The organism is Mycobacterium sp. E342, assembly GCF_001667665.1.
In the GTDB taxonomy this organism is placed as follows: Bacteria; Actinomycetota; Actinomycetes; order Mycobacteriales; family Mycobacteriaceae; genus Mycobacterium.
The window spans coordinates 1-53467 of record NZ_LZJM01000152.1 but is presented as its reverse complement, the minus strand read 5'-3'; the positions used below and the strand labels follow the sequence as shown (position 1 = coordinate 53467).

61 protein-coding genes and 2 pseudogenes (1 of these 63 cut by a window edge) are annotated in these 53467 nt (G+C 68.2%); 23 read left to right on the top strand and 40 right to left on the bottom strand.

Annotated elements, in window-relative coordinates; all coding sequences use genetic code 11:
* Positions 1-80, top strand: partial view of a hypothetical protein gene (locus A5692_RS10320; RefSeq protein WP_068055287.1) — the 3' end only. 136 nt of this gene lie to the left of the window's left edge; 80 of the gene's 216 nt are visible here — the last part of the coding sequence; the start codon falls outside the window, past its left edge; it ends in the stop codon at positions 78-80.
* 22 nt (positions 81-102) lie between these two features.
* Here the strand turns inward: A5692_RS10320 and A5692_RS10315 are convergent, their stop codons facing one another.
* Together A5692_RS10315 and A5692_RS30385 are read right to left on the bottom strand one after the other, a co-directional pair.
* Positions 103-627, bottom strand: a complete 525-nt coding sequence (locus A5692_RS10315; protein WP_068055284.1) for a hypothetical protein — start codon at positions 625-627, stop codon at positions 103-105.
* Positions 628-641: 14 nt separating this feature from the next.
* Positions 642-740 (bottom strand): excalibur calcium-binding domain-containing protein, encoded by a 99-nt coding sequence (locus A5692_RS30385; RefSeq protein WP_197514415.1) that lies wholly within the window; start codon positions 738-740, stop codon positions 642-644.
* A gap of 155 nt (positions 741-895) precedes the next feature.
* Between A5692_RS30385 and A5692_RS10310 the strand changes: the two genes are divergently transcribed.
* Positions 896-1921 carry a TIGR03617 family F420-dependent LLM class oxidoreductase gene (locus A5692_RS10310; protein ID WP_068055281.1) on the top strand — a complete coding sequence of 342 codons (1026 nt, stop codon included), beginning with the start codon at positions 896-898 and terminating at the stop codon, positions 1919-1921.
* On the opposite strand, the gene A5692_RS10305 is transcribed toward A5692_RS10310, so the two are convergent.
* The 3 genes from A5692_RS10305 to A5692_RS10295 form a co-directional block, all read right to left on the bottom strand.
* The gene (locus tag A5692_RS10305) at positions 1911-3542 is read right to left on the bottom strand and encodes an Nramp family divalent metal transporter (protein ID WP_068055279.1); all 1632 of its coding nucleotides are present in this window, start codon (positions 3540-3542) and stop codon (positions 1911-1913) included. The genes A5692_RS10310 and A5692_RS10305 overlap by 11 nt on opposite strands.
* Positions 3539-4876 (bottom strand): magnesium transporter MgtE N-terminal domain-containing protein, encoded by a 1338-nt coding sequence (locus tag A5692_RS10300; RefSeq protein ID WP_068055276.1) that lies wholly within the window; start codon positions 4874-4876, stop codon positions 3539-3541. Before A5692_RS10300 ends, A5692_RS10305 begins: the two co-directional genes overlap by 4 nt.
* 242 nt (positions 4877-5118) lie before the next feature.
* Entirely contained in the window at positions 5119-5871 is a 753-nt protein-coding gene (locus A5692_RS10295) for a sensor domain-containing protein (RefSeq protein WP_068055273.1), read from the bottom strand.
* A gap of 155 nt (positions 5872-6026) precedes the next feature.
* Here A5692_RS10295 and A5692_RS10290 point away from each other — a divergent pair, with 155 nt between their 5' ends.
* Complete coding sequence (locus A5692_RS10290; RefSeq protein WP_082962552.1) at positions 6027-6392, top strand: VOC family protein; 366 nt, start codon at positions 6027-6029, stop codon at positions 6390-6392.
* On the opposite strand, the gene A5692_RS10285 is transcribed toward A5692_RS10290, so the two are convergent.
* Positions 6384-7271, bottom strand: a complete 888-nt coding sequence (locus A5692_RS10285; RefSeq protein ID WP_068055330.1) for a DMT family transporter — start codon at positions 7269-7271, stop codon at positions 6384-6386. The two genes, A5692_RS10290 and A5692_RS10285, sit on opposite strands and share 9 nt — an antisense overlap.
* A 186-nt stretch (positions 7272-7457) precedes the next feature.
* On the opposite strand from A5692_RS10285, the gene A5692_RS10280 reads away from it, so the two are divergent.
* Positions 7458-7949, top strand: a complete 492-nt coding sequence (locus tag A5692_RS10280; protein WP_068055267.1) for a hypothetical protein — start codon at positions 7458-7460, stop codon at positions 7947-7949.
* A 19-nt stretch (positions 7950-7968) separates the two neighbouring features.
* A complete protein-coding gene (locus tag A5692_RS10275) occupies positions 7969-8568 on the top strand; it encodes a TIGR03086 family metal-binding protein (protein ID WP_068055264.1) in 600 nt (199 codons plus the stop codon).
* Between the two features lie 96 nt (positions 8569-8664).
* Here the strand turns inward: A5692_RS10275 and A5692_RS10270 are convergent, their stop codons facing one another.
* The 4 genes from A5692_RS10270 to A5692_RS10255 are packed head-to-tail and all read right to left on the bottom strand — an operon-like array spanning position 8665 to position 11281.
* Entirely contained in the window at positions 8665-9054 is a 390-nt protein-coding gene (locus A5692_RS10270; protein WP_068055261.1) for a MauE/DoxX family redox-associated membrane protein, read from the bottom strand.
* Positions 9051-9848 (bottom strand): HD domain-containing protein, encoded by a 798-nt coding sequence (locus A5692_RS10265; RefSeq protein ID WP_068055258.1) that lies wholly within the window; start codon positions 9846-9848, stop codon positions 9051-9053. The genes A5692_RS10270 and A5692_RS10265 overlap by 4 nt, the downstream gene beginning before the upstream one ends.
* Positions 9849-9851: 3 nt before the next feature.
* Positions 9852-10724 (bottom strand): alpha/beta fold hydrolase, encoded by an 873-nt coding sequence (locus A5692_RS10260; protein WP_068055255.1) that lies wholly within the window; start codon positions 10722-10724, stop codon positions 9852-9854.
* Positions 10725-10768: 44 nt separating this feature from the next.
* On the bottom strand, positions 10769-11281 hold the full coding sequence (locus A5692_RS10255) for a helix-turn-helix domain-containing protein (RefSeq protein WP_068055252.1): 513 nt from the start codon (positions 11279-11281) through the stop codon (positions 10769-10771).
* A gap of 157 nt (positions 11282-11438) precedes the next feature.
* On the opposite strand from A5692_RS10255, the gene A5692_RS10250 reads away from it, so the two are divergent.
* Positions 11439-12614, top strand: coding sequence for a thiolase family protein (locus A5692_RS10250; protein WP_068055250.1), 1176 nt, complete (start codon positions 11439-11441; stop codon positions 12612-12614).
* A gap of 67 nt (positions 12615-12681) precedes the next feature.
* Here A5692_RS10250 and A5692_RS10245 read toward each other — a convergent pair whose 3' ends face one another.
* Complete coding sequence (locus A5692_RS10245) at positions 12682-13236, bottom strand: hypothetical protein (protein WP_369830283.1); 555 nt, start codon at positions 13234-13236, stop codon at positions 12682-12684.
* Positions 13237-13415: 179 nt separating this feature from the next.
* Here A5692_RS10245 and A5692_RS10240 point away from each other — a divergent pair, with 179 nt between their 5' ends.
* Positions 13416-14144, top strand: a complete 729-nt coding sequence (locus A5692_RS10240; RefSeq protein ID WP_068055322.1) for a 3'(2'),5'-bisphosphate nucleotidase CysQ — start codon at positions 13416-13418, stop codon at positions 14142-14144.
* Between the two features lie 141 nt (positions 14145-14285).
* On the opposite strand, the gene A5692_RS10235 is transcribed toward A5692_RS10240, so the two are convergent.
* Positions 14286-15191, bottom strand: coding sequence for a haloalkane dehalogenase (locus tag A5692_RS10235; protein ID WP_068055247.1), 906 nt, complete (start codon positions 15189-15191; stop codon positions 14286-14288).
* A gap of 115 nt (positions 15192-15306) precedes the next feature.
* Here A5692_RS10235 and A5692_RS10230 point away from each other — a divergent pair, with 115 nt between their 5' ends.
* A complete protein-coding gene (locus tag A5692_RS10230; RefSeq protein WP_068055244.1) occupies positions 15307-16035 on the top strand; it encodes a DUF2652 domain-containing protein in 729 nt (242 codons plus the stop codon).
* On the opposite strand, the gene A5692_RS10225 is transcribed toward A5692_RS10230, so the two are convergent.
* Both A5692_RS10225 and A5692_RS29010 read right to left on the bottom strand, forming a co-directional pair.
* Positions 16032-17174 (bottom strand): MalY/PatB family protein, encoded by a 1143-nt coding sequence (locus A5692_RS10225; protein WP_369830282.1) that lies wholly within the window; start codon positions 17172-17174, stop codon positions 16032-16034. The genes A5692_RS10230 and A5692_RS10225 overlap by 4 nt on opposite strands.
* Before the next feature lie 66 nt (positions 17175-17240).
* Positions 17241-17420 (bottom strand): annotated as a pseudogene (locus A5692_RS29010) (dihydrodipicolinate reductase); the annotation flags it as partial.
* Positions 17421-17560: 140 nt separating this feature from the next.
* Between A5692_RS29010 and A5692_RS10220 the strand changes: the two are divergent.
* Positions 17561-18535, top strand: a complete 975-nt coding sequence (locus A5692_RS10220; RefSeq protein WP_068055238.1) for an LLM class flavin-dependent oxidoreductase — start codon at positions 17561-17563, stop codon at positions 18533-18535.
* An 18-nt stretch (positions 18536-18553) separates the two neighbouring features.
* On the opposite strand, the gene A5692_RS10215 is transcribed toward A5692_RS10220, so the two are convergent.
* The gene (locus tag A5692_RS10215; RefSeq protein ID WP_068055235.1) at positions 18554-19339 is read right to left on the bottom strand and encodes a spirocyclase AveC family protein; all 786 of its coding nucleotides are present in this window, start codon (positions 19337-19339) and stop codon (positions 18554-18556) included.
* On the bottom strand, positions 19336-19470 hold the full coding sequence (locus tag A5692_RS30160; protein ID WP_255397020.1) for a hypothetical protein: 135 nt from the start codon (positions 19468-19470) through the stop codon (positions 19336-19338). Before A5692_RS30160 ends, A5692_RS10215 begins: the two co-directional genes overlap by 4 nt.
* 68 nt (positions 19471-19538) lie before the next feature.
* On the opposite strand from A5692_RS30160, the gene A5692_RS10210 reads away from it, so the two are divergent.
* Entirely contained in the window at positions 19539-20192 is a 654-nt protein-coding gene (locus tag A5692_RS10210) for a TetR/AcrR family transcriptional regulator (protein ID WP_068055230.1), read from the top strand.
* A gap of 19 nt (positions 20193-20211) precedes the next feature.
* Entirely contained in the window at positions 20212-21420 is a 1209-nt protein-coding gene (locus A5692_RS10205) for a cytochrome P450 (protein ID WP_068055227.1), read from the top strand.
* Between the two features lie 14 nt (positions 21421-21434).
* Here A5692_RS10205 and A5692_RS10200 read toward each other — a convergent pair whose 3' ends face one another.
* From A5692_RS10200 to A5692_RS10175, 6 genes are all read right to left on the bottom strand, one after another.
* Positions 21435-22424, bottom strand: a complete 990-nt coding sequence (locus A5692_RS10200) for an alpha/beta fold hydrolase (protein WP_068055224.1) — start codon at positions 22422-22424, stop codon at positions 21435-21437.
* A gap of 74 nt (positions 22425-22498) precedes the next feature.
* Positions 22499-22993 carry a lipoprotein LpqH gene (locus A5692_RS10195; RefSeq protein WP_068055221.1) on the bottom strand — a complete coding sequence of 165 codons (495 nt, stop codon included), beginning with the start codon at positions 22991-22993 and terminating at the stop codon, positions 22499-22501.
* Positions 22994-23077: 84 nt separating this feature from the next.
* Positions 23078-23809, bottom strand: a complete 732-nt coding sequence (locus tag A5692_RS10190; protein WP_068055319.1) for a hypothetical protein — start codon at positions 23807-23809, stop codon at positions 23078-23080.
* Complete coding sequence (locus tag A5692_RS10185; protein ID WP_068055219.1) at positions 23809-24681, bottom strand: LLM class F420-dependent oxidoreductase; 873 nt, start codon at positions 24679-24681, stop codon at positions 23809-23811. Before A5692_RS10185 ends, A5692_RS10190 begins: the two co-directional genes overlap by 1 nt.
* Positions 24678-25460, bottom strand: coding sequence for an SDR family NAD(P)-dependent oxidoreductase (locus A5692_RS10180; protein ID WP_068055216.1), 783 nt, complete (start codon positions 25458-25460; stop codon positions 24678-24680). The genes A5692_RS10185 and A5692_RS10180 overlap by 4 nt, the downstream gene beginning before the upstream one ends.
* 7 nt (positions 25461-25467) lie before the next feature.
* Positions 25468-26265, bottom strand: a complete 798-nt coding sequence (locus A5692_RS10175) for an alpha/beta hydrolase (RefSeq protein ID WP_068055212.1) — start codon at positions 26263-26265, stop codon at positions 25468-25470.
* Between the two features lie 134 nt (positions 26266-26399).
* Between A5692_RS10175 and A5692_RS28180 the strand changes: the two genes are divergently transcribed.
* Positions 26400-27272: a hypothetical protein gene (locus tag A5692_RS28180; protein WP_231984275.1), complete on the top strand. Its 873-nt coding sequence runs from the start codon at positions 26400-26402 to the stop codon at positions 27270-27272.
* A gap of 3 nt (positions 27273-27275) precedes the next feature.
* On the opposite strand, the gene A5692_RS10165 is transcribed toward A5692_RS28180, so the two are convergent.
* On the bottom strand, positions 27276-28130 hold the full coding sequence (locus A5692_RS10165; protein ID WP_068055210.1) for a sulfurtransferase: 855 nt from the start codon (positions 28128-28130) through the stop codon (positions 27276-27278).
* 142 nt (positions 28131-28272) lie between these two features.
* Here A5692_RS10165 and A5692_RS10160 point away from each other — a divergent pair, with 142 nt between their 5' ends.
* Positions 28273-28704 carry a hypothetical protein gene (locus A5692_RS10160; protein ID WP_068055207.1) on the top strand — a complete coding sequence of 144 codons (432 nt, stop codon included), beginning with the start codon at positions 28273-28275 and terminating at the stop codon, positions 28702-28704.
* A 178-nt stretch (positions 28705-28882) separates the two neighbouring features.
* The gene (locus A5692_RS10155; RefSeq protein ID WP_068055204.1) at positions 28883-29359 is read left to right on the top strand and encodes an MPT63 family protein; all 477 of its coding nucleotides are present in this window, start codon (positions 28883-28885) and stop codon (positions 29357-29359) included.
* A gap of 35 nt (positions 29360-29394) precedes the next feature.
* On the opposite strand, the gene A5692_RS10150 is transcribed toward A5692_RS10155, so the two are convergent.
* From A5692_RS10150 to A5692_RS10130, 5 genes are all read right to left on the bottom strand, one after another.
* The gene (locus tag A5692_RS10150; RefSeq protein WP_068055201.1) at positions 29395-30540 is read right to left on the bottom strand and encodes a glycosyltransferase; all 1146 of its coding nucleotides are present in this window, start codon (positions 30538-30540) and stop codon (positions 29395-29397) included.
* A gap of 85 nt (positions 30541-30625) precedes the next feature.
* Positions 30626-31423 carry an acetolactate decarboxylase gene (gene budA, locus A5692_RS10145; protein WP_156766009.1) on the bottom strand — a complete coding sequence of 266 codons (798 nt, stop codon included), beginning with the start codon at positions 31421-31423 and terminating at the stop codon, positions 30626-30628.
* A 5-nt stretch (positions 31424-31428) separates the two neighbouring features.
* Positions 31429-33111 carry an acetolactate synthase AlsS gene (gene alsS / locus A5692_RS10140; RefSeq protein WP_231984273.1) on the bottom strand — a complete coding sequence of 561 codons (1683 nt, stop codon included), beginning with the start codon at positions 33109-33111 and terminating at the stop codon, positions 31429-31431.
* A gap of 164 nt (positions 33112-33275) precedes the next feature.
* Entirely contained in the window at positions 33276-34802 is a 1527-nt protein-coding gene (locus tag A5692_RS10135) for an FAD-dependent monooxygenase (protein WP_068055196.1), read from the bottom strand.
* Complete coding sequence (locus A5692_RS10130) at positions 34795-35442, bottom strand: TetR family transcriptional regulator (RefSeq protein WP_068055310.1); 648 nt, start codon at positions 35440-35442, stop codon at positions 34795-34797. The genes A5692_RS10135 and A5692_RS10130 overlap by 8 nt, the downstream gene beginning before the upstream one ends.
* Before the next feature lie 138 nt (positions 35443-35580).
* Here A5692_RS10130 and A5692_RS10125 point away from each other — a divergent pair, with 138 nt between their 5' ends.
* Entirely contained in the window at positions 35581-35994 is a 414-nt protein-coding gene (locus A5692_RS10125; RefSeq protein WP_068055189.1) for a VOC family protein, read from the top strand.
* A 20-nt stretch (positions 35995-36014) separates the two neighbouring features.
* On the opposite strand, the gene A5692_RS10120 is transcribed toward A5692_RS10125, so the two are convergent.
* A complete protein-coding gene (locus A5692_RS10120) occupies positions 36015-37175 on the bottom strand; it encodes an AAA family ATPase (RefSeq protein WP_068055185.1) in 1161 nt (386 codons plus the stop codon).
* A 32-nt stretch (positions 37176-37207) separates the two neighbouring features.
* The gene (locus A5692_RS10115) at positions 37208-38800 is read right to left on the bottom strand and encodes a Na+/H+ antiporter (protein ID WP_068055183.1); all 1593 of its coding nucleotides are present in this window, start codon (positions 38798-38800) and stop codon (positions 37208-37210) included.
* A gap of 113 nt (positions 38801-38913) precedes the next feature.
* On the opposite strand from A5692_RS10115, the pseudogene A5692_RS10110 reads away from it, so the two are divergent.
* The 3 genes and pseudogenes from A5692_RS10110 to A5692_RS10100 form a co-directional block, all read left to right on the top strand.
* Positions 38914-39162, top strand: a pseudogene (locus A5692_RS10110) (sigma factor); the annotation flags it as partial.
* Positions 39163-39181: 19 nt separating this feature from the next.
* Positions 39182-39370: a hypothetical protein gene (locus A5692_RS10105; RefSeq protein WP_231984271.1), complete on the top strand. Its 189-nt coding sequence runs from the start codon at positions 39182-39184 to the stop codon at positions 39368-39370.
* Positions 39371-39453: 83 nt separating this feature from the next.
* Complete coding sequence (locus A5692_RS10100) at positions 39454-39906, top strand: protease inhibitor I42 family protein (protein ID WP_082962546.1); 453 nt, start codon at positions 39454-39456, stop codon at positions 39904-39906.
* Here the strand turns inward: A5692_RS10100 and A5692_RS10095 are convergent.
* The gene (locus A5692_RS10095) at positions 39893-40381 is read right to left on the bottom strand and encodes a DUF1707 domain-containing protein (protein ID WP_068055177.1); all 489 of its coding nucleotides are present in this window, start codon (positions 40379-40381) and stop codon (positions 39893-39895) included. The two genes, A5692_RS10100 and A5692_RS10095, sit on opposite strands and share 14 nt — an antisense overlap.
* A 63-nt stretch (positions 40382-40444) precedes the next feature.
* Here A5692_RS10095 and A5692_RS10090 point away from each other — a divergent pair, with 63 nt between their 5' ends.
* Positions 40445-41068, top strand: coding sequence for a TetR/AcrR family transcriptional regulator (locus tag A5692_RS10090; RefSeq protein WP_068055175.1), 624 nt, complete (start codon positions 40445-40447; stop codon positions 41066-41068).
* Here A5692_RS10090 and A5692_RS10085 read toward each other — a convergent pair.
* The 3 genes from A5692_RS10085 to A5692_RS10075 are packed head-to-tail and all read right to left on the bottom strand — an operon-like array spanning position 41065 to position 44398.
* Complete coding sequence (locus A5692_RS10085; protein WP_068055171.1) at positions 41065-42339, bottom strand: alpha/beta hydrolase; 1275 nt, start codon at positions 42337-42339, stop codon at positions 41065-41067. The two genes, A5692_RS10090 and A5692_RS10085, sit on opposite strands and share 4 nt — an antisense overlap.
* 49 nt (positions 42340-42388) lie before the next feature.
* Positions 42389-43522 (bottom strand): PPE family protein, encoded by a 1134-nt coding sequence (locus A5692_RS10080; RefSeq protein WP_068055168.1) that lies wholly within the window; start codon positions 43520-43522, stop codon positions 42389-42391.
* 36 nt (positions 43523-43558) lie between these two features.
* On the bottom strand, positions 43559-44398 hold the full coding sequence (locus A5692_RS10075; protein WP_068055165.1) for a PE family protein: 840 nt from the start codon (positions 44396-44398) through the stop codon (positions 43559-43561).
* A gap of 141 nt (positions 44399-44539) precedes the next feature.
* On the opposite strand from A5692_RS10075, the gene A5692_RS10070 reads away from it, so the two are divergent.
* On the top strand, positions 44540-45217 hold the full coding sequence (locus tag A5692_RS10070; RefSeq protein ID WP_231984270.1) for an esterase: 678 nt from the start codon (positions 44540-44542) through the stop codon (positions 45215-45217).
* A gap of 2 nt (positions 45218-45219) precedes the next feature.
* Here A5692_RS10070 and fdxA read toward each other — a convergent pair whose 3' ends face one another.
* On the bottom strand, positions 45220-45546 hold the full coding sequence (gene fdxA, locus A5692_RS10065) for a ferredoxin (RefSeq protein ID WP_068055162.1): 327 nt from the start codon (positions 45544-45546) through the stop codon (positions 45220-45222).
* A gap of 32 nt (positions 45547-45578) precedes the next feature.
* Positions 45579-46940, bottom strand: a complete 1362-nt coding sequence (locus tag A5692_RS10060) for an FAD-dependent oxidoreductase (RefSeq protein WP_156766008.1) — start codon at positions 46938-46940, stop codon at positions 45579-45581.
* Positions 46941-47042: 102 nt separating this feature from the next.
* Here A5692_RS10060 and A5692_RS10055 point away from each other — a divergent pair, with 102 nt between their 5' ends.
* Positions 47043-47987, top strand: coding sequence for a LysR family transcriptional regulator (locus A5692_RS10055; RefSeq protein ID WP_068055152.1), 945 nt, complete (start codon positions 47043-47045; stop codon positions 47985-47987).
* On the opposite strand, the gene A5692_RS10050 is transcribed toward A5692_RS10055, so the two are convergent.
* Genes A5692_RS10050 through A5692_RS30155 form a run of 4 tightly spaced genes read right to left on the bottom strand, consistent with a single transcriptional unit; the run spans position 47984 to position 51286 of the window.
* A complete protein-coding gene (locus A5692_RS10050; protein ID WP_068055146.1) occupies positions 47984-48700 on the bottom strand; it encodes a sirohydrochlorin chelatase in 717 nt (238 codons plus the stop codon). The two genes, A5692_RS10055 and A5692_RS10050, sit on opposite strands and share 4 nt — an antisense overlap.
* Positions 48697-49434, bottom strand: coding sequence for a phosphoadenylyl-sulfate reductase (locus A5692_RS10045; protein ID WP_068055144.1), 738 nt, complete (start codon positions 49432-49434; stop codon positions 48697-48699). Before A5692_RS10045 ends, A5692_RS10050 begins: the two co-directional genes overlap by 4 nt.
* A gap of 16 nt (positions 49435-49450) precedes the next feature.
* Positions 49451-51118 (bottom strand): nitrite/sulfite reductase, encoded by a 1668-nt coding sequence (locus A5692_RS10040; RefSeq protein ID WP_068055141.1) that lies wholly within the window; start codon positions 51116-51118, stop codon positions 49451-49453.
* A gap of 33 nt (positions 51119-51151) precedes the next feature.
* Positions 51152-51286 (bottom strand): hypothetical protein, encoded by a 135-nt coding sequence (locus A5692_RS30155; protein WP_255397018.1) that lies wholly within the window; start codon positions 51284-51286, stop codon positions 51152-51154.
* A gap of 315 nt (positions 51287-51601) precedes the next feature.
* Here A5692_RS30155 and trxB point away from each other — a divergent pair, with 315 nt between their 5' ends.
* Both trxB and A5692_RS10030 read left to right on the top strand, forming a co-directional pair.
* The gene (gene trxB / locus A5692_RS10035) at positions 51602-52603 is read left to right on the top strand and encodes a thioredoxin-disulfide reductase (RefSeq protein WP_068055138.1); all 1002 of its coding nucleotides are present in this window, start codon (positions 51602-51604) and stop codon (positions 52601-52603) included.
* Between the two features lie 22 nt (positions 52604-52625).
* Positions 52626-53270 carry a TIGR03085 family metal-binding protein gene (locus tag A5692_RS10030; RefSeq protein ID WP_068055136.1) on the top strand — a complete coding sequence of 215 codons (645 nt, stop codon included), beginning with the start codon at positions 52626-52628 and terminating at the stop codon, positions 53268-53270.
* The last annotated feature ends 197 nt before the right edge of the window (positions 53271-53467 follow it).

The window sequence follows — 53467 nt, the reverse complement described above, 5'->3', positions numbered from 1 at the left end:
ACGACGACGGCCAGTGGGCTCACTTCGACGACACCCAGGGCTTCACCGCACCGGTGAGCCACCGTCACCCAAAGCGCTGATTGTTCAACCGGGGCCCGCGCTTCAGCCGGGCCCGATCACGAAGCAGCGGCCGGTGGCGCTGCTGAACAGGACCTCTTGCACCGTGGACGGCGCGGCGTTGGGGAACCCGAAGCGATGCACCTGTTGGCCGGGTTCGATGTCGGCGTCCTGCGACTCGGTGGTGCCGTCCTTCTTGCGCACGAGCGCCGTGATCTTTTCCGGGCCGGACGGGTTCTTCGGGTCGCGGAAATACCAGACCTCGATTCCGGACCCGGTGTCATCGGCGCGCCAGGCGTCGGCGTAGTAGCAGGCCGGATTCCCCTCGGCGTCGGGGGGTGGTGGCGGGCAGATGGACAACCCGACGCAGGTCGGCGTGGTCGTGGCCGTGGGGGATTCGGCCGGGCTGCGGGGCGCGCTCGACGACGCGCTCGAGCTGGTGGACGCTACCGGCTTGGTCACGCTCGAGCCGGAGGGACTGGGCGGCGCGGCGTGCTGGGACCCGCACGCCAGGAGGCCGGCACATCCCATCGAGACGACGGCGATCAATCGCGCGGTTGGCACAGACATCGAGCGCGCCAACGTCAGTGGCAGACTTCGCAGGCGATGCCGTCACCGTCGCGATCCAGGGCTACCCGACCGGGGGACGTCAGGGCAATCCCGGCTGCGATTGCTCCAGCCATGAACAATCCACGAAGCATGTTCGCGAGCCTCCTGTTAACGAAACGGCGGTGGTTGCTGCTGACTACAGAGCTAACACCGTGAAGTGGCCGCCCAGCAAGGGGCGGCCGTCGTGCCGCGGCCAACGCACCGCTTGGCCCCACGTAGGCTCCGAGGAATGCACGTCGACGCGATGACGGTCCCCCAGCCGCTGCACCAGATCGGCGACCTGGCCCGGCGAACGCAATCCGCGGGGTTCTCGGGCCTGTTGTTCACCGAGACGGGCCGGACGGCCTACCTCAACGCCGCCGTCGCGTCCCAGGCCGCGCCGGGCCTCGAGCTGTCCACGGGGGTGGCCGTGGCCTTTCCGCGCAGTCCCTTCGTCACGGCCGCCACGGCGTGGGAGCTTCAGGAAGCGACCGGCGGGAACTTCCGGCTGGGCCTGGGCACGCAGGTACGCACCCACGTCGTCCGGCGCTACGGAGTGGCGTTCGAGCGGCCGGGTCCGCGGCTGCGCGACTATTTGTTCGCCGTCAAGGCGTGCTTTGCGGCGTTTCGCAGCGGCACGCTCGAGCACCACGGCGACTTCTACGACCTCGACTTCATCACCCCGCAATGGAGCCCGGGACCGATCGCAGCGCCCGATCCGAAAGTCGATATCGCAGCGGTCAACCCGTGGATGCTGAGGATGGCGGGCGAAGTGGCCGACGGGGTGCACGTGCATCCGATCGGCGAGCCGGGCTACATCGACCGCCACGTCCTGCCCAGCATCGCCGAAGGGGCGGCGAAGGCCGGCCGCTCGCCGTCGGACCTTGCAGTGATCGTGCCGGTGATGACCATCGTCGGCGACAGCGACGAAGAGCGCGCCAAACAACGAGAAGCGGTGCGCGCCAGCATGGCCTTCTACGGCAGCACACCCAACTACGCGTTCATCTGGGACCAGGCGGGGTTCGAGGGCACGACGGCCCGGATCCGGGAGAAGCAGAAGGCCGGGGACTTTGCCGGGATGGCAGCCCAGGTCAGCGACGCGCACATCGCCGTCTTCGCCACCGAGTCGACGTGGGACGGGTTGGCCGACGCGCTGAGGGACAAATATGCCGGAAAGGCAACGCGCCTGGTCCTTTACAACGCCGTGGGCGATCCGGAGCGTTTCGAGAGGTACGGCGAGGTGGCCCGCCGGATACGAGAAGCGGTCAGTGGCTGAGCTGGACTGCCTTGACCACCAAGAGCAGCGCGCCGATGACCAGGTAGCCGCGCAGCGCGATCATGCCGAGCCGGGTGCCCGGCGACCAGACGACCGGCTCCAGCAGGGTCAACGGTGGCATGCGCCAGGTGTTGCGATCCACACCGCGCGCCGGTAGCCGGGGGGTGGGCGCCGCCGGTTGGCGCCGGGCCATCAAGCGCAGCACCGGTATGGCCGCAACGGCCAGAATGACCAGGGACAAGGCCAGGTAGCCGGCCACCGCGACGACGTCGAGCTTGGGAAACAGCGTGGTGGCCATCAGGATTCCCGACAGCAGCAACAGCGTGCCGACGATCAACCCGGCAACCCAGTTGAGCCAGGGCCGGTTGACCCACGGCCCCAACACTTCCCGATCGTTGCACAGCAGCAACAAGAAGACGCTGGCGCTCGGTAGCAGCAGGCCGGCCAGGGCCTGGACCGCGGTGGTGATCAACCCCAGCGGGGCGCCGGGGATGAGCACGATGGCCGCGGCCAACACCACCATCGCGGTGTAGGACAGGTAGAACTGTTTGGCGTCGGCGAATCCGCGGTGCAGCGAGTGCTTCAGCCCGAACACGTCGCCGAAGGCGTAGCTGGTGGCCAGCGTCACGGCCGCGGCGCCGATGATCGAGGCGTCCATCAAGACGATCGCGAAGATCGAGCCGAGCGTGTCGCGCTGTTGGCCGAGGAGGTGCGCCGTCGCGCCGGCGTCGGTGAAACCGCCGACGGTGTTGGTGGAGCGCGCCGCCCATTCGCCGGTCATCACCAGGGCCGCCGCGCCGATGACGACGACGAAGGCGCCCAGCACGGTGTCGGCGCGCTCGTAGCCGATGAATCGCGGCGTGATGCGCTTGTCGACGACGTTGGACTGCTGGAAGAACAGCTGCCAGGGGGCCACGGTGGTGCCGACGATGGCGATGATGAGCAGCACCGCGTCCGAACTCACCCCGCCTGAGATGCTGGGCATCACAAAGGACTTGGCGGCCTGACCCCACTGCGGATGGGACATCAGCAGCATCGGGATCTGCAGCAGGGTGATGGCGATGAAGATGAACATGGCGCGCTCCCAGCGCCGGAAGCTGCCGCTTGCCATGATCGCCACCAGCGCCACCGCCGAGATCGGCACCACAACGTATTTGGAGACGCCGATGTATTCGGCGGCCAGCGAGATGCCGATGAACTCGGTGACGATCGTGAGGAAGTTGAGCAGGAACAGATCCCCGACCGAGAACCAGCCCCAGCCGCGGCCGAACCGTTCGTTGATCAACCGGGCGTGTCCGACGCCGGTGACCGCGCCGAGCCGGACCACCATTTCCTGATTGACGATGAGCACCGGCACCAGCAGGAGCAGCACCCACAGCAGGGAGTAGCCGTAGTTCTGACCCGCCTGTGCGTAGGTCGCCACGCCGCCGGCATCGTTGTCGCCGACCATGACGATGATTCCCGGACCGACGATCGCGAGCAGGGTCAGCAGCCGCGTCTTCCAGGTGCGGGGGTGCTCGGTCTCGCCGACGCTGATCCGTCCGAAGGCGCCCTCGATGTCACCCAGGTGCGCGGTGTCGAGCACCGCGCTACGGGCCGTCTCCTCGCGACCTGTGGTCACAGCGCGTTACCTCCCGGCGCGCGCGTGTGGTGGTCGCCGGGTTGGGTGGGCTCGCGGACGGGACGCGGCGCGGGTTCACGCCGCCGCCAGTCCTCGGGGATGGTGGCCTCCAGCACGTCGTCGACGGTGACCACCCCGAGCACGCGGTCCTGGTCGTCGACGACCGGGATGGAATAGAGGTTGAAGTCGGCCATCAACAGCGCGACGTCGGTCAGGTCGGCGTCGGCGGTGACCCGCACGGGGTCCGAATCCATCAGCCCCTCAAGGGTTTCACCGGCCTGAGCCTGCAGCAGTGTGATCACCGAGACCACACCGTCGAGCCGTCCGTCCTCGTCGAGGACGTGCACTTTGATGAGGGCCTCCGGCTGGATGGTGTGGGCGGTGGCGAGCAACCTCAATGCTTCCGCCGCCGTGCTGGTCGCGGCGCAGGCGACGAAGTCGACGTTCATCAACCCGCCGGCGCTCTCGGGGTTGAAGCCCATCAGGGTGATGACCTTGGTGCGCTGGGGGCCGGGCATCAGCTCCAGTACCCGCCGCCGCCGCGACTGGCGCAGATCGGCGATCGCGTCGGCGGCGTCGTCGGCGCGCATCCGGCCGAGCAGCCCGGCGACCTCGGTGTCGGGCATGCCATCGAGAAGGCGGCTTGCCTTTTCCGGCTCCAGCTCTTCGAACACATCCGCTTCGAGTTCGGGGTCGCTGCGCACCCGGTCGAGGATCTCGCCGCCCTCGGCTTTGTCGGCCTCCTCGAGAAGGTCGGCGATCTCGGCGGCTTTGAACTCGCCGAACCGATCGGACAAGCGCCGCACGGCGTCCGAGCGAGCGTCGCCGATCAGCGGTTCGAATGCCTTCCAATCGCGAGCGGCGTGCCCACCGGACTGCTTGATCAGCCCGAATAACCGTGGCGGCCGTCGGGTGTCCACCCGCGTCAGCATCCACCCGGCGCCGGTATCTTCCAGCTCCACGTCGTACGCCCGTATCAGCTCCACGTTGGCCACGTCGATCAGCCGGTGGCCCAACACGTCGGCGCGCAACAGCACCTCACCGTCGCGGCGCTCGAAGCCGCGGAGGTCAACCTTGTTCTTGGTCAACAGAACTCGCTCGGCGTTGTACTCATCGATGGTCTTGTCGCCGATGAAGACCCGCCGTCCGCCGACCCCGGCGACGATCCCGGTCACCAGCGGATACTCGTCGGTGCCGCGCAGCCGCACGATCACGTCCTCGACCCGGCCCACGGTCTCCCCGGCGCGGGCCAGCACCGGGGCGCGCAGCAACTGTGAGAGGTGAATCACCGGCCGCCCCCCGCCACTTTCGGCCGCCGTCTCCGATGCGCTCATTCCGTTCCCTTTCGACACCCCACGACCGACCTTCGAGCGGACCGCCCGAAACGATTCCGCGACAACGTGTGCAGCTACGGCTTACCGCCAGTATTGGCGGTGACGCAAGTGTCGTGGCTTGACCGGGTTCGGCCGCAAGATCGTACGCCGGGGTCGCCGCGAGTAGCTACTGCAGGTGGGTGAACGCCGGGCGGCCAACGGGGTTCGGGAGGCGCGCGCCGGTACGCCGCCCTGTTGCCCGCCTATTGCTTGTCGACCTTTGCGGCGATCTGGTTGGCGACGTTGACGCCGAGGTCTCCGACGTCCTTGCGGCACGCGTCGACGTCGATGACGACGTTGTTGCGGACGGTCAGCGCCCGCTGACACGGCATGGTGACGTTCCCGGTGCTAGCGGTGACGGTCACCGTCACGGCGGCGCGCACAACCCCGTTGGTGGTGGCAACGTCGCCGACCTTCCACTGCAGTTCCGGTTGACCGCCCTCGGCGGGAACGGTGTCCTGGCGGTTGGCGCAGGCCGGCCACCGCTGGGACGAGGCAGTGAAGAACGCGGTCGCCTGATCCGGCGAAGGAAACAACACCACGAACTGATCGACGTCCGGCCTTTCCATGTCGGTCGCACCCGGGGGAGCGGGTGCGACGTCGTGGTAGCCGTAGACCGCGCTGTTCCCGCTGTCGGCGTAAACGCCTTCCAGGGCCGCGCGGACGGCGTAGGCGCATTCGGGGGGAACCGTGTAGTCACTGCGCTTGACCGGGTCTAGTACCAGAGCGGTTTTCGGCGGGTCGCTGTAAGTACCCGTGACGCCGAGCACGGTGTCCAGCTCGGTCGGGCTGAGCATGAGGTTGGCCAGCTGGTCCTTCGTCAGGGGCCCTTTGGGCGCCGCCGCGGTGGTCGTGGTGGACGGCGAGGCGGCTCCGCCCCCGTCGTTGTGGCCGCAACCGGAGACCAGAACTCCGGCGGAGGCGGCAACGGCGACTGCAGTTTTGAGCTGGCGCATGTCGAGGCCCTTCCTGCTCGAGTCCCCTCTCAAGCATTTTCGCGCACCCCCAGCGCGTCGGGTGTTCACGAGTTGTTCGCCAACGAAGCCTACGACAGCAGCCATCTCCCGCGAGGAAAATCCGCGCCAAGCGATATGTTCGCCGGGTGTCCGCAGTGAACTTCACCTCGGTGGCGCCGATCGTCCCGGTCCGAGACCTCGATGCCGCGATCGACCGCTATCGGCGACTCGGGTTCGACGCACGCGAATACGACGGTCCCGAGCGCTATGGGTTCGCCGACCGCGGACCGGTGTCGATCCACCTCACCGAATGGGACGAGCATGACCCGCTGCGCACGGCCGCCAGCCTGTACCTGTACGTCAGCGACGCCGACGCCCTCTACGCGGAGTGGGAGGCGGTGCAAGGCCTCGAGGGCCGGCTGATCCCGCCGCACGACACGCCGTACGGATTGCGCGAATTCGCCTACGTCGATCCGGACGGCACCGCGCACCGCGTCGGCTCGCACACCCAATCAGGTTGATAACGCGGGTGTTTCGCCGGCCGGCGGGGCGGCGGCGGCCTGGCTGTGGGCCAGCGCCACCGTCGCCGCGGCCATGACCGCGACCGACACGCCCAGTGCCACCAGGCCGGCATCGTTGGTCCGTAGCGTCTCGCCCAGCACGGTGACACCGAGCACCGATCCGACAACGGGCTCGGCGACGGTCACCGCGGGCAGCGACGCGGTGAGCGGGCCCGCACGAAACGCCGACTGCTCCCAGGCGGTGGCCGCGATCGCCACCACCACCCACACGTACAACTCGGGCGTGCGGAGCAGGGCAGGGATGCCGTGGCCGAGCTGGTCGACCACGCCTTTGGTCAAGACCGAGAACAATCCCCACAGCGAGCCGGACATCAGCCCCAGCAACAGCGCCGCAACCGCGCCCGGGAACATCCGCGCGCCGATCACGCACAGGATGAGCGCCGGACCCATCACCAGCGCCACGATCGTCCAGATTTGCACCGACCCGCGTGGCGTCCCCTCCTGGGGGTCGCCGACCGTCACCACGATCGCCACCGCGGCCGCCAGCAACACCGCCCAAAGCGCTTGCCAGGCAGTGATTTTGCGGTGGTTCACCCGGGCGCTGATGAGCAACGCGAACAGCAACGACGTCACCAACAGCGCTTGCACGAGCACCACCGAGCCAAAGCCCAGCGCGGCGGCCTGAAACCCGAACCCGGCGCCGGCCACCAGGCTGCCGGTCCACCACTGACGGTCGCGCAGCAGCCGGCGGAATAGGGCGAGGGTGCCCACCGGTTCGTCGGTGACCTGTTGGGCGGATCGCTGTTGGATGACGTCTCCGATGCCAACCATCAGCGCGGCCGCGACCGCGAGGGCCGCCGCGATATCTGCTCTGCCCACGCGGCCGCCCTTCTGTGTCATCAACCGATGTCAAGTCTTAACGTCCGCGGTCGATGAGTTCAACACGGCGACTCGATACGAGGCTTGCGACCTAGACTTGGACGGTACGCGACCGACGGTGGGAGGTTCCTCGCCAGAACCGAGGAGGTTGCCTTGCTGACGAGCAGAAAGTTTTGGCGTGCGCTCGTGGCGCTGCCCGCCGCCGCTGCCGTGGTTGTCGTGGTCCTGTATCTGCTCTTGCTCGGCTGGGGGATGCTGATGCAAGTCGAGCGATTGAGCGATTGGACCCGCCGGCTCACCAAGCGTGTCAATCCCTATCTGCGCGTGGTCGCCGGAACGCGCCCGGGGATGCTCTATTTCAACCTGAGTGCGTTGCGCCACGTCGGGCGGCGCACCGGCCGGACCTATGTGACGCCGCTGAGTGCCTACCCATTCGGTGACGGTTTCGTGCTCGCGGCGGCGTATCCCCATGTTGACTGGTTGGAGAACGTGCTGGCCGCCGGTGAGTGCACGCTGAGGTGGAACGGCGACGAGTACGCGCTCGACAGGCCCGAATTGATCTCCCGCGCGGACGCGATGAAGGCCTACCCGGCACTGGTGCGGCCGTTCCTCGCGGGCGCGGCGGGACAGAACAAGTTCGTGTGGCTGCACCGCGCCGCGAAGCGGGAAGTTGGCTAACCCCAAGGAGATACACGGCATGGACGACACGACCTCCCGGATCGGCGTGATGGCTGCCGAGGCGATCGACCTGCTCATCGACGCCGTCGACCGGATTGCGCCGGAGAGCTGGGACCGCCCGTCCAACCTCGAGGGCTGGAGCTTGCGCGAGCTGGTGGGTCACGTGACCGGCAGCGCAGCGAAGGTGGTGACGCTCGTCGAGGACGGCGAAATCTGGGACCGTCCCTCTGAACCGTCGGACTGGGTTTGCGACGACCCGGCCGCGCGACTTCGCGAACTGGCAACGCGGCTGGACGACGCACTGCCCGGTGCCGACCTCGACGGGATGCGGAAATCGCCGGAAGGTCAGGTTCCGTTGCGCCGGGCGCTGGCCTTCCCGGTCTCGGACCTGGCCCTGCACGCCTGGGACATCCACCGCTCGCAAGGGCGGTTGATCGAGCTGCCCGCAGACCTGCTGGGGTTTTGTCGCGGGCTGGTGGAGTCGTTGCCGGAGCACATGTTGCGGCGACCGGGCGGCTTCGGACCGGCCCAGGCCGCGCCGCATGATGCGACGCCGACGGCCCGGCTCATGGCCTACCTCGGACGCTCAGTCGACACCGGGGCCTTGCGGCACAACTGATTTGCATTTCAGCCCCTGCGTCGCATCGGTCACGAATCCACCACGAGCCTTTCCGCCGGCAGGGACGGATGTGGCGTGGGTGACCACCCGGGGGCGTCAGCTGTTGCGTCTGATCTTGAGCGCGGTGGTGATCATCGGGATTTGCAGCGGCAGCCGGGCCAGCGCGGCGATGCGCATCGGCCAGGGCTTGCCCCACCACAACCGGCACATGTTGACGTTGGCCGGGAACACACCGACGAAGAGTGCGGCGGCCGCCAGCGCGGCCTGCCGTCGGGTGCGCGGTGGCACCAAGAGCGCTCCGATGGCTATCTCGGCGACTCCCGATGCGTAGGTGTAGAGGCGCGCGTCGCCGGGCAGCTCGGCGGGGACGATGTCGTCGAACGGCTTGGGCGCCAGGAAGTGCAGGGTGCCAACGCCCACGAGCATTGCCGCGATGCGGTAGGCCGTGTTCTGGGTCGCGTCGGATCCAGCGAGGGGGGTGGTCATCGACCTATTGTGTCTTGTGCCGTGGTGAATGTGCTCCAGCGGACCGCCGTGGGAAAGATCGGTCCAAAGCACGCGAATCGACAGCCGGGGTTTCGGCGTGCTTCCTGCTTGACGAGTCGGGCGGTGTCCTCGGCGAATCCGTCTCGGGAGTAGCGGTTGAGGATCTCGTCGAGGTTGTCGGGGTGCAGCGCCCATTGCTGGGCCAGGACGTCGACCAATCCGCCCACACGGAGCCAGTGAGCTATCGCTCCGTATCGGTGCGCCGGGACGAACGGGTTGAGGTTGGTCGTGATGGCCAGGGCCACGCTGTCCTGACGTGCGCCCGTCCACCCGGCGGCCGCCGCGATCTCGCGAGCCTGTCTGGCGCCGGCGACGGTGAAGCACCCTTGCCGACCGGGGTCGAAGAGCCCGACGTCGTGGAGTAGCGCTGCGACACACAGCGCTTCGCGGTCGATTGGGTCGGGGTGACCGCTCAACTCGTAGCGGATGGCCGTGAAGTAATAGGTGCGGTAACTGTGGTTGACGATCTGCGGGCTGGCGACGGCGCGCAGGCGCTCCTCGGCCGCGCGGACCGCGTCCGTGTGCGGCGGTGCCCACTGCGTCAGGTCGATCTTTCGGGGAACCCCGGGTGCGGCAATAGGAAAGCGGCGGAGCGCCCAGCGCAGTCGGGGAGCGGCGTCACCGAGTAGCACCGCGCCGGTGCCGGCGAGCAGAGCCAGGCGCTGTGGCGCCGACAGCGGCGGGCCGCCCCGCCTTTCCCATTCCAGCGAGCCAACCGGGGGCGTGCAGACCATCGGTCACTCCGCTCTCGTCGGGTGTGCGTCAAGGAAGCCCTCGATCGCGGTGACAAGGCGATCGGGCTGCTCTTCGGGGATGAAGGTGCGGCTGCCGGCGATAAGTTCAAATTGGCCTTGCGGCAATAGCTTTGCCAGCCGCCGTCCGTGGTCGCGGGGAAAGATCTTGTCGTTGTCGGCCCAGAGCACGAGCGCGGGTTTGTCGAAGCCGGTGAGCCGGTCCGCGGCCTCGAACGTGTATTTCGTGTCGACCGCTCGCAGCATGCGGCGGAAGTCGCGCCTGACTCCCGGGTTGAGGCGCACGGGGTCGGTGAAGGAGCGCATGATATCTGGGGGCATGGGCCGTGAGGTCACAAACCCGTAGGCAGTGGGCAGGCGCTGGATCGTCTTGAACTGCGCCGTGTAGGCGACGATCCAAGTGAGCAGCCGCGAGCGTGCCATTACCTCCAGGTACTTCTGTGGCGTGGGCGGGAACTTCTCGAACGCGTCGCACGAGGTGAGCACCAGGCGGGCGATCCGTTCGGGATGGCGTCCCACCAGCGCTTGCGCGACGGCGCCACCCGTGTCGTTGGCGACGATCGTGACGTCGTCGAGGTCCAAGGCGGCGATGAAGTCCGCGGTGATCCGGGCCATGCCGGGCAGCGACAGATCTGCATCGGCTTTCAGCGGCAGCGAATGCGAGCCCCACGGCAGGTCTGGCGTGATGCATCGACGGCTGCGGGCCAAGCGCGGCACGACGTTTCGCCACAGATCGCCGTTGACGCCGACGCCATGCACGAACACGATCGGCGGGCCATCGCCGCGGTCGCGGTAGCTGATCGCGCCTTGCGGGATGACGACGCGACGCTCCTGGCCAAGATCGGCACTGATCGACATGGGAGCATACTTGCATGGTGCAAGTGGGTCGGCAATGGCGCGACTCAATGTCGAGCCGGACGGCCTTCCCACGCAGCCAGTTGAGGCGGCGTCAGGGTGGTCGGCTCGCCATCCGCTCCGACGGCACCGGGCGCCGGCACGACGCGCAGGTCGCGCAGCCCGATGGGTTCGTCGCAGTGCTCGCATCGCAGCGCGCCACCGGCCTGGTGATCGCAGCCGGTGTGGAGGATGAGGACCTCGGGACCGTCCGGACCCGGTTCGTGTCGGTCGGCCCAGGCCATCAGCGTCAACACCACCGGGAACAGGTCGCGGCCCTTTTGGGTCAGGTGGTACGAGCCGCGCGACCCGCTGCGCTCCATCACGCCGTGATCGACCAGCTTCTGCAGCCGAGCGCTTAACACATTTGTCGCCAGCCCGAGGCTGCGAAGGAATTCGTCGTAGCGGGTCAACCCGTGGAAGGCGTCGCGGACGATCAGCAGCGTCCAGCGCTCGCCAAGGATCGTCAGCGCACGGGCGAGCGCACAGCTCTGGCCCGTGTAGTCGCGCCCAAGTGGCATGGTGCAAGTTTAGGCCGCCGGCGGTCGCTTCATTGTTAGCGCCGTCACAGCCGGCGGGGCCTGCAACCTAACCCGTTACTATTGCTCATACGGTATTGGATACGATTCCACCCACCCGTTGCTGCCGACCGCAGCCAGACCCTTCGAGGTTGAGCACATGGCCACACCCGTCATTGTCGGAGCGGTTCGGACCGCGATCGGCCGTTCCTTCAAAGGCACGCTCGTCAACACACCCCCCGAGGCGCTGATCACCACGGTGCTTCCGGAGGTGGTGCGCAGGTCCGGCGTCGACCCATCCGCGATCGACGACATCATCTTCGCCGAATCCCATTACGGGGGAGGCGATTTGGCGCGTTATGCGGCGACCGCGACCGGAATGGAGGACATTCCCGGCCAGTCGGTGAATCGGCACTGCGCCGGCAGCCTGACCGCCATCGGAAATGCCGCGGCCCAGATCGGTTCCGGGATGGAACGCGTCCTCATCGCCGGCGGCGTGCAGTCGTTGTCGATGACGCCGCTGACCAACTGGCGAATCCCCGGTCCTGAGCTGAAGTTCCAGGAGCAGTGGATGCCGCCGACACATGTGGAGACGCCCGACGCGCCCAGCCGCGACATGTCGATCACCGTCGGCTGGAATACGGCGCAGGCGGTTGGCATCACCCGGGAGGAAATGGACGCCTGGGCCGCCCGGTCGCATCAGCGCGCGATCGCGGCCATGGATGCGGGCAAGTTCGTCGACGAGATCGTCCCGCTGAAGGTCACGCAGCTCGACGGTTCGGTGATCGACTTCTCCGTCGACGAGCATCCCCGCCGGGACACCACCGTCGAGAAGCTGGCCGCACTCAAGGTGCTGCACCCCGAGATCGAGGGATTCTCGATCACCGCGGGCAACAGCAGCGGCACCAACGACGCCGCCGCGGCGGTCGCCCTCGTCGATAGCGAGTACGCCACCGCGGAGAACCTCAACGTGATGGGCACGGTGCGGGCGTGGGCCGCCGCGGGTGTCGCCCCCAGGGACACCGGGCTGGGTGCCGTCAAGGTCATCGGCAAGGTGCTGCAGCGGGCCGGTCTGTCAGTCGGCGATGTGGCGCTGTGGGAGATCAACGAGGCGTTCGCCTCGGTGCCGATCGCCGCGTGCCGCGAGTACGGCATCGACGAGGAGAAGGTCAACTTCTCCGGTAGCGGGTGCAGCCTCGGGCACCCGATCGCGGCGTCGGGCGCGCGCATGGTGACCACGCTGGCCTATGAGCTGGCCCGCGGGGGCGGCGGCATCGGCGTCGCGGCCATGTGCGCGGGCGGCGGCCAGGGCGGTGCCGTCGTCATCGAGGTCTAGCGGCGATCGCGAAGTCTGGCGGCGGGTCGCCGCCATTGGGCGCGGCGATCGTGAGCATCGGACCTGGCTAGTTGCAGAACGTGTAGCCGATGAATTGGGTGCCGCGCGTATCACCGCTCGAGTAGTTGGCGAAGTGCACGGCCGGCTGTCCGTTGTACTGGGCGTTCATCTTCTGAACGTTTGGTGGGGGGACGTCTTTGGGGAAGGCCAGGATCATGTCGGCGAAGATGTTCAGGCCCGCCTGGCAGATGGCTTCGCGCCGCGGCGGTTGCGGATTCCACGCGTGCACGACAACCGGCTCCGTCAGCTGATAGCCCGCCGCACAATTCGGGTCGCAGACCTTGAACACGGCCGTGCCGGTCCCCTCGGCGCCCTGCGGCCCCCACGAGCTCCACGACATGTCTTGCAGCGCAACGGCGACGCTCGCGCAGCCCAGCACGTTGAGCCGCTTCGGGCGCTCGACCGGCGGAACGGACATGTTGTAGCAACCAGGGATGGCGAAGCTCTGCGGCGGTGGCGGCAGTGACGTGGCCGGGGCCGCGGCCTGACTGCCCTGGGTCAGGTTGAACCCGACAAAAGCGAGCAGGCCCCCCAACGCGACCGCCAAGACGATGCCGATCACGATCAGGCGCCCCCGTGGAAGGCGTCCCAGTCGGCTCAACAAAGGAACGTTGCCCCCGCTCACGTTCACCAGATTACGGCCGAACCGTTCCTCCCGGGGTGGTGCCCGTCAGCCTTCGCCTAGGCAGGGTAAAGTTGGTCAACGCTACCAACTTAAGGATTGTGATGGCCCTGCGACTGATGGATGACCACGAACTGGCGGCGCGGTTGGCGACCGAGGCCGGGCGGCTCCTGCTCACGGTGCGCGAAGAGTTCGCCGACGCCGACGCAAGCGAGCGGAAAGCCGCGGGCGACAAGCGATCCCACGATTTCCTGATGGCGGCTCTCACCGACGAGCGGCCCGACGACGCGGTGCTGTCCGAGGAGGGGGCCGACAACCCGGTCCGACTGCGATCGGAACGCGTGTGGATCGTGGACCCGCTGGACGGCACGCGGGAATTCTCCGAACTCGGGCGCGACGACTGGGCGGTGCACGTCGCGCTGTGGGAGGCGGGCGAGTTGGTTGCCGGTGCGGTGGCGCTGCCGGCGCAGGGCATCACCCTGGCCACCCCGGAGGTCGATTCGCCACCCACGGCCCCGGGCAAGCCGCGCATCGTGGTGTCACGCACCCGGCCGCCCGCCATCGCCCTGGCCGTCCGCGACGCGCTGGACGGCGTGCTGGTGGAGATGGGCTCCGCCGGGGCAAAGGTCGCGTCGCTGGTCCAGGGGTTGTCCGACGTGTACGTGCACGCCGGCGGCCAGTTCGAGTGGGACTCGGCCGCCCCGGTGGCCGTGGCCCGCGCCGCCGGTCTGCACACGTCGCGCATCGACGGGTCCGCCCTGGCCTACAACCGGTCGGACCCGAAGTTGCCCGATCTGGTGGTCTGCCGGCCCGAGCTGGCCGAGGCGGTGCTCGCGGTCACCCGCTAGGCTTTCAGCCGCGTCGGTTTGCCGTCGACAGGCCCTGCTTCGCAAGGGATTTCGTGTGCGTTCCGGTCACCGAGATCGACGCTGGCGCGAAGAAGTGCGGGTGAATTACACGCTGGCGTCGATTTCGGCGCCCACGCGCGGTCAGCGCAGGGCCTGCTGCCAGGACAGAATGCGTTCGGCCAGTTCGGGTCCGGAGTCTTCCTGGATGAAGTGACTGGCGTTGATGCGGGCGTGCGGCTGGCCCGCGGCGCCGGGGATGTGCTGGATCAGGGGACGGTCGGCCCGCCCGAGGATGGGGTCGCGGGCGCCGAAGATGGCGAGGCAGGGTTTCTCCCACTGTCCCAGGACTTTCCATGCGGCTCTGTTGGCGGGGATCGCGGGATCGTCCGCTGAGGTCGGCACCAACTGAGGGAAGGCGCGAGCACCGGCCTGATACGTCTTGTCGGGGAACGGCGCGTCGTACCCCGCCCGCACCCGGGCCGGAACCCGCCGGACGGTCCCGACCGAGACGATGCGGCCGGCGGGCAACACGGGGGAGTAGCGCGCGAACGCCCGCCAGGCGTAGAAAGCGGGCGGGGTGGGCCGCTGCGCGGTGGGCAGGAAACCATTCGCGACCACCAATCGTGCGATGCGGTCACCCTGCTCGGCGGCGATGCGCAGCCCGATCAGCGATCCCCAGTCCTGCACGAACAACGTCACGTCCTTCAGGTGGAGCCGCTCGAACCAGGAGGTCACCCATTCGACGTGCCGCTGATAGGTGTAATCGCCGATCCGGTCCGGCTTGTCGGAGCGACCAAAGCCGATCAGGTCGGGCGCGAGCACGCGGTTCCCGGCGTCGGCGAGGGGCTGGATCATCGTCCGGTACAGGTAGCTCCAGGTGGGCTCGCCGTGCAGCAGCACGATCGGCGGCCCATCCGCCGGGCCCTCGTCGAGGTAGTGCATGCGCAGCGGCTGCGTGTCGCTTGCCGCCACGTCGAGGTAGTTCGCTACGAACGGATAACCTTCCAGGTTTTCGAATCGGGAATCCGGGGTTCGTAGCACATGCATATTCAGCTCCTCCGGTGGGCGGGCGCCTTGAGTTAGCCTCTCGCGGCGACGCGAGTTCGTCTAGTGGGAGATTTCATTGGGCCAGGCGTTGACAGGACATTAAACTGGTTTGTTCATGGCGATTCGGCGTGCGGTCCTGCTCATTGCCGATATCAGCGGCTATACCCACTACATGCAGTGGAACCGCACCCACCTGGCGCATGCCCAGTTGACGGTGGCAGGGCTGCTGGAGTCGGTGATCGACGCCGGCAAGGGCATGAAGCTGGCCAAGCTGGAGGGCGACGCCGCCTTCTTCTGGGCGCCCGACGGCGACGCCAAAGTGCTGGTGTGTGACCGGCTGTCCCGGATGCGGGAGGCGTTCATCGCGCGGCGCGAGCGGTTCAAGAAGGATCTGGCCTGCGAGTGCGCGTGTTGCGCGCAACTGGACAACCTGTCGTTGAAGTTCGTCGTCCACCAGGGTGAGGTGGCCGAACAACGGGTGAAGCGCCACGTGGAACTCGCGGGCTTCGACGTGATCCTGGTGCATCGCATGCTGAAAAACCTGGTGCCCGTGGTCGAATACGTGTTGATGACCGATCCCGTCGCGGCGGGCCTGGACGAATCCGTGCGCTCGCAGTGCAAACCGCTGATGCACGTGTTCGACGACCTCGGGGAGACGTCGACGCACTACATCGACCTTGCGACGGCGCAGGTTTCCCTCGCTCCGGTCCAGTCCAGCTTCTTTCGCCGGTTCGGGGCGACGATGAAGCTGGAATTGAGCTCGTTGCCCTTCGTGCTCGGGTTCAAGGAGCCCGCCGAGGGGTTCCGCAACCTGGGTCGCGGGGCCGAGGAGATCCCCGCCTAGCCCCTGTCGGCGAGCGCCCGGCCCATCCGGGACACGGCCTCGGTGAGAATGGCCGCCGAGGTCGCGTAGTTCAGCCGGACGTGCCCCGCCCCGCCTGTTCCGAAAACGTGGCCGGAACTGAGCGCCACCCGGGCGTGTTCGAGGAACCACCGGGCGGGCCCGGACAGGTCGGCGACCACCGCAAGGCCGTCGGCGGCGTCGTCGACGAACCCGAGCTCCCGGCAGTCGAGCCACGCGAGGTAAGTCCCTTGCGGCCATTGATATTTCACATTCGGCAGGTGTTCGGCGACCAGGTCGCCGAGCAGCCGGCGGTTGCGGTCGAGGCCGCGTAGCAGCTCGTCAAGCCATTCGCCGCCGCTCCGGAAGGCCTCGGCATGGGCGATGACGCCCAGGTGGCTCGGCCCGTGGCTGACCTCCTCCGGCATCCGGCGCAGATCAGCTGCCGCCTCCGGACCCGCGATGGCCAGGGCCGCCTTCAGGCCGGACAGGTTCCACGCCTTGGAGGCGGACGTCAGGGCGAAGGCGTTCTCCGCGCCGGGGACGGTCAGGTACGGGGTGAACCGCGACCCGGACAGGACGACGGGCGCATGGATCTCGTCGGAGACCACCCGGACGGCGAACCGGCGGGCGAGTTCGGCGACCTGGCGCAATTCCTCGCCGGTATGCACCGAGCCGGTCGGGTTGTGCGGGTTGCACAGCAAGTACGCGACCCTGCCGCCCGACGCGCCGGCGCGGGCGAACGCGTCCTCCAGGTTGGTCAAATCGATCCGGCCGTCGGCGTCCAGTGGGGCCTCGATGATGCGGCGGCCGTCGTGCGAGACGAACGCGTAGAACGGGGCGTACACGGGCGGGTTGACGATAACGGCGTCGCCGCGGTCGGTGACCAGACGCAACAGCTCCACGGCGCCGAGCATGACGTCGGGGACGATCGCGGTGCGGCCGACCTCCAGGTCGTGCCATTGCCAACGCCGCGAGGCGAACTCACTGACCGCTTCGGCAAATGCAGTGCCGCAAGGGTATCCGGTGTCACCGATGTCGATGGCCCGGCGCAGGGCCGCGGCCACCGTCGGCGCCAGGTTGACGTCCATCTCCGCAACCCAGAGCGGCAATACGTCGTCGGCGTGCGCGCGCCACTTCATGCTGGTGCGCAGCCGCAGTTGGGGGAGGGTGAGTTCCTCGAGCGGGTTAAACGTCACCCCGGCAGACTAGGTGGCGAACGCGTGCTTGGGAATCGTGAGCGGGAGGTCGACCGAACTCAGCAACCCCGGTTCGGCGGCAACGACATACGGCACGGCGTTGACGACGCGCATCGCGGTGGCGACCATCGCGCCGGCCGCGGACGTCATTCCACCAACGCCGGCCCTGCGCGGATCCTTGAGGGTCGCCGGTCAACGCGATCCCGTATGTCGTCGAGGCGCCGCCCGGCCTGCTCAGCTCGCTGGACATTCCGACGACTCTGCCGCTTTACGCGTTCGACTGAACATGTAACGTGCATCCTAAAGATTAGGGCAGCTAGGAGGCCGCCGTGTACACACTGCGCTTCGATATGCGCGATCCCGAGTGGGCTGCGGCCCCAACCGATCTGTACGCCGCGGCACCCGACATTTCGGCGTGGGCCGAGGATCACGGCGCCCTGGCCGCCGTCTTCTGCGAACATCACGGTTCCGACGACGGCTACCTACCGTCCCCGTTCTTGTTGGCGTCGGCCGTGGCGGCACGCACGCAGCGTCTGGCCCTGAGCCTGATCCTGATTCTCCCGTTCTACGAAACCGTGCGGCTCGCCGAGGACATGGCGGTGCTCGACATTTTGAGCGGTGGGCGGGCGTCGTACATCCTCGCGCTGGGCTATCGGCCCGAGGAGTTCGAGCATTTCGGTGTGCCGATGAAGACCCGTGGCCGCCTCTGCGACGAGAAACTCGCGCTGTTGCGGCGGCTGCTTGCCGGCGAAACTGTCGTCGAAGACGGTCGGCGGATCACCGTGACACCTCGCCCCCTGACCGCAGGCGGTCCGGGATTGATGTGGGGCGGCGGAACTTTGGCGGCGGCCCGGCGGGCGGGCAGGTATGGCCTGGGCATGCTGGGCAACGCGAATGCTCCGGGTATTCGGGAGGCCTACGAGGCCGCCTGTCGCGAGCACGGCCACGAGCCCGGGCCCACCTTCTTCCCCGACCGTGATACCCCGTCGGTCGTGTTCGTCGCCGACGACGTCGATCGGGCGTGGAAAGAGATCGGCGACCATCTGCTGCATGACGTGCGCACCTATGCCGCGTGGAATCCCGGCGACGAGACCACGGCCGGCTTCTCGCACGTGAACAACGTCGACGAGCTGCGTGCGACCGGGAAATCGCACGTCATCATCTCTGTGCCGGAAGCCATTTCGCGGGTCCGCGCCGGCCAGGTGCTCAACCTGTCACCGCTGTGCGGCGGGCTGCCACCGGACGTCGCGTGGCCGTATCTGCAGCGCGTGGGGGAAGTCGTGCTGCCGCAGGCGCTCGGGTGACTGCGGAGGCGCACCCAACTACTCGGGTTGGTTCGGTACGCCGGGGAACAACTGTTCCGTCGGCCCGGCGGTCACCCAGCCACCGAGTTTCGTGATCAGGTGGGGCGCGAAAACCGCCCCATAGAGGACGTTTCCGGCCACGACGACGGCGAGGACGGACAACAGTGACGAGCCGAGGCGGCTCCTCGACCTGTGCTCGGCCCACATCTCGATCACGTTGCGTCCCTGCGCGTCGGTGCGGCCCAGCAGATAGGTGAAGACCATCATCTGGATGGCCATCGCGAGGGAGTCGTAAAGCGGGTACTGGTGGACGGTCCCCTCGCGGATCGCCAGCCCGGGAATGACGCTGCCGTAATAGAACACGCCGAGCTTGGCGCCCACGAACCCGTTGAAGAACAGTGCCCAGCAGAAGCCGACGACGAGACCGACCACCAACAGCGTTGGGGGCCTGCGCCATCCGAACCGTGCGCTCAGCCATCGCCCGAGCGCCGTGCCTGTCACGGCCGGCAGCACGAAGTAGGAGACGTAGCCGACGGGAACGAACAGGGGCAGCCCGCCCCAGGTCACATTCAGCGGCCACCACGAGGGCATGCGGGGGATGGCCGGCGGGAACTGCGCGTACATCGCCCAGTCGTAGGGCGCCTCGATCCACGAGAACGAGATCGCCGAGATACACAGCAGCAGGAGTGGGTGCAGGCGGCGCCGGCGCACGCTCAGGTACACGCCGAGGGCGGTGAAGCCGATGCCGCCGACGAGCGCGAAGTCGCTGGCCGCCTGCATCACGGGCGTCATCGGAGAACTCACCGGTCGTGTCCCGGAGTCCGGCGTGCCTGCGGGTCGAAGCGCAGCACCAGACCGAAGATCGCGACGATCAGCCCGAACAGCGTGCCCAGCATGATGACGGCGCCCACGATCGCAGCCCTCCCGATTCGCACTCGACTTTGTAGATAGTGGCTACTATCTTAAAGTTCGTCAACCCCCGATGTTCGAGGAGTAAGGGTCAGTGCCCCAGCGGCCTTCCACGAAGAGCGGCACACCCGTTGCGGCCACGCGCCGGCCCCGTGGCGCCCCGCGCGGGCTGCTGCTCGACGCCGCGCGGGCCCTCTTCGCGCGCCAGGACTATCGCGGCACGACGACGCGTGAAATCGCCCAGGCCGCTGGCGTGACGGAACACTTGCTGTTCCGGAACTTCGGGTCCAAGGCGGCCCTGTTCCGCGAGGCGCTCGTCCTGCCCTTCACCAACTTCGTCGACGAGTTCGGCCGGACCTGGCAGTCGGTCGTCCCCAAGGAGACCGACGAGAAGGAACTGGCGCGGCACTTCGTCGGGCAGCTCTACGACGTGTTCGTCGAACACCAGGGCCTGCTATTGACGCTGATGGCGTCGGAGGCGCTCACCGAGGAGGAGAAGGCCGACGCCGGCATCGCGGACGTCCGGGAGGCGATCACGACGCTCGGTCAGATCAGCGCGGAAGGCATGCACCTGCGGGGTCTGCGGGCCGAACATCCGGACCTGCCGGCCCATTCGACCGTGGCGATGATCGCCGGAATGGCGGCGTTGCGCTCCACGTATTTCGGCGCCAAGCCGCCATCTCGAGAGGTGATCGTCGAAGAACTCACCCAGGCGGTCCTGCACGGCTTCCTGCACAGAAACGACTGAGCGAAGGGACTGACCAACCATGCACGAGGCGGGCGTCCGCGCGATCGACCTGTACTACGACCCGTTCGACTCCGGCATCGATGACAACCCGTACCCGGTGTGGAAGCGCATGCGCGATGAGGTGCCGCTGTATTACAACGAGAGGTACAACTTCTACGCGCTGAGCCGCTACGAGGACGTGGCGCGCGAGCTGCACAACTGGCAGACCTATCGATCCGGGCGCGGCACCACGGCCGACATCTTGTTCGCGAATATCGAAGTGCCCCCGGGCATTCTGCTGTTCGAGGACCCGCCGCTGCACGACCTGCACCGGCGCCTGTTGTCCCGCGTCTTCACGCCTCGGCGCATGCTCGCGGTCGAGGACCTGGTGCGGGGATTCTGTGTGCGGGAGCTGGATCCGCTGGTCGGTGCGGGCGGCTTCGATTTCATCGCCGATCTCGGGGCGATGATGCCCATGCGGACCATCGGTTACCTGTTGGGCATTCCCGAACAGGATCAGGCCAAGATTCGCGATCGCGGCGGGGCCTACATCGAGTTGTCCGACGAGCGCGACCCCGCCGCGGTCAACGCGAAGCTGTTCGAGGAAAGCATCGTCGTGTTCGCCGAGTACATCGAATGGCGGGCCGACCACCCGTCCGATGACCTGATGACGGATCTGTTGCGGGCCGAGATCGAAGAATCCGACGGCACGCGGCGTCCGTTGTCCCGGACCGAGGTGCTGGCCTACACCGCGATGATCGCCGGCGCCGGGAACGAGACCACGGCCCGGCTGATCGGCTTCATGGGTCAGCTGCTGTCGGATCATCCGGACCAGCGCCGCGAACTGGTCGCCGACCCGTCGCTCATCCCCGGGGCGGTCGAGGAGACACTGCGCTACGAGCCGCCGTCGCCGGTGCAGGCCCGGTACGTGGCGCAGGACGCCGAACTCTACGGTCGGGTCGTGCCGGAGGGCTCATACATGTTGCTGCTCAACGGCTCCGCGAACCGCGACGATCGCCGGTTCGCCGATCCCGACCGCTATGACATCCACCGCGAAGGCGCCCACCTGAGTTTCGGCCAGGGCCTGCACTTCTGCCTCGGCTCGGCGCTGGCCCGGATGGAAGGCCGGGTAGCCCTCGAAGAGGTCCTCAAACGCTGGCCCGACTGGGAAGTCGACTATGCCAACGCGCAACGAGCGCACACCGCGAGCGTGCGCGGGTGGGCGCGCTTGCCCATCGTGACGGGGTGAGTGGGCTGCGGGGCCTAGGACGCGCTTTGGTCCACCAACACCGCGCCGTCGGGCTGGTTGCCCAGCGTCTGTAGCGGAATGTCCCCGCCTCGGGCCGTCAGGCGGACGATCTGGGCCAGTTGCCCGGGGGAGTCACACTGCAGGTAGTGGTCGGCGCCGGGCACCACCCAATAGCGGTTGCGGCCGGGCTTGGTCTTCAGGTACGTCTGCCAGACGTGATTGGGGACGCGCAGCGGAGCGACGTTGTCGTGCAAGCCCCACACCAGCGTGGTGTTGACCGGGCTGGTGGAAAGCGCTTCCAGCCAACCTGTTTCGTCGGCGGCCCGCTCGTGGAGGTACTGGATGGTGTCCGGCAGCACGCGGATGCCATCGTTGTGGGCAAAGCACCTCGCCAATGCGGCGATCTCGGGATCATCGAGTGTGCGTCGCGGCATGAAGGTGCTGGCGCCCAGGCCGGCCGCCAGCATCTCCGGCGTGGTCGCCGCGGCGGTGGGCCGCCCGGTGTCGGGGTCGAGCAGTGCGGTCTGGAACGCGGTGAGGTTGGACAGCGGCAGGTAGATGTTGGCGTTGGTCACGATCAGGTCGACGGGGACGACGGGGGGATCCAGGGCCGCCAGCATCTCCAGCGCGATCATGCCGACGCTGCTGCCGCGATCGTGGGTGAGCATGCGGAATTCGGTCAGACTCCATACCTGAGTGATCGCGTAGACCAGCAGCCGCGCGTCGTCGTAGAGCGAATACACGTAGGGCTCAGCCGGTTTGTCGGACAGGCCGTACCCCGGAAAGTCCAGGACGTAGATGTCGAACTCCGAGCCCAATTCATTGGCCAGGGCGAAATAATCGATGCTCGACGTCGGAAAGCCGTGCACGAGTACCAGGGCGGGGGTGCCCGGCGTGCCGCAGCGGCGACTGAAGACCGCGACTTCCTGCGCATCGTTGGCGGCGGTCGTCGATCGCCACCGTAGTTCCGTACCGCCGGTTTGCCACTCCGCGAAGATGTCCAAGCTGCCAGCATCGCAGAGGTCAGGGCGATAGACAACCATGCGGTTACCGCAAGCCGGCCGCACGGGCGCAGCGTTCACGGGCAGGTGACATGGATCCCGAAAGTTACCGGGCGCGTGCCGTTTTGGCCCGGTGTGGTCGCCTGGCCCATCCCGGTCACGGTGTAGCTCTTGCCCTGCTTGGTTGCCTGCACCTGTGTTGCCGACTTGGTCGCCTGGTAGGGCAGCTGATACTGACCGGTGCTCAGCGCGAGCGAGATCGCGAATCCGTCGACCATGGGCGGTTTCTCGTCCGAGAGGGCCAGCGAGACCGACGCCGTATCGTCGTGCACGCTGATGTGGGTGGTGAGGTCCCCGGATTCCGGCGGTGACGCGTCCGGTTGGGCCGCCGAACTGGTGCAGTCCACCCCCGCGGTCATCGTGTGCTTGTTCCCGTCGATCATGACCGTGGTGCTCACGGGATCTGTGCTCGAACTCGGGGCCGACGCCGGTTGACTTCCTTTACCGGAACACCCGGACAGGCCGGCGGCCAGCACCAGCCCGGCCGCCACGAAGATATAGGGGATCTTCATCTCACCTCCTTTGCCAGCGAGGACTATAGATCCCGTTCGTTTCGGGAAGGTCTCATTTCTCTGGCGACCAGTCAACCGCCGGGTTTACCGCCAGGCTTCCCAACTGACCATGCTGCGTAGCGGCCCGGCAAACAGCGGCCGTACGGCCGATGACCGCCAGCGCTGTTCGATGACGGGGGCCAACGCGTCGGTGGTGGTCAGCGGGTCGTCGTCGAGGTAGATGACGGTGATGTACTGGTGGTCGGTGCGCCATCCCCGCGGCAGGTGGCTCCAGCCCGCGCTGGACCCGAAGGTCCACGCCCCGGCGGTGCCCGGCGCGGCGAGCAGCGCCGGGTGATGCTCGGCATGCAGCCATTGCAGCCACTCGTCCGGGCGGCGCCCGTCGACGGGTTCCTCGACGATGAGCACGACGCCGCGGTGCGGCCGAAACGGCACCACCTCGGCGGAAACGAGTGCGCGCGGCGAGGATTGCCATTGCAGCAGGCGCAGGCCGGCCACCTGTAAGGAGGGCCGGACGACGGGAAACCGGCCGTTCTCGCGCAGCGCGCGGTCGAGTGCGACGAAGTCGTCGAAGGTTTCCTCGACCGGGTCGCCGACGAGGTAGTGCACCGCGTTGCCGATCTCGCCCAGGGCACCGTGGGCCGCCAGGCGGTGCGCGGGGTAGTCGCCGTCGGCGATCCAGCGCAGCCCGTGCACGATCCCCGGCAGCTGGTACTGCTCGGGCATGTGATCCAGCAGGTGCCACCGCAGGTAACCGCCGTCGTCGTCGGCCGGCGCGGCGGGGGTGAGGCTGAATATGCCCGCCCTGACGCGTATCACGTGGCGCCCCCGGGAGAGTGCAATTCGGCGAGCGCCTGAAGCTGGTCCAGGTAGTGCTGCAGCGATGTGTGGCGGAAGACGGCGGGCACGATGGTGGCTCCGTGTGCGGCGATCCGGCCGATGGCATCGCGGGTTTGCTCCGGCTCGTTGATCGGGTCCAGCGGTGCCGGCGGTGGCAAGACCACCTCGAACCCGGGCCGAAGATCGAAGCGGCTCAACCAGTCTCGTGCATCACGCAGGCTCACGCTGAAGGGTGCCCAGCCGTCGGCCAGGGTTGCGGCGCGGCGCAGCGATCGCGGGGTCCGGCCGCCGACCCAGAACGGAACACGCTCCTGCACGGCGCACGGATCGACGACCATGCCGCCGAACGAATAGAACTCGCCGCGGTATTCGGGTTCGGGCACGGACAGCGAGGCGCGCAGCGCCCTGAGCGCGTCGTCGGCTCGCGGTCCGCGGTCGTCGAAAGGCGCCCCGATGAGGTCGAATTCTTCCTTGAGGCTTCCGACGCCGACGCCGAGGATGAGCCTGCCGCCGCTGACCTTGTCCAGCGTGCCGTAGCGCTTGGCGATCTCGAGCGGATGGTGGTATCCGAGCACCAGCACGTTGGTGGCCAACCGGATTCGCTCGGTGCGGGCGGCCAGGTAGCCGAAGGTGGCCAGCGGATCCCAATAGCGGGTGCCGCGGCGGTGCGTCTCGGCCGCGGGCAGGGCGATGTGTTCGCTGCAGGTCAGATGGTGGTAGCCGAGCCGATCCGCGGCTTCGGCGACCCGCGTCAGGTCCTCGATGGATGCGGTCTTCTCCCAGTCTCCACTGGCTTTGGGGAACATCGTCACCACGGGGGTGGCCACCGAGAGTCGGGGGGCGCTCATCCCTGCATGTACCCTCCGGCGTCGACGGGGATCGATTGACCGGTGATGGTGCGGCTTTCGTCGCCGGCCAGGAACAGCGCCAGGTTGGCGACGTCATCGGGTGTGGAGATATTCTGCAAGGCAACGCCTTTGATGGCTTTGGCGCGTTGGGTGGCGAAGTCGACGCCGCGTTCGTCGGCGGTACGTTGCACCCATCGACGCCACAGCTCGGTGTCGATCGAGCCGGGCACGATGCAGTTGCACCGGATGCCGTATGGGCCGACCTCCAGAGCCACCGTCTTGGTGAACGCCCGAAGCGACGCCTTCGCGGTGACGTAGTGGCTCTTGCGGACGATGCCGGAATAGCCCGCCGTGGAGGAGAAGTTGAGGATGACGCCGCGACGGCGGGCCAACATCGACTGGTTGAGCACTTCCCGGGTGCACAGCATCGCCGCGGTGACGTCGATGGCGATCGTGGCGTTCCAATTGTCCAGGGTCTGTTCCCAGATCCAGCGGTCTTCGCCGGGCGCGGCCGCGTTGTTGCACAAGATGTCGACGTGGCCGAATTCGTCGACGGCGCGCGCCACCATGGCTGCGACGTCGTGCTCGTCGGTGACGTCCGCGCGCATCGCGATCGCACCGGGGCCGGCCGCGTCGGCGGCGGCGCGAACGAGCTCTTCGCGGCGCGCGGCCAGCAACACCTTGGCGCCTTCACCGACGAATCGCGAGCCCAGCACGGGTCCCAGGCCGGTGCTCGCCCCGGTGATGATCGCGACCTTGCCGTCGAGGCGGCCGGTCATGGCGCAGTCAACTTGCGGGCACGCATGTTTCGAGCCACGCGTGGATTCGTTCGGCGACGGCACGCCATCCGGGGTCGAGCATCATGTCGTGGCTCATCTTAGGGAAGAACTCGGCTCGAGTGTCGTAGGCGGCCGCGGTGGCCCGAACTTCGGTTGCGGTGAAACAGACGTCGTCCTCGGCTCCCAGCACCAGCAGCGGCGTGCTGACCAGATGCGGCCTGGGAAGCTTGAGCCACAGCATGTCGATGGCGATCCTCAGCGCGAACTCTTCGTCGAGTGCCGCAGCGTAGCGCGCCACATCGGCATCGGAGTTCGACTGGGAGAAGAAGGTTTCGCGGGCCAATTCCGGTGTGGCGCCGACGCCGCGCAACGACCTGGTCATGGCCAGGCCGCTGGCGGTGTACCACGGGTGACGCTTGAGCCTGCGCGCCAGGAATCCCAGGATTCCGCTGGGGGGCACGGAGGCGAGCAGTACGGCCGCGGCGGCCTCGTGTGATTCCAGGTACTTCTGCACCACGAAGCCGCCCATGGAGTGGCCCACGACCACCGGCCGTTCGGGCAAGCCGTCGGCAACCGCGGCGACGTCGGCGACGAAGTCGGTGATCGAGCAGAACCGCATCGACCTGGTCGCCGGGCTGTTGCCGTGACCCCGAAGGCTCACCGCCAGCGCCCGGTGGCCCTTGTCGGCGAAGAAGTCCAGAAAATGCTCGTCCCAGCACCAGGCGCCATGCCAGGCGCCGTGCACGAACAACACCGGCGGCCTGCGGGATTCGCCGCTCGGCTGTCGTTCGATCACTTCGAGCATGAGCGTGACTCCTCCGTCGGCCGCGCCCCCCGGTTGGCTGCAACGCCGCTGAGACTAGCCGCTGGCCCACCCGTGCAGGGCTGGAATCAGCAAAGGTGCACCGAAGCGCGCCCCGGCGGGCGTTTACTGGGCCGGTGGGAGATGACGCGGATTCCGGCGGGACGCGCGTGCTGGTGTTGTCCGCCTTCCCGGCCGAGGCCGACGCGGTGCTGTCCCACACCACGCTCGATCGTGATCCGGTGGTGGTCGCCGACCGCCGGCACTTCTACCTCGGTTCGATCGCCGCCAAGAGGGTGATCGTGGCGATGACGGGCATCGGCCTGGTGAACGCGCGCGACACCGCCGCCGTCGCCTTCGCTCGCTTCCCGCCCGACGCCCCCAATGCGATTGGCGCGGTGGTGTTTTCGGGCGTCGCCGGCGGTGCGGGCCGCACCAGGATCGCCGATGTCGCCGTGCCGGCGCGCTGGACCCTGGACCACGGCGCGACGTTTCGCCCCGTCGACCCCGGCATGCTGGCGACGGCCGACAAGCTTTCCGTGGCACTGGACGGCGCGACCCGCTGGATCGATCTGCGGCGCAGGCCGCAGGTCGTCGTCGGCGGCGACGGTTGCAGTTGGGACAACAACAACGGCGTGGCGTTTCCGTGTATCCCCAACGGCGGCGAGGTCTTCGGCTGCCAGCCCCCCAGCGTGCCCAACCGGTCCATGCGGTACACCGGCAACTTCCGGCAGGCGGGTGTCCGCTGGCTGAGAAGCGCGCTGATCAGCAACCTGCGCATCGTCTCGACGGCGGACCCGGCCTTCGAGGCGACGGACATGGAGACCGCGGCCGCGCAGGCCGTGGCCGACGCGCACGGGGTCTCGTTCCTGGGCATCCGAGGCATCACCGACGGGCCCGGCGATCCACTTCACTTGCCCGGCTTCCCGTTCCAGTTCTTCTGCTACAAGCGGATCGCGGCGGCCAACGCGGCCCGGGTAACCGCGGCCTTCCTCGAGAGCTGGGTCTGATCGCTACTCGGGGCCGCGCGCGACCGCCCGGCCCGGGTCCGAACACCACTCGGACCACGACCCGGGAAACAGCGCCGCCTCCCGGGCCGCCGCCGCGAGCGCGGCTACCGCGACGCTGGCGGTGACGCCCGAGCCGCAATAGGCACCCAGCCGACCGTCCCCATCGACCCCGCGCTCGCCCAGCAGTCGGGTGAGCGCTTCGCCGCCGACGAACGTGCCGTCGGCGGCCAGGACGGCGGTGCTGGGCAGATTCTGGGCGCCCGGGATGTGGCCGGCGGCGGGGTCGAGCGGTTCGACGTCGCCGCGGAAGCGTTCGGGAGCCCGGGCATCGAGCAGCGTCACGGCGGCGGCGCCGGCCTGGTCGGCGGTGAGGGTCGGCAGGGCACCGGCATACAGATCATCGTGCGGCACAGTCACATTCCCCGGTTGCGGCGTCACCTCGCCGGTTTCCACGCTCAGCCCGGCCGATCGCCAAGCGGCCAGGCCGCCGTCCAGGATGCGGACGCCCGGCAGCCCCGCCGCCGTCAACACCCACCAGGCGCGCGCCGAACCGGCGCGATTCCAGTCGTCGTACACCACCACCGGCGAATTCTGCCGGACTCCCCATCGGCGCGCGGCGGCCTGCAGACTGCCTCCCGACGGCAGCGGATGGCGGCCGCGTCCAGAAATCGTGTGATCGCTGAGTTCCTCCTCGAGGGAGGCGTACACCGCGCCGGGTAGGTGGCCCTGCAGGTAGGCCGGCCGCCCGTCCGGCTCGTCGAGCCGCCACCGGACGTCGAGGATGGTGACCGGGTCGCCGGCCTCCACGAGGTCAGCGAGCTGCGCGACGCTGATCAACACCTGGTCCCGGGCTGTCACCGATTCGCCTCCCTGATCGTCTGCACCGAGACTAGCTGCCGCCCGAAATGCCGCCCTGCTCGGCGAAAGGGTGGCGTAGCGTCGCGATCGGAAGTAGGGCAGATGGAGCGGAAGGCTCCGACTTCGAAGGACGTCTACGGCCATGAGTACATCCGAGCAAGCGCAGACTCGTACCCGTATGTTCGCCCGCGTGCTGGGCCCGTACCTGACGATCGTGCCGATCACGGTCGCGGTGCGCGGCTCGTACATGCAGACGCTGTTCACCGAGTTCAAGGCGAATCCCATGTGGCCGTGGCTCTATGGGGCGATTCTGTTGATGGGCGGCATTTTCATCATTGCGTTTCACCAGTATTGGCGCGGCCTCGCGGCGGTCATCGTGTCCGCCGTGGGCTGGTTCTTCGCGATCCGCGGGGTGCTGCTGTTGACGGTGCCGCAGGCCTACGACGCGGCCGGAGACGCGATATACAGCTCGGGTATGTCCGCGGCGATATGGGTGTTGTTCGTTTGCCTGGCATCCGCGGGGTTGTACCTGACATATGTCGGCTGGAAGCCGGAGCGCTCCGCGGATAATTAAGCCCGCGACCATTTCCATTTCCACGTAAGCGGCGAATGCCGACCCATTCGGATGGCGTAGGTCGCCGAACTAATGGGGCCAAACGGCCCTAGTGAAACGGCATTGCGGGAGACACGGTTGATGTTTCGGAGTCGATTGGCGGCAAATGCTCTCGCCGCTCAAACGAGGAGGAATACCAGTGAAGATCCCCACGATGATCATGACGGTCGCAGCCGTCGTAATGACCGCCATCGGTGTGAGTAGCGCACCCATCGCATCGGCCACCTACCCCATCGTCGGCAAACTCGGTAGCGAACTGACGATGACCGACAGCGTAGGCCAGGTTGTCCTTGCATGGACGGTCAGCAACCTACAGCCCAGCAGCGACGTTACTCCCGGCTACACGCCGACCGGCAAGCTATGGGAAGCCACGGCAACCGTCAGGTCGATTCGCGGCACTGTCACTCCAGCGATTTCGCAATTTAACGCCATCGCCCCGAATGCGGCCGCCTATCGGGTTCTGTGGTGGGTCGCGAGCCCGACGAACATCAGCGGGGCAACCATTCCTGACGGTGCCCAAGCGACCGGCAAAATCCACTTCGACGTCACAGGTCCGGCGCCGACCACGGTGACAATGAACAACGGGATGGAAGACCTGCTGATCTGGGGCCCGTAAGCCCTCGGAATGGCGCGCTCGAGCGCCCGTGGGGTTTATGCGGTGTATTCGGAATCGCCACGCTGATCGGGCAGCGCCGGCGCCCCCAACGACGCCAGCATGCCCGTCGCCGCCCGGTGCCACGTGAAGTCCTCGGCGCGTCGGCGCGCTGACACACGGCGGTGGTGCTCGGGACGGCTGGTGACCGCGCCGACCGCCCGCGCGATCGCGGCCGGGTGATTATCCGCCGAAGCGCCGCTGTCCGGGGTGATGATCTCGGTCAGCGCCGAGGTCCGCGAGACGACCGCCGGTGTGCCGCAGGCCAGCGACTCCAGCGCGGCCAGCCCGAACGTCTCGTGCGGCCCGGGGGCCAGCGTCACGTCGGCCGAGGCCAGCAGCCCGGCCACCGTGTGGCGATCGGAGACGAAACCGGTGAAGTCCACCGGCAGCCGGGCGGCCTGCCGCTCCAGCCTGGCCCGCAGCGGACCCTCGCCGACGACCACGAGCCGGGCGTCGACACCGGCCTGGCACAGCTCGCCGATCGCGTCGATGCTGCGGTCGACGCGCTTTTCCACCGACAGCCGGCCGCAATGGACCAGCAGCAGCTGGCCCGGCGCGGCCCAGCGCCGCCGTACCAGGTACGAGTGCCGGCGCGGGTGGAAGGTCTGCAGGTCCACGCCCAACGGGACGGTCACGGTGTTCGTCGCGCCGATGCGGTCGAATTCCTCACGCGCAAAACCGGTGGTGCACACCACGGTGTCGTAGTCCGCCGCGGTGCGCGCGTTGGCCAGGTCGGCGAACTTGACCGCGGCGCGGCGCGGAAGTATCTGCCCCACAAGGCGATCCAGCCGCTCGTGGGAGATCATGACGGTCGTGGCGCCGTGGTTGCGGCCCCAACGGCCCAGGGATCGCAGCGTGAGCCGGTCGGACACCTCCAAGGCGTCGGGCCGTAACGCCTCCAGCAGCGACTTGACCGGGCCGGGTAGGACCGCGCGGTAGCCGCCGGTGAGCGGAATCAGCCGCGCCGGCAGGGTGATTCGCACGACGCCGGTGCGCAGCTGGCTGCGCTCGGCGCGCTGGCCGGGAACGATCAAGAACACCTCGTGCCCGCTGGCGCAGTATTCGGCGCCGAGCCGGTCCACCGCGGTGCGAAGGCCGCCGGAGCGAGGGCCATAGAAATTGGCGACCTGTACTACGCGCATAACGTGAGGACACGCGGTGCGCGTGTGCGTTCAACAATGTGGACTTGACGCTGGCCTGAACAGTCCATGAATTCCGCCGAACGGACTACGCCCGGTCGCCCTTCGGGCCTTCGGCGCGGTCGATCTGGTCGGCGATGTCGGCGCCGGACAGCCGAGCGTCGAGGAAGTCACCGGAGGTGGGCAGGCTCAGATGCAATTGCGATGCCCCACTGATCGCGACCTCTCCGCGCTCGAGGGTGAAATCGAGGATGTGCCCGCCGCCGGTGCGGTCGGCGTTGAGGAAGTGCAGGTGATACCCGGCGACCGAGATGCCCTGCTCGAAGTCGGGGGTCCGGAACCCGACCACCGTGCCCGAGACGTCGGTGAAGACGGTCTCGGCCTGTTCCTCGGTGGCCTGGGTCAGCGGTGGATAGGGCGGCTTCTGCGCCATCACGGTGCGGGTGTGCAGCTCGACGAAGTGCCCGGTGATCCGGACGGCGTAAATGAGGTTGGCGCTGGTGATTTGGCGGTCGATCGCGGCGGTCAGCTCCGTGCGGGAGGTGCGGCTTTGGATCGCGATCTGAAAGTCGTTGTGGAATCGGGTGACCGCAGCGAAGGGGCTGAGATCCGTCGGCGCGGCCCGGCTGGCGGAGCCGTCGGCGCGCAGCCGGTAGCAGACGCCGTCGAGAATGACCATCTCGCCGTCGAGGTGATTGAAGGTGCCCAGCCCGAAGTCGCCGTGGCGCAGGATCTCGGCCACGGTGACGTCGCCGTCGTAGACACCCTCCAGCAGGGCGCCGATCGTCGAGAACTGGTACACCTCGGCGTCGTTCGCGCGTTGATGGGTGAGCAGCGTTGTCGCCCAATGGCGGAAGCGTTCATATGCGCCGGCAGGGGTGTCCATGGTCCTCATTCGAAGGGGTCGTCGTGCAGGTGTGCGGCGAGGTCGGTGTTGCGGCTGTAGTCCACCGGGACGTCGATCAGGGAAGGGCCGTCCTCGGCCAGCGCCTGGCGCAGGGTGGCGGTGAATTCGTCGGGTGTCCTCACCCGGTAACCGCGGGCGCCGAAGGCCGCCGCATAGGAGACCAGGTCGTAGTCGCTGAGCTCCACACCGGATTTGCGGTCGTACTTGAGCATCTCCTGGAAGCCGACCATGTCATAGCTATTGTCGCGGAACACGATGTGGGTGAACGTCAGCCCCAGATGGGCTGCGGTCGCGAGTTCCTGGGCGGAGAACAGGAATCCGCCGTCGCCGGAGACGGACACCACCTGCGTTCCGGGCCGCACCAGACAGGCCGCCATGGCCCAGGGCAGCGCCACACCCAGGGTCTGTTGTCCGTTGGAGAACAGCAGCCGCCGCGGCTCGTACACCCGGAAATGGCGGGCCATGTAGATGTAGACCGAGCCGACATCGCAGGTGATGGTGGCGGTGTCGTCGACTTCTTCGCGCAGCCGCAGCAGGACGGCGACGGGGTTCAGGCCCGGGCCTCCTGGTGTCGCGTCCCCGGCGGTTGTGTCGATGTCGGCCAACGCTTTTCGCTGGGTGGCGATCTCGCGCTGATAGTCGTCGGTGAGCGTCAGGCCGGCCAGCTGGTCGGTCAACGAGGTGAGCGTGGCGGCGATGTTGCCGAGCAGTTCGACGGTGGGTTGGTAGTGGTTGTCGATGTCGGCCGGCACCGAGTCGACGTGCACGACGGTGCGGTGGACGTCGGTGTTCCACAGCACCGGGTCGTACTCGACGGAGTCGTAGCCGACGGCGACCAGGACGTCTGCGTGGGCGAGTATGACATCGCCGGGCTGATTGCGGAACAGCCCCACCCGGCCCAGGAAGTTGTCCTCCAGCGCGCGGGAGATCACCCCCGCGGCCTGGAAGGTTTCGACGACGGGCAGCCCCGTCGTGGCGACCAGGGCGCGCAGTGCCAGGCAGCTGTCGGGGTCGGCGCCGCGCATACCGACCAATAACGCCGGCCGCCTAGCGGCGCGGATCAGCTCGCCCGCCTGCGCGACGGACGCCGCCGGGGCGGCCGCCAGCGGCGGAATCGGGTGCCGCCCAGGGATACTCGCCGCGGTGGGGGCGGCCAAGACGTCGGCGGGCAATACGACGGCGGCGGCCCCGCGCGGTTCGCTGAGCGCGGCGCGAAACGCGCCGACGGTGGCCTCGGCCGCGTTGCCCGGGTCGTTGACCTCGCCGGTGAATTTGGTGACCGTCCTGAGCATCGCGGCGGCGTCCATGGACTGGTGCGTGTGTTTGAGCCGGTCCTCCCGGCGCACCGCGCCGCACAGCGCGACCACCGGATCCTGTTCGGTGTTGGCGGTCAGCAATCCGGTGGCCAGGTTGGTGGTGCCTGGGCCCGACGTCACCAGCACCACGCCGGGGATCCCGGTGAGGCGGCCGATCGCCCCGGCCATGAAGGCGGCGTTCTGTTCGTGGCGGCACACCACCAATTGCGGGCCGGAGTCCAGCAGGGCGTCGTAGACGGCGTCGATCTTCGCGCCCGGCACACCGAAGACGTACTGCACGCCTTGCGCCGACAACACGTCGACGATCTTCTGCGCGCTGCGCACGGGATCACCGGGGTTCATAGATGCCATGCACCCAGCCAAGCACGCGTCGAGGCGGGCCGCAGAACGGCCAGGTACTTCCAGCCCGTCGCCGGCGATTCGAGTGTGCGATGAGGGCTTCGAGTGTGCGCCTATGGCGGCGACACGCCGAGCGACGCCGCCGTAGGCGCACACTCGACGGCGGATCTTTCCGCCTAACCGCTGAACTCCGGCCCGAACCAGCGCCGCAGCGCATCGTGCAGGCGGGGATGGTCGGCCGCGCCGAATTCGCTCGCGGCCCAGGCGACGTATCCGTCGGGCCGGATCAGCAGTGCGGCCGCGGGCGGTTCGCCGAGCGTCGCCGTCACGACGTTTACCCGATCGGCCCAGCCCGACGCCGCGGCTCCGACGCGGCCGTCCAAATCGAGCAGCACCGGCCGTGCGCTGTGCAGCAGTTCGGTGACCCGTCGGCCATCGGGGAGCGTCAGCTCGGGCACGGGCCAACCCGATAGGGGATGGTCGTCACCGACGTCGTACCGCACGTCGGTGCCGGCCAGCAACGCGGCCATGTGTTTGGCGACGTCGGGAAGGGTGAACAGTTCGCCCATCAGGGTGCGGAGCGCGGCGACTTCGGCGCCCGGGAACATCAGGGCGGTCTGGGCCTGCGAGTGCATCATCACGCGTTCGCCGACGGGATGCCGTTCGGATTCATAGGTGTCGAGCAGTCCGGCCGGCGCACGCCCGTCGAGGTGGGCGGCGAGCTTCCAGCCCAGGTTCATGGCGTCTTGCAGGCCCAGGTTCAGGCCGGGGCCGCCCATGGCGCTGTGGACATGGGCGGCGTCGCCGAGCAACAGGACCCGGCCGGCGCGGTAGCGCTCGGCGTGGCGGGTGTTTTGACCGTTTACGCGCCGAAGAGCATGTGGCCCCGCACCTTTCGGATCTTCGAAGGGAACGTCGACGCCGAGGACGCGACGGGCACTTGCCAGCACTTCGGTCACGCTCATCGGTGTGTCCTGGACCGGCGGCCCGAATTCGAGTGTGCCGAACAAAGATCGACCGGGTTCGAACTCCGCGTAGATCACCCCGCCCCGGTCCAACCGTGTGTGGCCCAGGGGGAGCCGGCCGAACCCGGGAATGTCCAGGCCACCGTCGGCGCGCCGGAGGTCGTCGGGGACGTGCACGTGGGCGAGCCGGCCCACCAAGTCGAGCGTGGTGCCGGGGAAGTCGATCCCCACCGTCTTGCGCACCAGGCTGCGTCCGCCATCGGCACCCACCAGATACCCGGCGTCGATGCGATAGTCGCGTTCGGGGGAGGAGGACACCCGCAGCGCAACGGCGTTGGCATCCTGCCGCAAATCCGTCAGTTGGTGTCCCCAGCGCAGGTCCACTCCGAGATCGCGGGCCCGCTTCTCCAGCGACCGCACCAGCCGGGGCTGGGGCATGACCATCGCGTACATCGGATTGTCTTCCAGCCCGGCGAAGTTCAGCATCATCGCGGCGAACATCCAGCCGTACGTGGGCTTCGGCGGATCGGCGTCCCCGGTCAACTCCCGGTAGATACCGCGCATGTCGAGCGTCCGAACGACTTGCCCCACAAGACCGTTCGCCTTCGGCTCGTCGCTGGGTCCAGGCAGGCCGTCGAGCACGACGGGGCGGATGCCGGCCAGCGCGAGCTCGCACGCGAGCATGAGGCCGTTGGGGCCGGCGCCGGAGATGACGATTTCGGCACGTTCGTCAGTCATGGGACCTCTTCTTGCGCTTGGCGGGTTCGGGCAGGCCGGCGCTGACGGCGGCGAAGCCGGAACGAATCAGGTCGGTGATCGGGACCGGTGGGTCGGCCCGGACGTAGGCCTCCGCCGCGGCGTCGCCGACGGCGCGCACGATCGCCACCACCAGCCGGGGATACAGGTCGTGCTCGGGATCGGTGCCGGTGCGCTCGGCGATCACGGTGAGCCATTCATCGAAGAGGTTCTGCGGCAACGCGTTACGCACTTGCGGGTTCATCAGCATCTTGCGTACCTCGACGAGTTCCCGGCGGCTGGGCACCTGGTTTTCCTCCCCGTACACCTCGCCGAAGTCGGCTTCCAGCGGCTCGAGCACAGCGTGCGTGATCGCCGTCCACAGCGGTTCGTCGGGCGGGCGTTGCCGCAACGCGGCAATGCCACGGCGCATCCGCTCGGTCTGTCGGTAGGCGAGCGCCTCGTACTTGCCGCTGAAGTAGTTGTTGAAGGTGCGCAACGAAACGCCGGCCAGGCCGGCGATGTCCTCGCGCGTCACGTTGTCCAGTCCGCGTTCGAATGTCAGGTTGAGCGCGGCGTCGCTGAGCGCACGCCGGGTGTCGGCCTTCTTGCGCTCGCGCAACCCCCGCGGTGGTTCGGTCATGACGACCACCGTATGCAAAAGTTGCACGGCAGGCAATATTGCACGGCGAGCAATATTCGGGTCCGCGCCTAGCCTGGGGTGTGGGCACGGGATGCCACGATCGGTGGGTCAGTCGAATTCGCGCTGGAAGGCGAAGCCATGGATGTGCAATTCATTACGAGCGTTGCAGTAATCACCCCTGAGCCGGCGGTCAGCCGAAAGTTGTACGTGGACACGCTCGGCCTGCCCCTGACGGCGGAAGCCGACGGCTACCTCCACAGTGAAGGCATCGACGGCTGCAAGTCCTTCGGTGTCTGGCCACTGACTCAGGCTGCGCAAGCGTGCTTTGGCACGCCTGACTGGCCAGTTGAGCGGCCGGTGCCACAGGCCAGCGTCGAGTTCGAGGTCGCGGACGCCGACGCCGTCCGGGCTGCAGCGGACGAGTTGACGCAGAAGGGGTTCACGCTGCTACACGATGTTTACACCGAGCCGTGGGGACAAACTGTCGCTCGACTGCAGTCCATCGAGGGCATGATCATCGGCATCTCTTACGCGCCCGCGATGCATTCGTAAAACGAGCGCGCCCGTAGTCGTCAGCGCTTGCCCCAATCCCACGGCGGCGTCGTCAGCAGGTTCTGACCGGCGATGCGTGTCTCACCCCACTCCTTGTAGAGCTCGATCTCGGCGGTGTCGTCGCCGGTGGCTTCCAGCAGTGATCGTGAATGGGTGACCACCAGGACCTGGGTCCGGGCTGCGGCGGCGCGGATCAGCCCGGCGAGTGGACGCACCAAGTCCGGATGCAGGGATGTTTCGGGCTCGTTGAGCACCATCAGCGAGGGCGCCTGCGGGCTGAGCAGGGCGGCCGCCCACAGCAGGAATCGCAGTGTGCCGTCGGACAATTCGGCCGAGCGCAGCGGCCGCAGCATGCCGCGCTGCCGGAGCTGCAGGTCGAACAGGCCGTCGTGCACGGCGACCGACACCGTGGCGCCATCGAAGGCCTCGGCGACGGCCTCGCCGAGGCCTTCGATGCCGGCCTCGATGATCGTCTGGATGGCGGCGGCCAGGTCGCTGCCGTCGTCGGCGAGCACCGGGGTGCGCGTCCCGACCTGCGGGTGGCGCGCGGGCGCGTCTGCGTCCACCCGGAAGCCGTCGTAGAACCGCCACCCGCGGAGCCGCTCGCGCACGGCGGCCAGCTCGGGAAGCGCGTGCGGGTGGGCGTACTCGGCCAGCACGCTGCGGTACAACGGCAGGGACCGGGACAGCTCGTCGAATCCGCGACCGGTGTCGGCGGTGACCTCGACGAAACTCGCGGCGCGGCGCACCAGCGTCGTGCCGGTGCGCAACACCGGGCCGGCGAACACCGCCTCGCGTTTGATCTCGGGATCGCGGGCGAAGTGCGAGTCGGCCCGCCCCGCCGACACCGGGATGCCCAGGTCGACGAGGTAGCCGAAATCATCTGCGGCAAAACCCAGTTCGAGAGCCACGGGACGGGTGCGCACCGTGCCCTCGGCCTTGCCGGTCCGGCGGGCGCCCTTCAACTCCTCGGGTCCGGCCCACAGCGCGGACTGCAGCCCGCCCTCGCGGGCCAGCGACCCGATCACCTCGCCGCGTCCGCAATCGGCCAGCAGCCGCAGCGCGCGGTACAGCGACGACTTCCCGGCGCCGTTGGCGCCGGTGACCACTGAGAGCCGGCCCAGCGGCAGGATCACCTCGCGCAGCGAGCGGTATCCGCGGATCGCCACCGTCTGCAACATGGAGCCGACTGTACGGTCGACGACCGACGCGCCTATTCGTTGTCGGCGGCGTCGAGCAGCTGCACTTCCTCGAGGTCCATCTCGTTCTGCAGCTCGCGCAAGACGATGTCGTCGATGAGGTTCTGGTTGCGCAGCGCGGTGATCTCCCGCCGCTTGCTGTCCAGGACGCCGAGTCGCACCCGGCGCACCAGCTCCTTCTTCTTGACGAGGTGGTTGTCCGTCGAGCCGTTCTCGGTGGCGACGGCCACCGCGGCCTTCTCCTCGTACTCCTTCTGCAGTCGGCGGCGCAGGTCGTCGCCGATGCCGACCTCGTCGGCGACGGCCGGCAACGCGTCGAGGGCGGCCCGCATGCCCCGGGTGCGGGCGAGCTGCAGCTCCTCGGCGTGGGCGACGTCCTCGGGCATCTTCGCCCAGCGGACCACGGCGGGCAGCGTGGTGCCCTGGACCAGGACGGTGGTCAGGATCACGACGACCACGATGAAGATGAGCAGGCTGCGGTCGGGGAACGGCGCGCCGCTGAGTGTGGTCGCCGGGACGGCCAGGGCCGCGGCCAGCGACACGGCCCCACGGAATCCGGCCCAGGCGGTGACGAAGCGTTGCCGCCAGCTGACGCGACGTTCGCGTTGCGCCTCTCGGCGGTCGATCAGCCGGATCAACACCACCGTGAGCTCGCCCCAGAAAATACGCGAGACGATCACCACGCCGGTGACGGCGAGCGCAATGAACAGGGCGCGGCGGATCCCGCCGTCCACGCCGGCGATGCCGTGCAGTGCCGCCGGGATCTGGACGCCGACGAACACCCACAGCGAGCCGTTGAGCAGGAAGGTCGCGCTGTCCCAGAACGAGTAGGCCTGCAGGCGGGACCGCGCGCGGATCACCACCGGTCCGGCGTAGGCGAGCACCAGCGCCGCGACCATGACCGCCACCACGCCGCTGCAGTCCATGCTCTGGGCCAGCAGGAAGGCCGCGAAGGGCGTCAGCAGACTCAACGCCATTTCCTCTTGAGGGGCGTCGATTCTCTTGCGCACCAGCGTGACCGCTCCGCCCACCAGCAGTCCGGCGGCGATGCCGCCCAGATAGGAGCCGACGAAACGGCCGACCAGGTCGATCGGGGTGATCGCCGATCCGCCGATCGCCACGTGGACCGTGACGGCGAACAGCACCAGGGCCGTGCCGTCGTTGATCAAACTCTCGGCCTTGAGCACGGTGACCGACCGGCGCGGCAACTTCTTCGCCAGGCCGGCCACGGCTGCGGCGTCGGTGGGGGAGAGCACGGCGCCCAGGACAGCCGCCGCGTGCGAGTCCATGCCCAGCGCCCGCGCTGTCCACGACACCGCCACCGCCGTGGCGATCACCAGCCCGACACTGAGGAAGACGATGATGCGCGCGTTCGCCCGGATCTCGCGGAAGCTGGTGTTCAGGCCCTCCCAATACAGGATCGCCGGCAGGAACAGCAGCAGCACGATCTCGCCGTTGACGTGCACGCCACCGAAGTGGGGGATCAGACCTAGCAGCGTGCCGAGCACGATGAGCAGCACCGGGGGCCCCACCCGGTAGCGCCGACCGAGGACCGTCCCGACGATGACGGTGGAGACGAGCGCGACGATCAGGACGAGGCCAAACACCAGCCCATCCTGCCGGACCTGTGCGGGTCGCGCCGACCGGGGCTTGGGCCCGACACGGGGCCGAATGAGCGTCCAGCGCGGTCGCACCGGCAGCACGTGGCAGTGTTGGCGGTGTGAGCGACGTCGCGCAGGCGTTCGAGTCGCAGCGGCCGCGGCTGTTCTGGTTGGCGTATCGGCTGCTGGGATCGGCGAGCGAGGCCGAAGACGCGGTGCAGGACGCCTACCTGCGACTGCACGCCGCTGATGCGGAGGCGATCGAGTCGCTGCCGGCCTGGCTGACCAAGGTCGTCACGAACCTGTGCCTCCACCGGCTCACGTCGGCGCGCGCCCGTCGACCTTGCCCGCAGCTATCTGGCGATCGTTGGTAAACGACGACCCATCGTGCCGGTCCGCTTGCCCGGCAAGGTGTTTGGCGGGATCCGCGCCGGCGGGCTGCTGGCCTCGGAACACGCCGATGCCACGATCACCTTCGAGCAGTACCTCCGTCAACAGGTCGAGGCAGGGCAACTGCCGTACCGCGACGCCATCCGCGCCTACCTGCCACACCGCATGCGCAAAAGGTCGCGATGACGGTCCGGCTGACCAGCCCGGTGTCGGCGGGCAATCTACCTCCGCTCGACGCGCCGACCTGAGCACCACGCATCCGGGCCATAATGGGCTCGATGACTGTCGGGAAGATCAGGCTCTTGGTGACCGTCGCGATGCTCGTTTGGCCGATGTTGGTGGGCTGCCACTTCGCGTCCAGGAACCCACCGTCGACCAAGACCCTGCAGGTCCCGATGAATGACGTCCTCACACAGGACGCCATCACGCAGAGCATCACCCTGGCCGTCGGCAACACGCTGGTCGTCAAGTTGGGCTCGAATTACACCACCCCGTACCGGTGGACGCCGGAGACCAAGATCGGCGACCCGGCAATCATCAAGCAAACCAGCCATGAATTCGTGCCCCCGAGCTCCGACGCGCTCGGGGCGCCCGGCACCGAGGTGTGGACGTTCACCGCGTTGAAGCCGGGGGCCACCACGATCGGCACGTCCTACACCAGTTTCGTCGGCAAGGATTCCAAACCGGCGTGCACCTACACGGCCAACATCACGGTGCAGTAAGCCGCTCTGGCAAACGAGTGCGTCCCACGGCATGGCAGGGGGTTGCCCAATTCGCGGCACCCTTGGCGGCCGGGTGGACGCCCAGCGCGTGGCTGACGAGGCCGATCCCGGCGCCCAGGATGGGCCAGATCGGCCAGAAGTACGTGGCGCCGGTGGTGGCGGCGACGGCCGCCCACACGGCGAGCACGACGACCGTCATCGCGAGGTAGGCGGCCAGGTGCAGGCGCACGCCGCGGCGGGCGGCCTCGACGCGGGCGGCGCGGCGCCGCGGGTCCGCGCGCCGGATCCGCGCGAGCGGCAGGTCGGCGAGGAGCCGGTCTAGCTCACCGGTGGTGTGCGCGCCGAACACCGCCTGCACCCGTTGTTCGTACTCGTCCAGTTGCAGGTAACCCTGCGCGAACGCCTGGCCCAGGCGTTCGGCCGCCGCCTCCCGGTCGCGGTCGCCGGCGCGGGGGGCCGTCAGTTGCTGGTCCATTTCGTCCCCTTCCGAAAGATGTGAATGGCTTTAACATACTCCGGCAATGTTAATATCGTCAACATGGCACGCGCGCGGAAAGCCCCGGCCGGTGCGAAGCGCCGGGACAGCTACCACCACGGCGACCTCAAACGGGCGCTGAGCAGCGCCGCCCTGTCGCTGGTGGCCGAAAAGGGGCCGAAGGGGTTCACGCTCACCGAGGCGGCGCGGCGCGCCGGGGTCAGCGCCGCCGCCCCGTACCGGCACTTCGCGGACAAGGCCGCGCTGCTCGCGACCGTGGCCGAACAGGGCTTCCGCGACTTGCACGCCGCGCTGAGCGCGGCCGCCGACGAGGCGCCCGACCCGAAGGACCGGGTGACCGAACTCGGCCGCACGTACGTGCGCTGGGCCGTCGCTCACCCGGACCACTACCGGGTGATGTTCGGCGCCGAGCTGTCCAAGGCCGACCATCCCGACTTGGCGACCGCCGGGGAGGAGGCGTTCGGTGACCTGCTCGGCGCGATCGCCGCGTGCCAGCAGGCCGGCATCGTCGGCGGTGATGACCCGCGCGCACTCGCCGCACCGCTGTGGTCCCTGGTGCACGGTGTCGCATCGCTGGCGATCGGCGGCGACCTACGCGCGGTCGGCATCGAACACGACCCGGACGCCATCGTCGCCGGCGTCGTGGCCCAAATGCTCAGCGGCTAGGCCACATTGGCCTTGCGGAGCGTCGAGTAGACCTCGGCCAGGAATTGCTCGACGGCGACCGCGGCGTGCACCGCCCGCGCCGAACCGAAGATGTCGAAAGCGTGCTGGGCGAGCGGCATTTCGGCGTACACGACGGGCTGGGTGCTGACCTGTCGCAGCCGTTCGACAAATGCGCGCGCCTGTTCGACGGGCACCAGCGAGTCGTTGCGGCCGTGCAGCACGAAGAACGGGGGAGCGTCGGCGGAAACGTGGTTGACCGGTGACGCGGTGATGAACGGCTGCATATTCGTCGAGGGTCGTTGCTTGACAACGGATTTCACCAGCAGCGCGGGCATCATCGGGTGCATCGCGTCGTTGAACCGGGTGAAGTCGTAGACGCCGTAGAACGGCACCGCCGCCTGCACCCGGGTGTCGGCGTCCTCGAATCCCGGCTGGAACTCCGGGTCATTGGGGGTGAGCGCGGCCAGTGACGACAGGTGGCCGCCGGCCGAGCCGCCGGTGATGGCGATGAATTCCGGATCGCCGCCGTACTCGGCGATGTGCGCCTTGACCCACGCCAGGGCGCGCTTGACGTCGACGATGTGGGCGGGCCAGGTGTTGCGCGGGCTGTGCCGGTAGTTGATCGACACGCAGACCCAGCCCAACTCCGCCAGGTGGCTCATCAACGGATGTGCTTGTCCGCGCTTGTTTCCCGTCGTCCACGCGCCGCCCGGGATCTGGAAGAGCACCGGCGCCTTGCCGGCCGGATCCAGATCGGGACGACGCCAGATGTCCAGAAAATTGGCGCTGCCGAATTCGCCGTAGCTGATGTTCGAGTCGTGGGCGTAGTCGCGGTAGATCCGCATCATCCGCAGCAGCCCCGGCGTCTTGGCGGTGCCACTACCGGCCGGCCGGCGCCACAGATCCCCCGACTCGGTGAGGCGCGACGCGCCCAGGCCACTGTCCAGCGCCTCGGTCAGCGGCACGTTGGCCTTGTGCCCGGCACGGCTGAAGTTCAGCAACCCCAGCGCCGAGACACCGGCCACCGCCCACGCGGCGAACCGCACCGGCCGCGTCAGGCGTCGGGCCGTCAACGCCAGCCCGCCGAGCTGGCTGACCAGGGTCTGCAGCGGCAGCTCGGTGACGACCACCCCGAACATGAACGAGAAGAGCGAGAGGTAGCCGCTGCGCGCCAACGGCCGGTACGCGTTGAGGGTGGACACGGCGGTCACCGCCGTGACCGCGAGCGACCCTATCTGCCGGATGACGTGGATGATTCGAGCTGTCCGCATGGGCTCACCTTATTAAAAGCCCCCGCTGGGTCGAGCGCGACCAGTCGTCTCATGCGAACACCGTCTTGGGCATCACCGTGGGCTTGACCCCGTACCGCGGCGTATTGAAGCCGAGGCCCCTTCCGGCCGTGGCCATCGCCGGCATCCCCGTCGGCACCGCCGTCACCCCGTCGTCGGGCGCCGCGGCCCAGCCGGAGCCCTCCAGCGCCGACGCGCTGGAGTTCATCGCCGGCGCCGACGCCGACCAACTGGCCGGGACCGACACTCCACCGACCGTGGAGGCCTTGCCCAGCCCCGCCAGCACGGGCGCCTGGGCCAACCCGCCCGGCGCCACCGACCCCGCCAGCGTGGGCCCGACATAGGGTCCGGCGGTTTCGAGCATGATCGACGGGGCGCCGTTGGTGGTGTGCGACAGCAATACCGAGTTCGGGATGGTGTTCATGGTCCACCAGGCCGCGGTGTTGATTGCGCCGTTGATGGTGTTCTGCACGATGGGGATTTGGAAGAAGGGTGTGGCGGCGGGAGGGTCGGCGGCCGCCGTCGGGGCGGCGAATCCAGCCACCGTGTTCTGGAACGTGTGGACGGTCTGCATGAGCCCGGCCTGCGTGTTGGTGGCGGCACCGGACACCACCGCGGCCTGGCGGGCAATTCCGCCCGGGCTGGTCGTCGGTGCCGGCGAGGTCAGCGGATTGAGCTTTCCGGCGGCCGCCGACGAGGCCGCATAGCCGTACATGGCCGCGGCGTCTTGGGCCCACATCGCCGAGTACTGCGCCTCGGTGGCCATGATCGCCGGCGTGTTCTGGCCGAGCACGTTGCCGGCGACCAGCGCCGCCAGCTGGGCCCTGTTCTCCGCGATCACCGGAGGCGGAACCGTCATCGCGAACGCCGCCTCGTAGGCGGCCGCGGACGCCATGGCCTGGGCCCCGGCGTGCTGAGCGGCCGCCGCGGTGGTGTCCAGCCAGTTCACGAAGGGCTGGGCCGCGGCGGCCGCCGACGCCGACGCCGGACCCATCCACTGCTCGCCCGTCAGCTCCGAGATCACCGACTCGTATCCTGCCGCGGTGGTGCTCAGCTCGGCGGCCAGAGTGTTCCAGGCGGCCGCCGCGGCCATCATCGGGCCGGCGCCGGCTCCGGCGTACATGCGTGCCGAATTGATTTCTGGGGGAAGTGCTCCGAAATCCATTGTTCTCCACTCCTTTTCGGTCAAGACTTGGGTTCTCTACACGACGGTGGGTCGCCCCATCACGGTGGGCTTGACGCCGTAGCGCGGCGCACCCAGGCCGCCGGCCCTGGTGGCCGTGGCCACCGACGGCACCCCGGCCGGCACGGCCGTCGTGGTGGGGCCGTGGGGCGCCGCGGCGGTCCAACCCGCGTCGGTCAACGTCGCGGTGGGGTTCGCCGCCGGGGCGCCGGCCGCCGCGGCCCAACTGGGCGGCACCGACAGCCGGCCGACCGCGGCCGCCTGCCCGACACCGCCGAGCGCCGGCATCGCGCTAGAACCGCTGGGCGCCGTCGCGCCCGCCAGTGCTGTCGGGACGGACGACGCCAGCGTTGTGGCGGCCGGGGCCGCCGCGACCGGGCCCACCGCGTCGGGTCTGACGAGCAGGCCACCGCCCGCCATCCCCAGCAGGTCGGAGGTGGCGGAGCCCCAGTTGCCGATCCCGATGTCGCCGATGTTGAGCAGGCCACTTCCCGGCGGCGGGTCGGCCGCGGCCGCCGGGCTCGCCGCACTGCCGATGGCCGGGGCGGCCGCGAAGGGTGAAGCGGTCGCCGCGGTGTTGGCGGCCTCGGTGGTTTGATACGAGCCGGCGCTGATGCCAAGGGTTTTCACGAACTGCTGATGGATGCTCGCGGCTTGGTCGCTGACTGATTGGTACAAGGTGCCGTATGCGTCGAAGATCGCCGCTTGCAGAGCGGATATCTCGTCGGCGGCCGCAGGGGCCACGCCGGTGGTCGGGGCTGCGGCGGCGGCGTTTTCCGCCGCCATCTGGGAGCCGAGCGTCTCCAGCTTGGCCGCGGCGTAGGTCAAGGCGTCCGGATTGGTAATCACAAAGGACATCGGTGTCTCCTCATAATTTGGTGCTGGGATATTTGAATGCCCGGACTTTTGGCGGCTGAAAACCGCATTTTTGATCGAGTCCTACGATTTGGTCTGACAGCGGCGCGAGCCGATTCGGCCACTAAAGAGGGCAGCGAGAAGATGGCTACCAAGATGCAGTTTTTGTGGCGAGCGGCCGCGGCCGTCTGCGCCTTCGTGAACTGTTCGATCGCCCCGATTGCCGGCGCGCAATCGGCGTGCGCCGCCCTCGGTGGAACGGTCGACCAGAACCAGGTCTGCCAGGGCCACATCACCACGGCCGACTACACGCTCGACCTGAGCTTCCCGGTCAGTTATCCCGACCAGCAGGCCATGACCGATTACCTCGTCCACACCCGAGACACCTGGGTCGACGACGTCCGGACGTACCCCCGGCATGATCGGCCGCCCTACCTGCTGACCATCACCGGGACGGCGTATCGGTCGGCCACGCCCGGCTCGAGTACCCAGAGCGTGGTGCTGGACATGAACCAGGACCTGGGCGCCCACCCCGTCACGTCCTTCAAGGCGTTCAACTACGACCTCGGCAAGGGCGCCCCGATCACCTTCGACACACTATTCAAGCCGGGCACCAAACCGCTGGACGTCCTGAACCCGATCGTTACACGCCAATTAGGCCCGCTGCCGTTCGGCGAGCCCGGAGTCGAGGCGTATCAGAATTTCGCGATCACCGATGACGCCGTCATTTTCTTCTTCGGCCAGGGGCAGGTGCTGCCGGCGGTCAACGGGCCGCAGCAAGTTTCGGTACCCCGTACCGAACTCGCCGCGCTGATGGCGTAGCCCTACGTCGCCTCGGCCCGGCTTTCGAGGTTCTTGACCGCGGCGGGATCGTTCTCGGTCAGCCCGATTTTCGCCGCGCCGCCGGGCGAGCCCAGCTCGGCGAAGAAGTCGGCGTTGATCTGGGTGTACTGGCTGTATTCGCCGGGCAGGTCATCTTCGTAGTAGATGGACTCGACGGGGCACACCGGCTCGCAGGCGCCGCAGTCCACGCACTCGTCGGGGTGGATGTAGAGCATCCGGGCGCCCTCGTAGATGCAGTCGACGGGGCATTCCTCGATGCAGGCCTTGTCCTTGATGTCGACGCAAGGTTCGCCGATCACGTACGCCATGGATGTTGTCCTTCCCTATCAGCTGTCGAAGATTAGCCGTGCCCGATCCGCAGGAGCTCGGTGAGGCTAGCCAGTTTGGCGCGGGGGCGTCCATGCGGCTCGCCGGCCTCACGCTCGAAGCGGTCGATGGCCCGCCAGTGTGCGGCGGTGACGAGTTGGGGCTGGCGCGAGGTGAGCCACCGGGCGAGCTCGTCGCCGTAGTCGCTCGCGCGATCGACCGACGCGGCAGCCAGGTCGACCAGCACCGTGTCGACGGTGTCCTGCGAACACTTCTTGTTCGTGCCGATGACCCCCGACGGGCCGCGTTTGATCCATCCGGCGACGTATTCGTTGCGGCTGCCCTCGATCCGCCCGCCGGTGTGGGGGATGGTCCCGGCCTTCTCGTCGAAGGCCAGCCCCGGTATGGCCAGGCCCCGGTAGCCGACCGCGCGCACCACCAGCTGGGCGGGCAGTTCCTCGCGCGCCCCGGTGTCTTTGGCGACCATCCGCCCGGAGGCGTCGGTCACCAGCTCGTTGCGCCCGAGCACGATGCTTTCCACCCTCTCGCCGCCTTTGATTTCGATCGGGGAGGTGAAGAATCGCAACACGATTCGCCGATGCCCGGGCCGGCTTCCGCGGCCGGCGTACTCGCGCAGCACCTTGATGTTGTTCTTGGTGACCTTGCCGGCGGCGGCCGCGTCGTCGTCGCTGATGTCGTCCAGGTCGGCCGGGTCCACCACCACGTCGACGCCTTCGAGTTCGCCGAGTTCTCGCAATTCCAGTGTGGTGAAGGCGCTTTGCAGTGGACCGCGTCGTCCGATGAGCACCACTTCCTCAACACCGCAGGGCCGCAACGACTCCAGCGCGTGGTCGGCGATGTCGGTGCGCGCCAGCACGTCGGGGTCGGTGACCAGCATGCGGGCCACGTCAACGGCCACGTTGCCGTTGCCCACCACGACGGCGCGGGCACCCGACAGGTTGGGAGACATCTGCTCGAAGTGCGGGTGCGCGTTGTACCAGCCGACGAAATCGACCGCGGCCACGCTGCCGGGCAGGTGTTCGCCGGGGATGTTGAGGGCGCGGTCGGACTGGGCCCCGACGGCGTAGATCACCGCGTCGTAGCGCTCGGCGAGTTCACCGGCCGAGACGTGCTCGCCCACCTTGATGTTCCCGAAGAAGCGAAAGCGGGGGTCCTCGGCGGTCCTCTCGAACTGCTGGCTGACCGACTTGATCTTCGGGTGATCGGGTGCCACGCCCGAGCGCACCAGCCCCCAAGGGGTGGGCAGCATTTCGAGCATGTCGACGGCGATCCCGAACTCGGCGGTGTCGGCGGCCTTGAGCAGCGACGCGGCCGCGAAGAACCCCGAGGGGCCGGAACCCACGATCGCGACGTGGTACGGGGCTTTACAGGTCATGGTTCCCATGGTGCTCGGTCGGCCGGAGTGCGAGTAGAGGTTCCGGCGTTGTGAAGTCACAAGCTATGGTTGTGTCACCCCTACCGATTGTGACTACCACCCATGCCGCTCAGCCCCCGGATGCCCGAACTGGCCTCGTTCGAGGTGTTTTTGGCGATCGCCGAGACGGGCAGCCTCGGACGCGCTGCCCGCGAGCTCGGGATCACCCAGCAGGCCGTGTCGCGGCGGCTCGCCGCGATGGAGGCCCATGTCGGCGTCACGCTGGCCGTGCGGACAACGCGGGGTTCGGAATTGACGCCCGCGGGGCTGATCGTGGCGGAGTGGGCCGCGCGCCTGCTCGAGGTCGCCAACGAGATCGACGCGGGGTTGGGCGGGCTGCGCAAGGAGGGCCGCGAACGCATCAGGGTCGCTGCGAGCCAAACGATCTCCGAGCAGCTGATGCCGCATTGGCTGCTGTCGCTGCAGACCGAGGCGGCGCGGCGCGGGGGAGCCGCGCCGCAGGTGATCCTGACCGCCACCAACAGCGATCAGGCTATCGCCGCGGTCCGCGACGGCGCCGTCGATCTGGGGTTTGTCGAAAACCCGGGCCAGCCCAAGGGATTGGGCAGCTGCGTGGTGGGGCACGACGAGTTGGTGATCGTCGTGCCGCCGGGGCACAAGTGGGGCCGACGCTCGCGGGTGGTGACCGCCCGCGAACTCGCCGAAACACCGTTGGTGGCGCGCGAACCCCATTCGGGGATTCGCGATTCGCTGACGGTGGCCCTCCGTCAGGTGCTGGGCGAGGACATGCAGCAGGCGCCGCCCGTGCTGGAGTTGACGTCGGCCGCGGCGATGCGCGCCGCCGTGCTCGCCGGCGCGGGGCCGGCGGCGATGAGCCGGCTGGCGGTGGCCGACGACCTGATCGTCGGGCGGCTGCACGCGGTCGGCGTCCGGGGGTTGGACTTGCGGCGCAATTTCCGGGCCATCTGGGTCGGTGGGCGCACGCCGCCCGCCGGGGCGATCCGGGACTTGCTGAGCCACATCAGCAGTCGCGCGTCGAAACTCTAGGCGGCGGCGTGGTCGGCGAGCGCCTGGTCGAAGCGGTCCAGCACGGTCTCGGCCACTAGGGGGTGCGCGCCCAACGGCGCCGCCATCGGAATCCCGTTGTCCCGCGCATAAGTTGATACGCCGTCGGTGATGAGTCCTGGCGCCAGGAACCACGGCGCGATGACCAGCCGGCGCGCGCCGCGGCGGCGCAACCGGGCGGCGGTGTCGGCCACCGACGCCTCGGGCCGGGTGGCGAAGGCCGCCGCGGTTGCCGCCCACCGGGTCCCGGCGGACAGCCGGGCGGCGACCCGCGCGGTGCGCGCATTGGCGGCGGTGTTCGACGACCCGATCGCGACCACCATCACCCCGACTTCGTCGTCGAGCGCGGATACCCCGACTTCGGTGAGCCGTTCGCGTAGAACCGTCAGCAGCCGATCGTCTTCTCCCAGAACGTCAGCCTGCCGGATGCCGTAGGCGCCGGCGCGCGCGATCTGCGTGGGAATGTCGCGGCGGGCGTGGTAGGCGCTGGCCAGCAGCAGTGGGGTGACCACCGCGTCGCGTTTGTCGGGCAGGCCGGACAGGACGTCGCCGAAGTTGGGTGCGCTGAGTTCCAGGAACGCCAGCCGCACGTCGAGGCCCGGCCGCATGCCGCGCAGCCGTTCGGCGACCCCGCGGGCGTTGGCGCCCGAGCGCGGATCCCGGCTGCCGTGGGCGGTGAGGACGAGGGTGCTCATGAGGCGTGCAACCCACATTCGGTCTTGTTCCGACCCGCCCAGCGGCCACTGCGCGGATCCTCGCCGGGGATGGGCTTCCGGGTGCACGGTGCGCAGCCGATGGACAAGTAGCCCTCGTCGACGAGCGGGTTGATCAGCACCCCGTTCTTGTCGATGTAGTCCTGCTCGTCGTCGTCGGTCCACGCGGCGATCGGGTTGACCTTCACCAGCCCGAACGACTCGTCGAAGCTGATCAACGGCGCGTCGGCCCGGGTCGGCGACTCCACCCGGCGCAGCCCGGTGACCCAGGCCGCGTATCCGTTCAGCGCCTTCCTCAGGGGGACGACCTTACGCAAGCGGCAGCACTCGTTGGGCTCGCGGGCGAACAGGTCTTTACCCATCAGCGCGTCCTGCTCGGCGACCGTGTGCTCCGGGGTGATGTTGAGCAGGTGGATGTCGTAGACCGACTCGACCGCATCACGGGTGCCCAGGGTCTCGGCGAAGTGGTAGCCGGTGTCCAGGAAGACCACCGGCACGCCCGGGCGCACGTCCGCCGCTAGCGACACCGTCACCGCGTCCTGCATGTTGCACGCCACCACCCACTTGCATGTGGCCCAATCGCGCGGGCCCTCGACGCCGCCGAATTGTTCGTCGGTCCAGCGCAAGATCTCGTCGGCGCTGGCGCCCTCCAGCTCGGCCGCGCCCCGCTCGGCGATCTCGCGCAGTTGCTCTTTGGTGAAGTTCATCGCCACCATGGCGTGTCCTCAGCTCCTAACGCAGGTCGGCTTCGTCGGCGCGCAGCGCCCAGTTCGCGAAACGCTCTCCGCTTTCGCGTTGTTCCAGGAACTTGCGCGTCACCCGGTCGATGTAGTCGCCGAGCTCGGCGCTGGTGATCTTGTGCTGGCGCAGTTTGCGGCCGAAGCCGCTCTCGTCGCCGAGGCCGCCGCCGAGGTGGACCTGGAAGCCCTCCACCGACGTGCCGTCGCCGTTGTCGATCCACTGGCCCTTGAACCCGATATCGGCCACCTGTATTCGGGCACACGAGTTCGGGCAGCCGTTGAGGTGCACGCTGATCGGCACGTCGAGGTCGTCGTTGACGTCGGCCAGGCGCTCTTCCAGCTCGGGCACCAAAGTCTGTGCGCGAACCCGGGTTTCGGCGAACGAAAGCTTGCAGAACTCGATGCCGGTGCAGCCCATCGTGCTCTTGCGCCAGTTCGACGGCTTCGACGGCAGGCCCAGCTTGTCCAGCTCGGCCACCAGGAAATCGACCTTGTCGTCGGGCACGTCGAGGATGATCAGCTTCTGGAAGGGGCTGAACCGGGCCCGGTCGGAGCCCACCTGCTCCATCAGGTCGGCCACCGCCTGCAGGGTGGTGCCGGAGACGCGGCCGGCAATCGCGGCGACGCCGACGGCGTTCTTACCGTTCTTGATCTTCTGCACGCCCACGTGGTCGATGGGGTGCTTGGCCGGATCGGGTGCCGGGCCGTCGATCATCTTGCGGCCGAGGTATTCGGTCTCCATGACCTCGCGGAACTTTTCCACGCCCCAGTCCTTGACCAGGAACTTGATCCGCGCCTTGGCGCGCAGCCGCCGGTAGCCGTAGTCGCGGAACACCTTGGTGACCGCTTCCCACACGTCGGGCACCTCGTCCAGCGGCACCCACACGCCGACGCGCTGGGCCATCATCGGGTTGGTCGACAGGCCACCACCTACCCACAGGTCCATGCCGGGTCCGTGCTCGGGGTGGTTGACGCCGACGAAGGCGACGTCGTGGGTCTCGTGGGAGACGTCCTGCAGGCCCGAGATCGCGGTCTTGTACTTGCGGGGGAGGTTGGCGTAGTCGGGGTTGTTCATGAACCGGCGGATGATCTCGTCGATCGCCGGGGAGGGGTCGAGCACCTCGTCGACGGAGTCGCCGGCCAGCGGGCTGCCGTGGATGCCCCGTGGGCAATCACCGCATGCCTCGATGCTGGTCAGGCCGACGGTGTCCAGCCGGCGCCACACCTCGGGGACGTCCTCGATCTTGAGCCAGTGGAACTGGACGTTCTCCCGGTCGCCGATGTCGGCGGTGTCGCGGGCGAATTCGGACGAAACCTGGCCCAGGACGCGCACCGTCTGCGCCGACATCGGCTTGCCGTCGGAGCGCACGCGCATCATGAAGTATTTCGCTTCGAGCTTGTCGATGTTCTCGTCACCGGTCCAGCTGCCGTCGTAGCCCTGCTCGCGCTGGGTGTACAGGCCCATCCACTTGAACCGCATACGCAGATCGGACTTTTCGATGCTTTCGAAGCCTTCTTTGGCGTATTTGTCGATGATTCGGTCGCGCACGTTCAGCGGCCCGTCATCGTGCTTGATCTGCTCGGTGTCGTTGAGCGGTTCGCGATTACCCAGCGCCCACTGGCCCTCGTTGCGAGTCTTGGCGGCAGGTGCTGTGGTCATGTGGTGTTCTCCTTCGCGAACAGTGCGGGCCTGCTATGCCGGCCGGTGGCTGTGGCGGCCGAGGCTCGACGTCGGCGGCCGCTGCGCGTCCGGGCTGGGCTGCCGGGCTGTGACGTCGACGGTGGCGTTGATGGCTCCCGTGGGTACGCCGTCGGACCCACAGACCATGACTTCATGCTGCATCGTCTGCCCGTGTGCGAGTAGAGGTGCCGGTGTTGTGACCACACAACCGTTGGTTGTGTGGTCGGCTTCACGTCTAAACACGTTCCCGCCATTGAGATTGCCGCTTTACCAAGATTGGCAATCCCGGGTTGTCTGGCAAACATGGTTGAGCAGCTGAACCTGAGATGCGTTGGGCGGCAGCTGATCTCGTGGGATCTCGCTGGAAAGCCATGCGTCGTAACGCGGATCGCGCCGGCACTCACATGAGACGGTCAGCGATTACCAGTAGGGTGGGGCCCCTGTCGAGCTGAAAGGTTCCTAATGAGCGCCTCCGATGTCCGCGATGTGATCGTCATTGGTTCGGGGCCTGCGGGGTATACCGCGGCGTTGTATGCGGCGCGGGCGCAGTTGGCGCCGGTGGTGTTTGAGGGGACGTCGTTTGGTGGGGCGTTGATGACGACCACCGAGGTGGAGAATTTCCCGGGGTTTCGTGAGGGCATCACGGGCCCGGAGTTGATGGATCAGATGCGCGAGCAGGCGCTGCGGTTCGGCGCGGATTTGCGGATGGAAGACGTCGAGTCGGTGTCGTTGGTCGGGCCGGTGAAGTCGGTGACGACCGCCGACGGTGAGACGTTTCAGGCGCGGGCGGTGATTTTGGCTATGGGGGCCGCGGCGCGGTATCTGGGGGTGGCTGGTGAGCAGGAGCTGCTGGGGCGCGGGGTGAGCTCGTGTGCGACCTGTGACGGGTTCTTTTTCCGGGATCAAGACATCGCGGTGATCGGGGGTGGGGATTCGGCGATGGAGGAAGCGACGTTTTTGACCCGGTTTGCGCGCAGTGTGACGCTGGTGCACCGGCGGGAGGAGTTTCGGGCTTCGCGGATCATGCTCGAGCGGGCGCGGGCCAACGACAAGATCACCATCGTGACCAGCAAGGCGGTGCTGGGGGTGCAGGGCACCGACACGGTGACGGGTTTGCGGGTGCGTGACACGGTCACCGGCGAGGAATCCACGCTGGCAGTGACCGGGGTGTTCGTGGCGATCGGTCATGACCCGCGTTCGGAGTTGGTGCGCGGCGTGCTCGACACCGATCCCGAGGGGTACGTGCTGGTGCAGAGCCGCACCACGGCCACCTCGATCGAGGGGGTGTTCGCCGCCGGGGACCTGGTGGATCGCACCTACCGCCAGGCCATCACCGCGGCCGGCTCCGGCTGCGCGGCGGCCATCGACGCCGAACGCTGGCTGGCCGAGCACGTCGAATCCAGCACACCCGCCCAAAGCGACACCACCGAAACTCCCGGGCGGGATTCCGGTTCCGCCGCATAGGTTTTGGGATTACCCTTGACCGATGTCGCGGCCGGCGCTGGACACGCAGGAGCGCCTCGCGCTGTGCTCCCTGTTCGACGAGCTGGGGCCGTCGGTGCCCACCCTGCTGAACGGCTGGACGGCGCACGACCTGGCCGCGCACCTGGTCTTGCGCGAACGCAACCCGCTGGCCGGACCGTGCATGGTGCTGCCCGGCCCCTTCGCACGGTTCGCCGAGCGGCGCCGGGTTAACTTGGCTCGCCGCAGGGACTTTGGGTGGCTCGTCGCACGGATCCGGTCCGGCCCGCCCGTCGGGTTCTTCCGCATCGGCTGGGTTCGCGCGCTGGCGAACCTCAACGAGTTCTTCGTCCATCACGAGGATCTGCGCCGTGGGAATGGGTTCGGGCCGCGTTGTTTGGCGCCCGAGTTGGAGGCCGCGTTGTGGCGCAACGTGCGGCGCGGCGGTCGGTTTTTGGCGCGGCGGCTTTCTGGTTGCGGCCTTGAGGTCTCGTGGGTCGGCACCGGTGCACGGGCGACGGTGCGGGCGGGTGCACCGGTGGCTGCGCTCAGCGGTGCGCCGGGTGAGCTGCTGCTGTACCTATTTGGCCGCGTCGGCTCGGCGGAGGTCGAGGTGAGCGGGCCGCCCGAGGCCATTGCGGCGGTGCGTCGCGCGCACTTCGGGATGTGAGTCCCCGGGGCCAGTTGCGTCACACGAGCCACAGCAGTCGCTGGACCGGGAGACGTCGAAAGTGCCCGCCTCACAGCGACAACTCGCGGCGCACGTGCCGATGGGGCCGTTTCTCGCTCAGAGGCGGGCACATCGGCATATCCCTCGAATCGCCGGGGGAATCCGTGCCCGCGAAACCGAGTCGCCTCGGATCGGCG

What these genes read in the sequence shown, in the direction of transcription:
- A5692_RS10315 (WP_068055284.1), bottom strand. Translation starts at nt 627, where the DNA reads ATGTCTGTGCCAACCGCGCGATTGATCGCCGTCGTCTCGATGGGATGT.
- A5692_RS30385 (WP_197514415.1), bottom strand. Translation starts at nt 740, where the DNA reads ATGGCTGGAGCAATCGCAGCCGGGATTGCCCTGACGTCCCCCGGTCGG.
- A5692_RS10310 (WP_068055281.1), top strand. Translation starts at nt 896, where the DNA reads ATGCACGTCGACGCGATGACGGTCCCCCAGCCGCTGCACCAGATCGGC.
- A5692_RS10300 (WP_068055276.1), bottom strand. Translation starts at nt 4,876, where the DNA reads ATGAGCGCATCGGAGACGGCGGCCGAAAGTGGCGGGGGGCGGCCGGTG.
- A5692_RS10295 (WP_068055273.1), bottom strand. Translation starts at nt 5,871, where the DNA reads ATGCGCCAGCTCAAAACTGCAGTCGCCGTTGCCGCCTCCGCCGGAGTT.
- A5692_RS10275 (WP_068055264.1), top strand. Translation starts at nt 7,969, where the DNA reads ATGGACGACACGACCTCCCGGATCGGCGTGATGGCTGCCGAGGCGATC.
- A5692_RS10270 (WP_068055261.1), bottom strand. Translation starts at nt 9,054, where the DNA reads ATGACCACCCCCCTCGCTGGATCCGACGCGACCCAGAACACGGCCTAC.
- A5692_RS10265 (WP_068055258.1), bottom strand. Translation starts at nt 9,848, where the DNA reads ATGGTCTGCACGCCCCCGGTTGGCTCGCTGGAATGGGAAAGGCGGGGC.
- A5692_RS10260 (WP_068055255.1), bottom strand. Translation starts at nt 10,724, where the DNA reads ATGTCGATCAGTGCCGATCTTGGCCAGGAGCGTCGCGTCGTCATCCCG.
- A5692_RS10255 (WP_068055252.1), bottom strand. Translation starts at nt 11,281, where the DNA reads ATGCCACTTGGGCGCGACTACACGGGCCAGAGCTGTGCGCTCGCCCGT.
- A5692_RS10250 (WP_068055250.1), top strand. Translation starts at nt 11,439, where the DNA reads ATGGCCACACCCGTCATTGTCGGAGCGGTTCGGACCGCGATCGGCCGT.
- A5692_RS10240 (WP_068055322.1), top strand. Translation starts at nt 13,416, where the DNA reads ATGGATGACCACGAACTGGCGGCGCGGTTGGCGACCGAGGCCGGGCGG.
- A5692_RS10235 (WP_068055247.1), bottom strand. Translation starts at nt 15,191, where the DNA reads ATGCATGTGCTACGAACCCCGGATTCCCGATTCGAAAACCTGGAAGGT.
- A5692_RS10230 (WP_068055244.1), top strand. Translation starts at nt 15,307, where the DNA reads ATGGCGATTCGGCGTGCGGTCCTGCTCATTGCCGATATCAGCGGCTAT.
- A5692_RS10225 (WP_369830282.1), bottom strand. Translation starts at nt 17,174, where the DNA reads ATGAAGTGGCGCGCGCACGCCGACGACGTATTGCCGCTCTGGGTTGCG.
- A5692_RS10205 (WP_068055227.1), top strand. Translation starts at nt 20,212, where the DNA reads ATGCACGAGGCGGGCGTCCGCGCGATCGACCTGTACTACGACCCGTTC.
- A5692_RS10195 (WP_068055221.1), bottom strand. Translation starts at nt 22,993, where the DNA reads ATGAAGATCCCCTATATCTTCGTGGCGGCCGGGCTGGTGCTGGCCGCC.
- A5692_RS10185 (WP_068055219.1), bottom strand. Translation starts at nt 24,681, where the DNA reads ATGAGCGCCCCCCGACTCTCGGTGGCCACCCCCGTGGTGACGATGTTC.
- A5692_RS10180 (WP_068055216.1), bottom strand. Translation starts at nt 25,460, where the DNA reads ATGACCGGCCGCCTCGACGGCAAGGTCGCGATCATCACCGGGGCGAGC.
- A5692_RS10175 (WP_068055212.1), bottom strand. Translation starts at nt 26,265, where the DNA reads ATGCTCGAAGTGATCGAACGACAGCCGAGCGGCGAATCCCGCAGGCCG.
- A5692_RS10160 (WP_068055207.1), top strand. Translation starts at nt 28,273, where the DNA reads ATGAGTACATCCGAGCAAGCGCAGACTCGTACCCGTATGTTCGCCCGC.
- A5692_RS10150 (WP_068055201.1), bottom strand. Translation starts at nt 30,540, where the DNA reads ATGCGCGTAGTACAGGTCGCCAATTTCTATGGCCCTCGCTCCGGCGGC.
- budA (WP_156766009.1), bottom strand. Translation starts at nt 31,423, where the DNA reads ATGGACACCCCTGCCGGCGCATATGAACGCTTCCGCCATTGGGCGACA.
- alsS (WP_231984273.1), bottom strand. Translation starts at nt 33,111, where the DNA reads ATGGCATCTATGAACCCCGGTGATCCCGTGCGCAGCGCGCAGAAGATC.
- A5692_RS10135 (WP_068055196.1), bottom strand. Translation starts at nt 34,802, where the DNA reads ATGACTGACGAACGTGCCGAAATCGTCATCTCCGGCGCCGGCCCCAAC.
- A5692_RS10130 (WP_068055310.1), bottom strand. Translation starts at nt 35,442, where the DNA reads ATGACCGAACCACCGCGGGGGTTGCGCGAGCGCAAGAAGGCCGACACC.
- A5692_RS10125 (WP_068055189.1), top strand. Translation starts at nt 35,581, where the DNA reads ATGGATGTGCAATTCATTACGAGCGTTGCAGTAATCACCCCTGAGCCG.
- A5692_RS10120 (WP_068055185.1), bottom strand. Translation starts at nt 37,175, where the DNA reads ATGTTGCAGACGGTGGCGATCCGCGGATACCGCTCGCTGCGCGAGGTG.
- A5692_RS10100 (WP_082962546.1), top strand. Translation starts at nt 39,454, where the DNA reads ATGGGCTCGATGACTGTCGGGAAGATCAGGCTCTTGGTGACCGTCGCG.
- A5692_RS10095 (WP_068055177.1), bottom strand. Translation starts at nt 40,381, where the DNA reads ATGGACCAGCAACTGACGGCCCCCCGCGCCGGCGACCGCGACCGGGAG.
- A5692_RS10090 (WP_068055175.1), top strand. Translation starts at nt 40,445, where the DNA reads ATGGCACGCGCGCGGAAAGCCCCGGCCGGTGCGAAGCGCCGGGACAGC.
- A5692_RS10085 (WP_068055171.1), bottom strand. Translation starts at nt 42,339, where the DNA reads ATGCGGACAGCTCGAATCATCCACGTCATCCGGCAGATAGGGTCGCTC.
- A5692_RS10080 (WP_068055168.1), bottom strand. Translation starts at nt 43,522, where the DNA reads ATGGATTTCGGAGCACTTCCCCCAGAAATCAATTCGGCACGCATGTAC.
- A5692_RS10075 (WP_068055165.1), bottom strand. Translation starts at nt 44,398, where the DNA reads ATGTCCTTTGTGATTACCAATCCGGACGCCTTGACCTACGCCGCGGCC.
- A5692_RS10070 (WP_231984270.1), top strand. Translation starts at nt 44,540, where the DNA reads ATGGCTACCAAGATGCAGTTTTTGTGGCGAGCGGCCGCGGCCGTCTGC.
- fdxA (WP_068055162.1), bottom strand. Translation starts at nt 45,546, where the DNA reads ATGGCGTACGTGATCGGCGAACCTTGCGTCGACATCAAGGACAAGGCC.
- A5692_RS10060 (WP_156766008.1), bottom strand. Translation starts at nt 46,940, where the DNA reads ATGACCTGTAAAGCCCCGTACCACGTCGCGATCGTGGGTTCCGGCCCC.
- A5692_RS10055 (WP_068055152.1), top strand. Translation starts at nt 47,043, where the DNA reads ATGCCGCTCAGCCCCCGGATGCCCGAACTGGCCTCGTTCGAGGTGTTT.
- A5692_RS10050 (WP_068055146.1), bottom strand. Translation starts at nt 48,700, where the DNA reads ATGAGCACCCTCGTCCTCACCGCCCACGGCAGCCGGGATCCGCGCTCG.
- A5692_RS10045 (WP_068055144.1), bottom strand. Translation starts at nt 49,434, where the DNA reads ATGGTGGCGATGAACTTCACCAAAGAGCAACTGCGCGAGATCGCCGAG.
- A5692_RS10040 (WP_068055141.1), bottom strand. Translation starts at nt 51,118, where the DNA reads ATGACCACAGCACCTGCCGCCAAGACTCGCAACGAGGGCCAGTGGGCG.
- A5692_RS30155 (WP_255397018.1), bottom strand. Translation starts at nt 51,286, where the DNA reads ATGGTCTGTGGGTCCGACGGCGTACCCACGGGAGCCATCAACGCCACC.
- trxB (WP_068055138.1), top strand. Translation starts at nt 51,602, where the DNA reads ATGAGCGCCTCCGATGTCCGCGATGTGATCGTCATTGGTTCGGGGCCT.
- A5692_RS10030 (WP_068055136.1), top strand. Translation starts at nt 52,626, where the DNA reads ATGTCGCGGCCGGCGCTGGACACGCAGGAGCGCCTCGCGCTGTGCTCC.